We start from the raw sequence: 57671 nt of genomic DNA, 5'->3' as shown, positions 1-57671 counted from the left end.
AGCGTTGCGGCACCGGCCTCTGCCATGATCTCGTCGACGGCCTGGCGCATATATTCGGTTTGTTCCTCGGGCGCGCCCGCATCGGCGCGTTCCAAAGACTGACGCACGGTTTCGGAATCGAAACCAAGGTAGTACTCGGGATTCCCGAACAACGTGGGGATATCGCGGGCCTCCACGTGCATGATCACGGACATGTCGTAGTCATGGGCGCGGTGCACCTTGGACAACCACACGGCGGGGAATTCGGTGGATTCGATCACAACGTCGAGCCCTACATCGCGGAGCTGCGAGACGACGATCTCGGAAACATTGGTGGCGTAGGGCAGCGACGGCACCGAAAGCACGATGCGGGTGCCTTCCGCACCGGCTTCGCGGATCAGTTCGCGCGCCTTGTCCGGGTCGAAGGGGTAGCGCTTGGATTCTTCGTACCACGGGTCGGTCGGGGGGACGGGCGCGCCGCCGGTGTCAATGCCTTTGCCGGCCCACGCGGTGTCGATAACCGCCTGCCGGTCGATGGCGTAGAGCACGGCCTGGCGCACGCGGATGTCGTTAAAGGGGGCGCGGCGATTGTTCATGCTCAGCAGCACCTCGCCGTTGGTGGTGCCTTCGTCGATACGGTATTCGGTCAGAGTTTGGAGGAGTTCGGGGGATTGCATGGAGTAAACAACGTCAACGTCGCCAGAGCGCAACGCATTGGTAGCGCCCACGGCGTCGCTAAAGTACCGAATGGCGGCCGCATCGTTGTTCGGTTTGGTGCCCCAATAATCCGGGCGTGCGTCGAAGGACAGCGATTGCCCGACCGCCCAATGCGCAACGGTGTAGGGGCCCGTGCCAATCGGGTTTGTGGCGAGCTCGGCTACGCCATCCGGGGACATCATTGCTCCCACAAAGGTACCCATGGACCACAGCCAGCGATTGCTCGGACGTTCGAGCGTGACTTCGAGCGTGTGTGAATCCAGCACCTTGGTTTCGGACACGAGGTCCATTTGCTTCTTGAGGCCGTTCGTCCATTCATCCGAACGGACACGGTCGATGGAGAATTTCGCGGTTTCGGCGTCGAATGGAGACCCGTTGGAGAAGGTTACCCCGCGCTGCAATTTGAACGTATATGTGCGGCGATCCGGGGAAATATCCCAACTGGTGGCCAGGAGTGGTTCTACCTCACCTTCATCATTAATCTTTACGAGTCCTTCGTACACATTTCCCATGAGTGCTTGCGGGATCGCAGCGCCTGAAGTCTTGGTGAAATCCAAGGAAGCAGGAGCGGCTGATACCGCAATCACAACTGTGTTTTCATCGGCGATTCGACCTACGCGGGTTGCCGTTTGGCCTGCGCTGCAGGCACTCAGTGTGGTCGCAACCGTGGCGGCGGCGAGCACTGACAACGTCGCGTTAGGGCCCTGAAATTTACCCATGTGTTGAAAGGGTAGTCGGTAGCTCCCTGAAATCAGAGTTTTTCCCCACCATGCGGGGGTAACTATCATACACGATGTCTCGATCAAGTAGCAGATCGCGAACCATTTGGGGGCAATCGGTGGGGTGAAATACGAGTGCAACCAAGGAGGAATGTAAGGAAAGCGTAAAATAACGCGCACAATGAGTACTCTTCGCGTCCGCACAAGTTATGCCACCATTGCTCGTTCCCGGGCAATGGCGATCTTTGTGGTGTTCGTCCTGTGTATGAGCCCGCTGACCATTGGTTTTCTGGGCGCTCGCGCCTCCGTGGCAAACGATACATTGCGGTTGTTATATGCGATTTCGGCGGTGCTGCCCGCGTTGGGGATCATGGTGGCGGCCGGCAGTTTATTGGTGGTGGTGTGGCGCCGACGTAAGGTGATCTTAGAGCTCGGCTCAGAGGTATATATAGTGCGCACAGGTGTTCGTCTGAAGGTTTCGGACCTGCGCCGTATTCAAACTTGGACGCGCGATCGCGGCACGGCGGGGGTGCACACGTATCTCGCGCTGATACCCGAACATATCGACGTCCAGATGGGCGCCCGCCCCACGAACGAAACCGGTTCCGGCGCTCCCCGCGAGCTCGATGCGTATGTGGCGGAATTCCCCAGCGGCACGAACCCAAACGTGTTCGAAGTGGTGGAATTAATCAAAACGGAAAACCCGCAGGTGGCGGTGGAAAAGCTGGGGAACATGAGGGGTTAACCCGGCTTGCGTCTTGTTGGCGCGGAGATTGGGGCTGAACCTTTACATCGTTAGTGCGTGGCGGCGGCGTCCGCGCGGGCTTGCGCTTCTTCTTGGCGTTCCCCGCCGACGGGGACCGCGCGCGGCGGGATGATTGCGGAATCCACGCCGATGCCCAGCGCGATGACGGCTGCGGTGGGCAGCACCCACCCAAGGTCCTGCGCATGCATGGGCGACCAATTGATCAAGGGTTCGATAACGCTGCTGCCTAGGCCGAGCGCGTTGAGGCTCATCAGCCCTGCCCACAATACGGACACCGTAAGGCCGAAACGGAAGGTGTAGTGCAGTTTTTTGCGGAACAGCGGCTCGATCAGCGTAAGGAATACCAATGTGATCGCGGCCGGGTACAGGAAGCCGATGATCGGCCCGGCGATGCTGAGCACGGCTTTCAAACCATTGATGGACAGCGCAAACGAGATCAGGGTAAACAATATTGCCCAGTTGCGGTAGCTCAGCCGTGGCACAATCCGATGGAAGAACTCACTCGTTGCGCCGATCAGCCCGGCGGCGGTGGTCAGGCAAGCAAGGAGGACAATAAGCCCGAACACCACTAAGCCGGGGGTGCCCATGGTGAGTTGCGCGGCGTCGGTAAGCAGCGCCGCACCGTCCGAATACCCGCGCGGATTGGGGATCACATGTCCGATGTAGCCGAGGCCTAGGTAGATCACCATGAGCAGGGCGCCGGCGCCGATCGCCGCATAGGACACCCCGCGTACCAGCGTCGGGCCGTTGGGCACGCCCTTGTGTCGCAACGAGGACACCACCACGATTCCGAACGCCAGTGCGGCCAGCGAGTCCATGGTGAAGTAGCCCTGGATCAGGCCGGCGGTCAGCGGATGTTCCGCGTATTCCGCGGAGGCGGACATGTCCTCGCCGCGCAGCTTGAGTACTGAAAGCGCCACCAGCGCCGCGAGCAAGATAAGCAATGCGGGCGTCAGGTATTTGCCGAGCTTGTCCACAAGATTGGAAGGATCGAACGCCAATGCGAGGGAGATTCCGAAGAAAATCGCGGAAAATACCGCCGCGGCGAGCGTGGAGTCGTACCCAGTAATGGGGGTGATGGCGGTGGAGAAACTCACAACGGCGGTGCGGGGCAATGCGTAGAACGCGCCGATGGCGAGGTAGACCAAGACGGGGAACGCAACGCCGAACCATACTCCGCCGCGTCGTGCGAGATCGATAATGTCGTTGCCGGTGATTGCGACGGCGATTACGGAAATGACCGGTAGCGCCACGCCCGTGAGCAGGAAGCCGATGATTGCCCAGCTAAAACCTGGTCCGGCGTGCGCCCCGAGGATCGGCGGGAAGATCAGATTGCCCGCGCCGAAAAACATGGAAAACAACATTAAAGTTGCCACAGTGACGGCTGAGGTGATTGAGGTTTTGGCCGCTGCGGATGTTTTGGCCATGTGCGAGGTCCACCTTTCACAACGAGTATGCAACTGGCCCATCGTAGCAGGTGAGCATAACTTTTCTGATACCGGTAGGGTTTTGGGTATGAAGGTATACATCGGTTATGGTTCATTCCCTCAAGTGGCAGCCGCGTTGCAGGCCGAGGGTGCGCAGATCGTTTCCTCATTGGAGGAGGCGGACATTTTCGTGTTCACGCAGATCCCCCGCCGCCCGTTCCCGGAATTGCCAGACAATATTCAATGGGTGCAGCTGCCCAACGCCGGAATTAATGACCTTGTTCGAGCGGGCATCGTCACCTCCGACCGCCGCTGGTCGAACGCTTCTGCGGTATATGGCCGGCAGGTTGCGGAGTCGGCGATGGCACTGTTGTTGGCGTTGCGTCACGCCATCCCGGCCATGGTCCGCGCCGATTCGTGGCCTAAGGATTTGAGTATCGACGCCGTGACCACCCAGCTCACCGGCACCCGCACCGCCATCGTGGGCATGGGCGGCATTGGGCGCGCGTTGGCGGAAATGCTCCCCACCTTCGATTCCGAGGTGGTTCCATTGGGGCGCGAGGATCGGCTCATTGATGTCGCGGGCGAGGTCGACCAGGTGGTTCTCGCCTGCCCGCTCACCCCGGAAACCGAACGTATGGTGGATGCGCAGGTGCTCGCGGCGATGAAGCCTACGGCGCTGCTAATCAATGTTGCGCGCGGTGAAGTGGTGGATACGGATGCGCTGGTAGCGGCCCTAGACGCCGGCGAGATCGCGGGCGCTGGCCTCGACGTGACTGCGCCCGAACCGCTGCCGGATGGGCATCCGCTGTGGGGTCGAAACAATGTTGTGATTACCCCGCATACCGCGAACACCATGCACACCATGGACGGATTGCTGGCGCCGGTGGTTGTGGAAAACTATCGGCGCTTTATCGCGGGCGAACGCATGCTCACTGAGGTCGACCCCGGGCGCGGCTACTAAATACAAACCTGCGTTCGGTTAAACCGCCGTGGACAGGCGGTTCAACGCCTCTGTGAGCGTGTCCGGGGTGCAGGCGAAATTCAGACGGGCGTGCCCCGCCCCGCCGGGGCCGAAGGTGAGGCCCTCGTTGAGGACCACCTTGCACCGCTGTAAAATCTGCGCCGCCGGGCGGTCTGCCAGCGCGGTATCGCGGAAGTCCAGCCACATCAGGAAGGTGGCGTCCGGAATGGTGGTGGTCAATCCGGGAATCAGCGCGGGCAATTCCGCCGCCAACGTGTCCCGATTGCTGCGCAGCACCTGCAGCTGCTCGTCGAGGAATGCGGTGTCGGCGCGGTAGCACGCCTCCGCCGCCACGAGCCCGATGGTGGATACGCCTTCTCGCCAAAGTGGGTGAATGCGTTCCCAAGCGGCGGCATCCGCAGCGTTGGAAAACACCATTTGCGCGCACTTGAGGCCAGCGATATTCCAGGCTTTCGACGTCGCGGTCACCGTCACCGTCACGGCTGCGGCGGTATCGGACACAGATGCGACTGGGATATTGCGCCGCGCGAAAACCAGGGGGGCGTGGATCTCGTCGGCAATAATGCGGGCGTCGTACCGGGCAACCAGTTCCGCTAATTCGACCAAGAATTCACGTTCGAATGCAAAGCCGAGGGGGTTGTACGGGCTGACCAGGACTATGCTGCCCGCGCCGCGCCGCAGGCAATCCTCCACGGCGTCGAGGTCGATGCCGCCATAGGCATCGATAATCATGGTTTCCCTATCCATCACCCGGGAGAATTCCAAAAATGGCATGTACGAGGGAGTGGGCAGGATAATCGGCGCGCCGGGTCTGGTGAGGTGTTCGATGGCCAGCCACACGCCGCGAACCACATCCGGCACCGCGAACACATGTTCCGGTTTTGGGCCCCAACCGTAGTGTGATGTAGAGAATTTCGATAATGCTTCGCCCAAGCCCGTGGTGGCGGGTGGGTAGCCGAAGGCCTCGCGGTCCACGGCGTCGAGAAGCGCCTGCTTTACTTCGGGGCAGGTACCGAAATCGCTTTCGGCAACCCACATGGGTAATGCGTCGGCGGGGTAGCGGGTCCATTTGAGGGTGTTACGGGCACGGAGTTCATTGAGATCGGGAAAGCGCATGCCTTTCACTTTAACGGTGCAATTCAAAGGCCTTGAGCTTTTCCGCGTCCGTTAGCGCCAGGAGCTGCGCATATATTCCTCCTGTAGTGGCAAGGTGTTGCGGGGAGCCGATTTCATCGACGGCCCCCTCGCGCAGGGTGACGATGGTGTCCACGCCCGCGATCGTCGAAAGGCGGTGTGCAATGATAAGCGTTGTGCGGTCGGCCATGAGTTCGTCTAGGCCCTGTTGCACCGCCCGTTCGCTCTTGGTGTCCAACGCGGAGGTGGCCTCGTCCAACACCAGCACGGGGGCGTCCTTGAGCAGGGCCCGCGCCACCGCCACCCGCTGCTTTTGCCCGCCGGAAAGCCGCAGGCCACGCTCGCCAACCACCGTATCGTAACCATCTTCGAATCCGACGATAAATTCGTGTGCGTTTGCGCGCTTCGCGGCGGCAATGATTTCCGCTTCGGTGGCGTGCGGTTTCCCGTAGGCGATGTTTTCCCGGATGGTCCCGGAAAACAGGCTCGCCTCCTGGAACACCACGCCAACCGAGGCCCGCAATTGGGCGGCGGACAGGGTGGACACATCGTGCCCGCACACCTTGAGCGTGCCCGACGACGGTGGGTATAGCCCGAGGATGAGATTGATCAGCGTCGACTTCCCGCCGCCGGATTCGCCCACAAGTGCGATGCGTTGGCCGCGCTGGGCGGAAAAGGAAACCTGATGGATCACCTCTTTGTCGTCCGGGTAGCCGAAGGATACATTTTGTAGTTCCAACACAGGTTCGCACGGGGCGAGGGGTTCGATCGGCGCCGGCGTCAGCTCCGGAACGCCCGATGCTTTTGTGGCGGCAAGCAGCTGCGGATTCGCCGTTGGTTCCGGTGTGAGGCCCATCACTTCGAAATAATCTTTGGATCCGGCGATGGCGCGTTGGGCGGTGTCGACGAGGTAGCTCATCATAAACACCGGCTGGCGCGCCATGGTGACGAGCTGAATCAGCATGACCATATCGCCGATGGAAAACTGCCCGGAAAGCGTGCGCGTAAACAGCATGGCGTAGATGCCAAAAAACAGGGCATTCATGGCCACGCCGCGGAGCACATCCATGCTATGCCAGCGCCGCGATTGCTTATGGGTGAGCGCAATCGTGTTTCCGTAGCGCCGCGAAAAAGCCCCGAGTTCCAGCAATTCCGTAACAAAGGATTTCACCGTTTTGGTTTGTCCGACCACTTCCGCAAATCGACCATCCGCGATATCGATTTCTTTGTTTTTCTCGGCTTCGATCCGTTGCCAACGCGCGCTGGGGGCGGTGGTCAGCCACATATAAAGCGGGAATACGATGGTGAGCAGCACGGCGATCGGCCAGTAATACCACGCCGTAATGCCCAGCACCGCGGCCACGGTAAGCAGCATGGGAAAGAAGTTGTTTGTGAACGCCTGTATGCATTGCGTAATGGACGTAATGGAACGGTCCAGGCGCGCGACGATGGTCCCCGTTACCTGGTTGTCAAAGTACTGTTGCGGCAGGCTAAGCAGCTTTGCAAAGTACCTTGTGGAGAGTATTTGCTGCAGCCGTGCGGCTAACACATCGCCGATATAACCGCCCACATTAAACACGAGCGTATGTGCGATTTCGGCGAGGAGGAGCGCGGCGGCAAGCCACAGGATTACGGTGAGTGCATCTGCGCGCGCGTCACCGGTGCCGCTTATTGACGCCACGATGGTGTCCGTGGCCGTGCGAATGATAAACGGGGTTACCAACGCGAGCGCCGCCGTGGTGAGTGAAGTAAAAATGACCCCGATATAGAGGGGCCACAATGCGCTTGCGTCGCGCAAAATTTTGGCTAGGGATCGCACGGAAAATTTCTACCTTTGAACACTTGTATGTGTGCACTAAAAACTCGTGATAGCCACGAGATAAGTTGTGCGTATTAGAATATTCGAATGATGGCGTTGGCCCCAGGAAGGGAGACGTGCACATGGGCAGCATAGATGCACGCAAAACTTGGCTTTGTAGTGCGGCTTTGGTGGTTGTCTCCGGGGCATTGGTTACAGGTTGCAGCGTGTTAGATCTCAGCGAGACTCCGTTGCAGCCGGACCCCACCGTTTCCGCAAGCCAGGTGGCTAAACCCACCTTTAGCGCCACGGCGGTGGATCCAGTGATTGTGGAAGACCTTTACGGCAGCCATCACGACCCCGGTCTCAATGTGGACTGGACCTTGGTGGGCGCGACGATGGCGCCGTACGGTGGCGTGCAGGTCACGCTGTATATCAAGAATCTCAATGAGGTTCCGCTCCCTCCGGACGCTGTAAGCACCGCGAAACTGACGTTCCAAGACTATGCGGGCAATACCATCGAGGCCGAACCGATGAACAAGGATTCCTCCGGCGTGGAGGTCGGCCTTGACCTGCCGCTTGGCGCGGGTGCCAAAACTACCATTGTCTATGCTTTCAACACCAATTTGGGGAACTTGTATTCCGCCGAGTTGCAAACCGGCAATGTGGTGTTTAAGGGCAGCCTCTTCGGTTAGCTAACCCCGGATTGGGGAGTTGCCGGAGGTAGTTGGAACCGGGCAACGCCTTTGACCCGTCTAACCAGCAAGTGGGTTGGTTGAAGGCGGGTTTTTCGCGCGCACCAGCCTGCGAAACTACCCGGTATTTGCCTGCAAAGAGGTGGCACTGCGATGACTCTCGATTTTTCCCCGGCTTCAGCCCTGGGTTTGGCCAATCAAATCCGAATAATCGAAGACCTTGTTAAGGGGACGCTGCAGCACGCCCTGAACAGTGAGATCGGGGCCTCCTATTCCCAGGTGCCCGGCTTGGACCAATTGGGGCATTCCCATGCCCAGGTTTTAGCGGGCGGTGCTGGGTCGGCCGCCGATGTGCTGGGCTGCTATAAGCAGCACGTGGGCTGGCTGTCCGCGGCGCTTTCCGCCTCGATCGATGCCCTGACGCAACAGGAAAGCTGCAACGCTCGCGCAATGGACATCGCCGATGAGGGAGGTTCCATTGCCACGGAAACGATAGCGTTTCCACCGCGCCCAGCGTTGAGTTTTCAGCCGTTCTCATTCGCCGTTCCGGCGGTGGGCTCGGCGGCCAGCCTCGCTCAATTGGCCGCCGCCTTTGCCGGGACGGATTTCGGGGCGATTCAGCGGGCGAGTCAGGCGTGGCACACCATGTCTGGGGAAATCGCCGATGCGGTGACCCGGCTCGCCGGGATTGCGGACGAACTCATGACCTTAAACAGCGGGGAGGTTTTTCAAAAGGCTGCGGAGATTATCGGCACCGTGGTGCAGGCCGGGCGGGATTTCTCGAGCAACGCTGCGACCATGGCGGCGACGCTGAATCAGGTGGATGCGGTGGCTTCGTGGGGCGCGGCTCAGGTGGCTGGTGCGCAGGCGAGTTGCCAGGCGATCCAAGATCCAGCGCTGCGGAAAGCTGCCGAACAAGAGTTCTTAACTTCGTTTATGGGTGCCGAGTTTCCCGCCGCGCTCGAGGCTGGCGTGCCACCAATTGCAGGGCTGATGGATAGCGCCCAAACCACTGCGGCCAATTGGCACAGCGCCATGGATTCCGCAGCCGGTGGCGGTGGGGGTGGTGGCGCGGGAGGCGGGGCGTCGGCAATCGACGTTGGTTTTCGCAATGTTGCGGGCTCCGGGGCGCCGGTAAATATCCAGGATGTGCTGCGGATTGGTAGCGCTGGGCCGCCGCTGTCGGCGGGCGGGCAACCCGTGACCATCGGATCCACGCTGGGGGTGATCGGGCAGGTGGTGGATGGGATTCATAAGCTCATCGGCGGCGTGGGCACGCAACAAGCAGGCATGGGGGCGGATGTCTTGGCGCCTGCGGCCCCGAATATGTCGCCATTGCCGTCGCTGCCCAGCGGTTATACACCCGGCGCACATTCCGCAACCCCATTCGAATCGATGGCGGCCGTTCCGGTGACTGGGCAGCAGGCCTCGGGGAAGTCCGCAAGCACCGGTGTGGCTGCACCCGCGCCCTACGGGAAGCATGCCGCACCGAGCGCGCCCGTGACTGGGACGACAACCCCGAGCGGTGGTGCTAGCCCGCCGCTGCCGATGTCGGGCGCCATGGGTGCCCCGTTTATGGGCGCATGGAACAAACGTGCGCAAGGTGCGCCGATCGGGATGTCGGGGAATCCGCCAAATAGCGGCGGCGGCGCCGGTGGGGGAGGCCTACCCGGATTCGGCGGTGGCTCCGGGATGCCGGTTGCGGGATCCGCGAACGCCCCGCAGCAGACGGGTGCTAAAGGGGTGCGCGGTGGTTTTATGGGCGGTATGCCCATGGCGGGGGCGGGTCAGCACGGCCAACCCCAGCAGCGTAAAGCTCGTGGCAAGAGCAGTAGTTTCGAGCGTGATAAAAACATCAACGATCTGATCGGCGAACTCAAGCCCGTGCTGGACGGCCCGATCGGGGCGTGGGTGCGGGAGCCGCGCTAGGCGGGGCCGGTGGAGGTGTCGCCAGTGATGCGTTTGATCACGTTTTCGGCACTGATCAGACACATCGGCACCCCCACGCCCGGTACGGTGGTGGCGCCCGCATAGTACAAGCCGGCGACCTTGCGGGAGGCGTTGCTGCCGCGCAGGAACGCGGATTGCCGCAGTGTATGCGCCGGCCCGATCGCATTGCCCCGCCAGGCGTTAAAACGATTGGCGTAGTCGGCGGGGCCGATGCTGCTGCAGCTGATCACCCGGCTCGCAAGGTCGGGGATTCCGGCGCGTTCGGCGATCATCGCGATGGCATCATCGACGATTCCGGTGATGCGCTGAGCAGCAATACCGTCGGCGGCGTAGAGCGAACCGTGCCCCAGTTCGGGATCGGCAGCAGCCGGAATAAGCACGAATAGGTTTTCGCATCCCTCGGGGGCGACGCTCGGGTCGGTGGCGGAGGTTTTGCTCACGTAGATGGAACGCGACACCCCACCCTGGTGGAAAATCTCGTGGAAATCGGAATCCCAATCCTCCGAAAGGAACAGCTGGTGGTGCAGCAGCTCCGGTAATTCGCCCTCCACCCCGAGGAGCGCGACTACGACGCTGATGCCTGGGTCCCGGCGCTTCCAGGTGCTCGGGCCGTAGCTGCGGAAACCGGGGGCGAGCAGCGCGTTTTCCGTGTGGTACAGGTCCGCGCAAGACACCACAGTATCCGCGTGGAGGGTTTCCACGACCCCGTCTGCGCGGCGAATGCGCACGCCTCGCACCGCGTGCCGCCGTCCTGTGGCGAACCCGGGATCGCACAGGATTTCCTCCGCGGTGCAGCCGGTGCGTAGTTCGGCTCCCGCCTGTTGCGCTAGGCGGATGAGCGTATCAATCACCGCATGAAACCCGCCCTGCGGGTAGTACACACCTTCGGTCAGGTCGGTGTGGCTCAGCAGGTGATACATGGCAGGTGTGCGCGCCGGATCGGAAGACAAAAACACCGCAGGATATTGCAGAATCTGGCGCAGCACGGGATGCGTGAACCGCCGCTCCACCCAATCCTTCAAACTCGTGGTGAGCAGGCGTGTGAGCAGCCCAACGCGGCGCAGCAGCTGGAGCCGAAGATACGGATGCACCGCCGCAAAGGTGGTGTACAGGAATTGGTCTATCGCCGTGCGGTAGGTAAGCTCCGCAACCTGCAGGTAGTCGGTGAGTTTAGCGCCCGCGCCGGGCTCCAAAGATTCGAATAGTTCGGCGGCCGCGCCGGTAGTCACGTCCACCGGAGCGTGGTTCTCTGGGAAGATTCGATACGCGGGATCGAGCCGCACCAAGTCCAGCTCGGCGGCGGTGCTGGTGCCCAGTTGCTCGAAGAAGTGGTCGAAAGCCTCCGGCATAAGGTACCAGCTGGGGCCCGTGTCCCAGGTGAACCCATGGGCTCGGTGGTTCCCCGCCCGGCCCCCGAGTTCATTGGTTTGTTCGATGAGCGTAACGGCGTGGCCGCGGTGCGCGAGGAGGGCGGCGGTAGCGAGCCCGGCAACGCCGCCACCAATGACGATGCTGCGGGGCGTGGGCGTATTCATAAGTCGAGGTCCTTTCACCGAGCGGGGCGCAGGCGCGGCGCGTGTGCGATCGCGCGGGCGGTGAGCGTTGCTTTTACCGTACCCGGCACCCGTACCCTCGTGTTGGCAACAACACGTGCGGGGGCCGCTTCCAGACGCCGCGTGAGCTCATCAAACACGTAATATGCGGTGAGCACCCCCGTGCGTGCACACATTGGCAGCAATGGGATTGCCCGCCACGCAGTGGCAAGATCCGCACGAATCTCGGCGATAATGGCGGCCTTGGCGGCATCATCAAAGGGGCCGTCGCCGGTGAGGTAGTTGCGCCCCAACCGCTCTCGGTCAGCGGTGAGGTCTCGGAGGAAATTTATGTTCTGAAACGCCGCCCCTAACGCCCGCGCCCCGCGTTCCGCCACCGGCCGATCATTGTTTGCGATCGGGTGTTCGGAAGTAAAGATTGCTAGGCAGAGTAGGCCGATGACCTCGGCGGAGCCGTACACATAGGATGCCCGGGACTCGGGGGTGTGGGTGGACTCGTCAAGATCGCGCTCCATGGCGTCGAAAAAGTCTTCGAGCTGTTGCTTGGATAGCTGGCAGCGGGCGACGGTCTGTGCGAATGCGTGAATAATTGGATTGCTGGAAAACCCAAGCTCGCAACCCCGAAACACCGCGCTGCGGAACTCCGCCAATTCGCGCGCAATCTCCGGCGCGGGCAATCCGGCGGCCGCGCCATCGACGATTTCGTCGGCCACCCGCACCACCGCATAAAGATTTCGAATATCTGCACGAATTTGTGGGGAAAGCAGGCGCGTGGCCAGGGAAAAGCTGGTGGAGTAATGCGCCATCACCCCGGCGGCCGCGCGCCGGGACATTTGCGTAAAAAGGGCTGGTGGTGAGTGCTTTTTAGACAAGGGTGCTCTCCCGAATCGCCGCACCAACCGCGGCCAATACCGCCCGCGCCGGTTGTGAAAGCTGCGTTTCCCGGGTCAATGCAGCGGCGGTATCCAAATGCTGTTGCGCCTGTTCGGTGGATTGTTCGACCGCCCCGCACGCGCGCAAGAGTGCTTGTGCCTCCCGCCAATCTTCCTCATTGATTGCCTGTTCGATCTTCGACCAGGTTGGCGTAGCCCGCGCGGTGGCAATCAGCGGCGTGGCGCGGTGATGGATCAGATCCCCGGCGGGATCTTTGCCGGTGCGATCCGGGGTTCCAAACACGGATTGCAGGTCATCGGCCAGTTGGTAGGCGGAACCCAAGTGTCGGCCGATGCGTACCAGTTGCGGGATTCGTTCGGGGTGCTCCCCGAGCAGCGCCCCGCACGCCAACGGCGCTTCGAACGAGTAGGCGGAGGTTTTAAGCCGCGAAGCCAGGTGGATAAGCGCGTCCGTGGGTTCCACCTGCGGCAGTGAATGGTGGATATCCATAAACTCACCCACCATGGAATCCGCCGTGGCCTGCGTAAACAGGTTCAATACCTGCAGGGTGATCTCGGCCGGTGCCCCGCAATTGGCCACGATCCGAGTCGCCTTATTCAATGCGGCGGTGCCGGCAAGGATGGCCACGGACTCGCCGTAGTGCGCGTCTCCGGAGTGATCGCGGGCCATGGCGTGGATGGTGGGTTCGCCGCGCCGGGTTTCGTCGGCATCGATCACGTCATCGAGAATCAGAAACGAGGCATGCAGCAAATCGAACGCGGCGGCGACGGCGGTATCGGCGGGCGCGGGCGGGGCGTCGATAAGCCTGTCGGCGCCGACGTGGACGAGTGTGGCGCGCAGATGCTTGCCGCCCATCGCAATCCGCATGCTGTGTTCGTATGCTTGTGCGGCGTCTCGGTTGTATTCGGCGACGCGCGCGACCATGCGTAGCAGCGTGTCCCGCAGGAACGCCGTGGACGCAGCAGTTCGAGCGATAAACGGGGCGGGAAGCTCGGGCATGATATGTATTGTCTCATGATCGCGGCGAACACCAACGCCGCACCCCAGTAGAGTGGAGGGTATGACCGACACCACAGAGCTCGTCGTCCTTTGCGACATTCACGGCACCCCCACCGGCACCGCCCCCAAAGCCACTGTGCATACCGCAGAAACACCGCTTCACCTGGCGTTTTCCTGTTATGTTCTGGATTTGGAAGGTCGCCTCCTGCTTACCCGTCGCGCCCTCGGCAAAGCCACATGGCCGGGCATTTGGACGAATAGTTTCTGCGGTCACCCCGGCCCCGGCGAAGCCACCGACGCTGCCTTGATGCGCCGCGCCAGCCAAGAACTCGGCCTACCCAACGGCGCGCTTTTCGACGTCCAGCCCGCGCTCCCCGATTATTCCTACCGCGCCGTCGACGCCAGTAGGGTTGTGGAGTGGGAAATCTGTCCGGTGTTCGTGGCCCGGTTGCGCGATCCGGCCTTGCTGAATCCGCGCCCAGAAGAAGTCGAGGAATTCGAATGGGTGCCCGTATCTGAGGCGGTGGAGCGGGCGCGGACCCGGCCCGAAGCGCTGAGCCCGTGGATGGTGGAACAACTCACCGATCCGCGCCTACTAGAACTCTTGAGCTAGCGCGCGCAGGCCGTTGATGGGGATGTGCGCCCAATCGGGTCGGTTATTTAGCTCGTACGCTACCTCGTAAAGCAACTTGTCTATCAAATATGCGTTCAAGAGCGCCGTGGTGGCGGCGGTGGGGGTGAACTCATAGCCCGCGAGCAGGGCGTCGCGCGCCTCCGTGGCCCACGATGCCGGGGTGCCGGTGGCGGTATGCGCGGCGTAATCGAACGAACGGATCATGCCCGCAAGGTCCCGCAGCGGGCAATCCGGTTGCCGACGTTCAGCGAGCGGCCGGGCGGGTTCGCCTTCGAAATCGATAAGCAGGTAGCGGTCCGCCGCGCGCAATACTTGGCCGAGGTGGTAATCGCCGTGCACCCGTTGGGTGGTTGCCGTGTGCTCCGCGAGCGAATCGTAGGCATGGGCGGCCTGCGGCGCGTACTCGGCAAGCTGCGGAATCTCGGCGACCAGCGATTTCAGCCGTGTGTGCAGCTTTGCCGCAATCTGGTTACCGGGCACTTGTTCGGTGCCAAAGTGGGCCGCTAGGCTGCGGTGCACGGCGCCGGTCGCGGTACCTAAAAGCCGCGCCTCGTCTGCGAAGGAACGTCCCGCATTGGCGAAACTCAGGGCGGTGTCCCAGCCGGATTGCGCTCCGGCCGCGAAGTCTTGGATCAGGGCGGTAACGTATTCTTGCCCCGCGATGTGCTGCGTCACCCAACCGCGCAGCTCGGGGACGAAATAGCACTGGTTTTCGGCGAGTGCGTCGAGCAATTCCACATCGGGATTGATGCCGGGCTGCAGCTTGCGAAACACCTTAACTAGAACTTCTGTTCCAAACACCAGCGAGGTATTGGATTGTTCCGCGCCGAGGCTGCGGCCCGGCAAACCTGGGGCGAAAACGGGGGAGCGGCGGGCGTGCAGCGTCCCGGGTATCGACGCCGCGGTGAGGCTCACGCCGTAGTCCGTTGCGGTTTCCGGGTCGGTCAAAATATCGGCCCCGGTGGCATCGATGACCAGCTGATAGAGGTCGCTGCCATCGGCGCGGTGCGCGCGGACAATGCAATGCGTGGCGTTGGCAAGCGGCGTTTGCTGCACGATCTCCACCCGGGTAATCGGTTGTGTTTTCGATCCGTAGAAGCGGCTTTGGTGGAGCGTCTCCGCGAGTTGTTCAAGCATGGAAAGGTGTCCTAAGAAATGCGGAATTCGTAGGGGGCCAGGGTGGTTGGCTGGTCGGCGACGAGGCAGGTTACCTCTTGGTCCGAAAGGTTAAAGTAGCAGCTTGTGGCGATGTTTCCGTGGGTGCGCAAGAACGAAAGGACGGCGGGATCATCCGCAGGCAAGAGCGTGAATTCGCCGTCCGAAAGCGTTGCGTGGGTGCGGCGAAGGGCGATCATATCGCGCGTGAAATTCAGCAAGGAGTCCGGATCTTGTCGCTGCGCAGCCACGTTTACATTCGAATATCCGTACGTCGCGTCGGAAATAATCGGCAGGTACGTTTCGGTGGCGGTGCTGAAACCGGCGCCAGGTTCCGCAGACCATTGCATGGGGGTGCGTACCCCATCGCGGTCCGGCAGCTCGATGATATCGCCCATGCCGATCTCGTCGCCGTAATAGAGCACTGGGGTTCCCGGCAGCGTCAGGAGCAGCGCGGTGAGCAGCTTCAACCGCCGAGGATCGTTATCAACCAGGGGTGCGAGGCGGCGTCGAATACCCACGTTCGCCTTCATGCGCGGGTGCGGAGCGTAGTGCTCGTACATGAACGCACGTTCCTTATCGGTGACCATTTCGAGGGTCAACTCATCGTGGTTACGCAGGAAAATGCCCCACTGTGCGCCGTTATCCGGAAGCTGCGGCGTGGACGCAATAATATTGCGGATCGGCCGAGAATCGCCCTGCGCCAAACCCATAAAAATGCGTGGCATCAGGGGGAAATGGAAGGCCATATGGCATTCCGGAGCTTCTTCGGTGCCAAAGTATTCCACGACGTCGCGCGGCCACTGGTTGGCTTCGGCAAGCAGTACCTTGTCGCTGTATTCGAGGTCGATCACCGCGCGGCAGCGTTGCAAGAACTCGTGCGTCAGCGGCAGATTCTCGCAGTTCGTGCCTTCCTGTTCGAATAGATAGGGGACGGCGTCGAGGCGGAAGCCATCCAGGCCGAGGTCTAGCCAGAATCGAAAGGTATCCAGCATGGCCTCTTGAACCTTGGGGTTTTCGTAGTTGAGGTCCGGCTGGTGGTGGAAAAAGCGGTGCCAGAAATACTGGCCGCGGACTTCATCGAATGTCCAGTTGGATGTCTCGGTATCCACGAAAATAATGCGGGCGCCATCGTACTTGGTTGGGGTGTCCGACCAGACGTAAAAATCACCGAACGGACCTTCGGGGTCGGTGCGGGAAGCCTCAAACCATGGGTGCTCATTGGAGGTGTGGTTGACCACAAAATCCGCGATAACACGAATGCCTCGGGCGTGCGCCTGCTTGATCAATTCCTGGAGTTCCGCCACCGTGCCGAATTCCGGCAATACGCGGTGAAAATTTCGGATATCGTAGCCGCCGTCGCGCAATGGTGAGTCAAAAAACGGTGGCAGCCAGAGGCAATCGACGCCGAGCCACTCTAGGTAATCTAGGCGATCCGTCAGGCCGCGCAGATCACCACCCCCAGTGCCATCGGAATCTTGAAAGGCGCGCACTAACACTTCGTACATCACAGCTTGGCGGTACCAAAAGGGATTGGGCGACATACATCTAGAGTAGCGGCTTCTAATGCTCTGCTGAAAACGGTGTGTGACGTGCAGAAACTTCGCTGACACCGGAATTCAGCTTTGGCTACCAATGTTGCTGCGAACGTGGCAATACGCACGGATTACGCAGCCGCCGCGACCGTTGAACAGACGCGCCTCTACGCGGCAGTGTGATGATGATTACGTTGGTGGAATTGTTGGAAAGGTCTCCCGCACGAGCGCTAGCGGATCTTTGCTTAAACCCAATTCGCCGTTCAAACACACTTGGTAACACGTGCGCGTAGCTGCCGTATATTGCTCCCAGGGTGGCCGAGCGCCGCGCGCGATCGATACCACCAGGTTATGCACGTGATCCGCGAGTTCCGCTTTCTCCGCAACGGCGTTCGGTCCTAATAGTTCGGTGACGCGTTCCTCGTTCACGGTCAGATTATGGAACATCAGTGGCAAATCCACGCAGTGATTCGCGGGCAATTCGGCCGTGCCGGTGAACTCCAACATCCACACCGGTCCGCGCGCATGTTCGGCCGTTGCGGAAACCCACCGCCGAATCGTGGAATCGCCCAGCAGCCGACCGAACATGCGCCGGGGATCCTGGTCGCTCAGCGCCGCGATATAGCGTTCGGTATCCGTGCACCCAAGGCGGCGGCCGTGTGATCGAATGGCCACTTTGCCCAGGCCGCTGCGATCGAGAAGGCTGCCCGTCGGTTCCAGGTACATTTCCTCCCGCGTGCTGCTCACTATGATCGGCACTTCGGCCAATTCGGAGGGGTCGAAGGGGAACGGGCCCACCGCCATATCGTCTAGATAAAGTGTGCGAAAACGTTGGTAGGTGCGGGCCCGCTGTGCGGCCGAGAGCCGAGGCAGCGCCGTTGCGGGGTGTCGCCGAGCCGCAGCCATGCGCAAGCCCAGCATGCGTTGCGCTAAACCTTGGCGTGGAAAACCGGGGGAGAGCGCGATGACGCGGCGAAATGCGCCGCGGTAGTGGTCGCGCCGGGCAAGCCACAACGCGATGGCAGCCCCTGCCGATTGCCCGATCAGCGTGACGTTCGTGGGGTCGCCGCCGAAGCTTTCAATGTTTCGCTGGATCCATTCCAATCCGATCAAACAATCGGATACCCCGCGATATTGGCCGGGCAGCTGATCGCCTATATGCGCGAAACCCTCGAAGCGCAGCCGGTAACCCAGCGAAACGTACACGCATCCGCTTTGTGCGAAGCTATCGCCACGGTGACCCGGCGAATCGTGATGCCCGGATTCGTAGCGCCCGCCGTGGATAAACACCACCACTGGGGCGTCTTCACCAGCGGCAATGCCCGCAGGTCGAGTGATTGTCAGCGCCACATCGCGCGCCTCGGGCTCGAGCGCGGCGATATCGCCGGCGTCATTCAATACCTGAGGGTCGGCAAAATCGCTGGTCAAGCTGCTATAGGGAACGGAATAGAAGGTGTGAAAATCCCCGTAATCGCGCCCAGTCACCTGCCCGCCAGGGTATTGGACGGTTACGGTTTGCGGCGAAGTGGAAGGCACCATACTTCCCGAATCTAGCAGTGGGTACGATGGTTCACTATGCCGAAACTCGCTGACAATCCCTTGCTGACCACCTCGAACTTGCCCTACCAACTCCCGCCATTCGCAGATATTAACGAATCCCACTTTCGTCCCGCGTTCGAATTCGCCATGGCCGAGCACGCGGCAGAGATCGCGGCGATTGTCGATTCCAGCGAGCCCCCGACATGGGAGAACACCGTTGAGGCATTGGAGCGCGCGGGTCGCACGTTGTCGCGCGTGTCTTCGGTTTTCTTTAATCTTGATGGCACCGACTCCTCGGATGAGCTGAACGATATCGCCGCTGAGATCACCCCAAAGCTTTCCGCCCACACTGACGCGATCTACCAAAACGCCCCGCTTTACCAGCGAATTCGGCAGGTCAGCGCGCCGGAGGGCGATGCGGAGGGCCAGCGCCTGCACGAGTATTTATTGCGCGCTTTTCGACGTCGCGGCGCCGACCTTTCCGCCTCCGACAAGGCCGAACTCAGCTCCCTCAACGAACGTTTGTCCGTCTTAGCTGAGCAATTCGGGCGGAACCTGCTCGCTTCCACCAAGGAGCTCGCGGTGGGATTCGAAGAGGCCGAACTCGAGGGGTTTAGCCCAGCGCGAGTGGAGTCTGCGGCAGCCGACGCCCGCGCATTGGGTCGAACAGGTTTTGTTATTCCCCTCGAATTGCCCACGGTGCAGGCGGCCCAAACCGATCTGGTCAGCGCGCAAGCCCGCGCCAAGCTTTACGCGGCGTCGCAACGTCGCGGCGTCGGCACGAACGATGAGGTTTTGCTGGAAATGGTGCGGCTTCGGGCGCGGCGTGCGCAGCTGCTCGGGTACCGCACGCATGCCGATTATGTGATCGAAGAGGAGACCGCCGGAACTGCCGAAGCCGCCCGCAAACTGTTGTTTGATTTGGCGCCGGCAGCTGCGGTCAACGCTGCCGGTGAATACAAACTGATATCCGATATCGCCGACGGTCCGGTTACCGGTGCCGACTGGCCGTATTGGGAATCCCAGCTGCGCGCCCGCGACTACGCCCTCGATGAGGAAACCTTGCGCCAGTACTTTCCCTTAAATCAGGTGCTACGCGATGGTGTGTTCTACGCTGCGAATCGTTTGTATGGCATCACGGTGATCCCGCGGGAGGATCTCCAGGCCTATGGCCCAGACATTGATGTGTGGGAGGTGCTCGACGCGAACGGCGAGGGCATCGGCCTGTTTATCACCGACTATTATGGCCGCCCGTCCAAACGTGGTGGCGCATGGATGTCCAGCTTTGTGGAGCAATCGCACCTGCTGGGCACGAAGCCCGTGATTATCAATGTGATGGGCGTGACCAAGCCCGCCGACGGTAGTCAAGCGTTGCTGACTCTGGACGAGGTGACCACACTGTTCCACGAGTTCGGGCACGCCCTGCACGGCCTGCTTTCCGATGTCCGCTACCCAACGTTTGCTGGTACAAGTGTTCCCCGCGACTATGTGGAGTTCCCGTCTCAAATCAATGAGAACTGGGCTCTTGATGCCGCTGTAGTTCGCAACTATGCGCGACACGTTGAGACGGGAGAAGTGATCCCCGATCAACTCCTCGCCGCCATCGAAGCCGCAAAGCTGTTTGGGCAGGGCTTTGGCACCTCCGAATACCTGGCCGCCGCCATTATCGATCTCGCATGGCATTCGCTCACCCCCGAACAGGCCGACGCGATCACCAGTATCGCCGATTTCGAACAATCCGCATTGCAGGAGGCTGGCCTCGTGGTGGATCATTTGAAGCCTCGCTACCAATCCACGTATTTCAACCACGTGTTCGGAGGCGGTTACGCCGCGGGCTACTACTCGTATTTATGGGCGGAAGCCCTCGACGCCGATGGCTTCGGTTGGTTTACCGAACAGGGTGCCACCGGACCTGGCGCGAGTGTCGACGCCGCGCGTGCCGCAGGCCAGCGGTTCCGCGACCTTATCCTCTCCCGCGGCGCCTCCCGCGATTACAATCAAGCGTTCGAAGAATTGCGGGGTCGTGCCAAAGACGTTACCCCGCTGTTGAAACGCCGCGGATTGGACGGGGTAGCAAGCTAGCCGAGGCGGCGCTACCCGCCGCTCCTAGCGGGATCCGCTTTATGTAGGTTGCGCTACACTTAAGCCCACGATGAACATTTCCCAACCTGTGGTTGATGCGTTGGATTGGATTGGCCACGAGCTCACTGGTATTCCGTTGTGGATTCAGGCACCTGTGGTGCTGGCGACGGTGGTGTTGTTGTGCGCGTTGTCCGCATTTGTGTTACTTCGCGCGATCGATATGCTTGGTGCTCGGATGTATCCGTTGTTTCATAGTGGTCAGACGCTTCCGCATCCGACGGTTGCCTTAGGGAAAGACGATTAACTGCTGCGATGTCTTCAGATGGAAAGAACAGCAATAAGTACCCGAAATCGCGTGTCAAGCTTGCGCTTGCCGCGTTATTGTTGCTGGTTACCATTTCGTGGCTGGTGAGCCTGCTGTAGGCAGCCAACCCAAGCGCGCGCCCCACCGAACATCAATGGTGGGGCACGGTATGTGGCGTGTTTAGCGCCTGCCTGCTTCGGCGATCTTGCGGAACGCGGGGTGCGTGGCAAAGTCCTCGATAAGCAGCGGTTGGCCCTTGCTGTCGCATAGGGGAACGCACCAATTGGGGTACTGGTCGCGGCAGGTACCCGGCTGGTTTTGGGCGCGTACATCGCCAACCAGGTCCACCAGCGATAAACAAGCGAGGGCGGAGGGTGTGCCGGCGATAAAGCGGTGCATGCCGGCGATGAGGTCCAGGGCGTCGCCACGCTCGGTGCGGTTGGAGTCGTAGAAGTGTTTGTTTTCCAGCGGCCCGTTTTGGAAGCTGCCGGTATCGGCGATGCGTTGCAGAATCTCGTTTTGCCAGCGCAGGTCGTCGGCGTCTTCGTCGGCAACGTCGCGGGTAAACAGGCCGAGGCGGTGGCGCAATGCGATGTGTTCGCCATACAGCATGCCCGCGGTGGGCGGCAGGTCGTGCGTGGTCACCGAGGTCAATGCGAGCGGGCGGTATTCCCCCTGGTGGCGCGGCCCGCCGCTCGGGGAACCCTCGAACCACAGCACGGAGGTTCCCATGATGCCGCGGGCCCCGAGCACGTCCTGTACCCACGCCTCAAAGGTGCCTAGGTCTTCGCCGATCACCACGGCACCGGCGCGTTCGGCCTCCAGCACCAGGATGCCTACGAGCGCGTTGTAGTCGTAGTACACGTAGGTGCCGGTCGTGGGGCTTTGCATGCGGGGGATCCACCACAGGCGGAACAGCCCCAGGATGTGATCCACACGGATGCCGCCCGAATGCCGCAGCACGGTGCGCAGCATGTCCCGCCAGGGGGCGTAGCCGGCTTCCGCCAATTTGACCGGGTGCCACGGCGGCTGCGACCAGTCCTGCCCGAATTGGTTATACCCGTCTGGGGGTGCGCCGACGGACGCGGCGGGGGCGAGGTAGGGGGCGAGGGTCGCGGCGTCGGCACCCCCGGGGTGAACGCCCACGGCGAGGTCGGCCATGATGCCTATGCGCATGCCTGCCGCTTTCGCCCGTGCCTGCGCGGCGCCGAGCTGCTGATCGCAAATCCACTGCAACCAGCGGTAGAAGTCGGTCGCCTCGGCCATATCGGCGCTGTGGCTATTGTGTGCCATGGCCCCGGCTGCGATTGTTTTTTCGGCACACCAGGTGGCAAAGGCTTCCAGCCCGGCGCCTTCGGTTTCGCAGTATTCGCGGAACGCTTGTTCGCGCTCGGGGGAGCGGCTCACGTGGAACAGTTTGTGCAGGATTTCCAGCTTCGCCTGGAAAATCGGATTGCGTTCGATAATGTCCGGCGTGTCGTTGAGCGCGCGGAATTGCTTGGCGTAGCTTTCCAGCGTTGCGCGGTCCTGCGGCGCTAGTCCGGCGACCTCGTCGATGTCTTCGACGTGGATATACAGGGGGTTGATAAAGCGCCGCGAGGTGGGCAGGTACGGGGAGTCCTCGATGGGTGCGAAGGGTTCCCCGGCGTGCAGCGGGTTAATCAGCAGGAATTGCGCGCCCGCGGTGGTTGCGGTTGCTTCCGCGATGGCACCGAGGTCGCGGAAGTCGCCCATGCCCCAGGAATCCCGGCTGCGTACCGAATATAGTTGCGCCATCACCCCTGTGACGGGGGAGGTGACGAGGGAGTCCGCGGTAGACAACCTGGCGGGGGTGACCACCAACTGGCAGGAGGCGGTGAGCCCTTCCGTCACTAGGTGCAGGGTGTGCCAGCCGAGCGGCAGGTTCTTCGGCGTGGCAAAGCTGGCCTCGCCCCATTGGATGCCGTTGATTTCGCGTGACGGGGACCAGTTTTCCACCTGGTGCGCGGGCACCACTTCGCCGGTTTCTAATGCGATGCTGACCTTGGCTTCCGCCCCGTCATGCACGTGAACTGGGAAAACGTGTTCGTCTCCTTGCACGGCGACTACGCAGGGCGGCAGGCTGCGGGTGAATTTTGCGTCTTCGAATTCGTTGATGGCGGCGCGGAGGGCTTCCTCCGTGGGGGCGTTTTCGCCGAAGCCGACGTTGACGCCGAGCGCATTGAGCGTCTTCAGGAGTGTGTCCTCGCTCACTTCTATATGCTCCCCTGTGGAGGAGTAGTAAGAAGTGGCCACGCTGTGAGCGGCCGCTAGGGTTTTGAGTTCTTCTATATAAGTCACAAACAATTATCTTGCCACTTTATTGGTTTGTTCTAGGCATCGTAAAGCGCAAACGCGTACTTTGATATCAGGACACTGACATTTTTTAGCGTGAAGGAGCTTCATTACCGTGCAGGAATACACCACCCCAGCGGCCTACGAAATCGGGCCAAATGAAACGGTCTTGACGGCGCTGATGGCAACGGCGAAGGCCCGCCCGTACGGGGTGCTATTTACGCGGCCCCGGAGTTTTGAGTGGGTAAATGTCACCGCAAAGGAATTCATTGAGGAGGTCTTTGAGGTGGCAAAAGGGTTTATTGCAAATGGGGTGCAGCAGGGCGATCGGGTGGCGTTGCTCAGCGAAACTCGCTACGAATGGTCGCTGTTGGATTTTGCTATTTGGGCGGCGGGCGCGGTGAGTGTTCCAATTTACAGTTCCTCGTCGTTGAGCCAAGTGCAGTGGATTATCGAGGATTCGGGCGCGGTGTTCGCCGTCACTGAAACGGTTGAGCATACCGACCTGATGAAGCACCTCGAGCTGGACGCGGACGGCAACCCGCGCCTCAAGGGTTCCTCTTCGCAGCTGCGCCGCGTGTTGGAGATTAACGCCTCCGCCGTGCAAACGCTGAAATTTGAGGGCCGCGGCATTTCCGATGACGCCGTCCAAGAGCGTATCGACGCCACGCGCGCGGCCGACCTTGCATCCTTGGTGTATACCTCGGGCACAACGGGCCGTCCGAAGGGGTGCCGGTCCACCCACCATAACTGGCTGGCGGAGGTGCGCGCTTTGCTTACCCACCCGATCGGGCACATCGCCGTGCCGGGCACCCGTGTGCTTACCTTTTTGCCGTTGGCCCACGTGTTTGCCCGCGCGGTGTCGTTGGCGGTGGCGGTCGGCGGCGCCACGCAATCGCATTGGTCTGATTTTTCCACGTTGACGGTGGAGTTCCAGCGGGCCCGACCGAACCTGATTTTGGGTGTGCCACGGGTGTTTGAAAAGGTGCGCAATGGCGCCGAGGCAAACGCGTTTGATAATGGCCAAGTAAAGGGCACCATGTTCCGCGCCGCGGAGAACGTGGCGATCGAATACTCCCGCGCCTTGGATACTCTCGACGGCCCGTCCCGCGTGCTGTCCCTGAAGCACAAGGCCTTTGACCGTTTGGTGTATTCGAAGATCCGGGCGGCTATGGGATCGTCTGTGCGTTATTGCATCTCTGGGGGCTCCGCCATGAGCCACGATTTATTGCATTTCTTCCGCGGCATGGGCGTGACCGTGTACGAGGGTTATGGCCTTACGGAGACCGTCGCGGCCGCCTCGGTGAATTTCGACGACAATATCATTGGCACCGTCGGACGCCCCGTCGGCGGGGTGTCGGCGCGCACGAATCCGGACGGCGAAATCCTCCTGAAGGGTGAAATCGTGTTCGATGGTTATTGGAAAAACGAGGACGCCACCCGGGAAGCCATGACCGAGGATGGTTGGTTTAATACTGGCGATCTTGGGGAAATCCTTGAATCTGGTCACATCATAATCACAGGCCGCAAAAAGGATCTTATTGTCACCGCTGGCGGCAAGAACGTTTCCCCGGGCCCGATGGAGGACCGCCTGCGCAATCATCCGCTGATCAGCCAGGCGCTGGTCGTGGGCGATGGCAAGCCCTTTGTTGGCGCTCTGATCACCCTCGATGAGGAGGCCGTCAAACGGTGGAAGCTCAATCACAATTTCGCGGAGTCCACCACCATCAAGGATTTGGCCAGCGAGCCGATGCTGCGGGCCGAAATTCAGGACGCCATCAACGACACCAATGCGCAGGTTTCCGCGGCTGAGGCCATTAAGAAATTCTATATTTTGGACCGTGACCTGCTAGAAGCGGAGAACGAGCTCACGCCCACATTGAAGATCAAGCGGAACGTCGTGGTGCAGCGATACTCCGATGCGATTGATCAATTATATAAGCGATAGGCTGTCGTCTGAATCAGCGGGGCGCGAGCTTTTCAGGTAGTGCGGGGGTAGTTTTCTACCCTCGCCGTTACGTTCGCCTGGCAAGCGTAAAACGGTGCGCTACCTGGGGGTTGTGGGGGCGGGGCGTCGATAAGCAGTGCGAGGGAAGCGCTACCTTGAAAGCACCCCCGCTGCCCTGTGCGGGAAGCTTTCTGGTGTGTCTCGCGGCGAGGCTTCCCCAACCACTCTAAGAAGTGCCTTAGGGTCATATTCGATAACGGCCGCTGAAGCAAACCGCGGCGGCCGTACCCGTTCGAGTACCTTAAGGAGCAGCCGTGCAGGTGACCGATGCGAAGCTGCGCCACCGCGAGCTGACGCAAGAGGTGTACGACATTGGCGATGAAGTGGCCACGTACATCGATAATCTTGTGGAGGCGCTCACGGACTGGGACACGGAGTTGGTCGCAGATTGTCGCCTCGAATTCGAGGAGATTGTGGTTGAGGCCCGCGATGATTCCCGCCGTGTAGTTGCCGAGCTCGCCGGTGTGCGCCAGGCCTTGGTGTCCGGGCTGCGTTCCGGATCCATGAGCACCGCCCGCACCACGCGGGAGGCGATGGTGGAGCGCCCCAGCCGTCTGCGCGCGGTGGACCTGATGCGCGAATACCCGCTTTCTGGAAGCCCAGTGGCGGTCCGGCAGCTTGCCGACGCATTGAACGCGCGTTCGTCCGCAGTAGTGGAGCACCTCGGCGAGATTACCGAATGGGTGATCGACCAAACCGCCGTCGCCGCCGATGACCTCGATTCGCTTAGCCTGCCGCAGCTGTTTTCCCGCACCCGCGACCTAGTGGCGTGCGCAGTGGAGGCGTGGTTTATTGCGGTTGCGGAGGCACACCCCGCCTATACTCGCACTATGCGTGGACATAACCCTCCCCAATTCCTCATGGAACGCGCGCGTATCGACGCCGTGGTAGCCCGCGTTGCACGTCGCCGCGCCGAAACAGCGCACGACAAGGGCTTCGCTTCATGACGCGGCCCTTCGGGGTGTATATCCACGTTCCATTCTGCGCCTCCCGGTGCGGGTACTGCGATTTCAATACCTACACCCCGGGCGAGCTCGGTAGTGCGAGTTCCCCGGAGGAATACCTGGTGGCGTTGCGCCGCGAATTGGAATTAGCCGCCGCCACGGGGAACACCCGGCCTGCCGAAAGCGTGTTTATCGGCGGCGGTACCCCTTCCATGCTGGGCCTGGAATTGGCGCGGGTGCTGGACTTTCTCCGCGAAACCATTGGTATAGCTGCCGGGGCGGAAGTGACCACCGAATCCAATCCGGAATCCACCTCGCCGGAATTTTTCGCCGCCTTGCGGGAGGCCGGGTTCACGCGCATTTCCTTAGGCATGCAATCCGCCGCCCCGCACGTGCTACGCGTATTGGAGCGCCGCCACACGCCGGGGCGCGCGATCGCGGCCGCTCGGGAGGCCACCGCCGCCGGGTTTGCGCACGTAAACCTGGATATGATCTACGGCACCCCCGGCGAATCGGATGATGATGTACGCGCCACCTTGGACGCGATCCTGTCCACGGAGGTGGACCACGTTTCCGCCTATTCGCTGATCGTGGAGGATGGCACCGCCATGGCGCGGAAGGTGCGGCGCGGGGAAATCCCCACGCCCGACGAGGATGTATTAGCACACCGGTACGGGTTGATCGATCGGGCGTTGCGGGACTCCGGGTTCGACTGGTACGAGGTGTCCAACTGGGCGCGGGCCGGTGGAGAATGCCGCCACAACCTGGGGTATTGGCGCGGCGGCGAATGGTGGGGCGCTGGCCCGGGGGCGCATTCGCATCTCGGGGATAGCCGGTTTTTCAATGTGAAACACCCGGCCCGGTATGCGAAACTGTGCGCGGAAGGGCGGTTGCCGGTGCAGGAGGCGGAGACCTTGAGCGAACACGATCGGCACGTGGAGGACGTGATGCTGGGGCTGCGCCTGAAAGAAGGCATCGCGGCCGAATTGCTGGGGGCCGGCGGGGTGGCCGTTGCGGAACGCTATTGTGAGCAGGGGTTATTGCGGCGAGTTGGGTCACGCATCGCCTTGACCGACGCCGGTCGCTTGCTCGCCGATGGGATTGTCACGGATATCCTGCTGGGCGAAGAGTAGCTTATTAGCGACGCGGCTTTGCCGCTCAAGTGCACGTGGCATACGATGCCGCGTAGGCCGCCCGCGTTCGTATTGCCCGCCCCGCGGAATCTGCCTGCGGTGTTTGCCGTGTCAGATCTGCCTGGTTTTCCTGCCGTGTCAGATCTGCCTGGTTTTCCTGCCGTGTCAGATCTGCCTAAGGCAAATGTCGCACGTGCGCGTTTCCCCAGGAAAACTCGGCCCAAAAATCAGGCAGATCCGGCGGAGCAAGGCAGATGTGACGTGGTCGAAGAGCTGCCAGGCAGATTGTGCGTGGCTGTGGAGTGCGGGCTTTGGTGGTTGGTGATCGATGTCGTTTCAACGTGTTCAAGGCGGCCGTAACGTATCGCGCGTAACAGTGCGTTGCCTTCAGTGGCCTTTTATTGGGGTGGTGGTGTGGAGGATCTGCCTGGTTTTCTGCCGTTGCAGATGTGCCTGAGGCAGATGTAACACGGCGGTTTCGCGTTCCTGCGGAAACACCATCGTGCGACGACCGGCATGTCGAATCTGCCTGACCGAGGCTTGTGGGCCGATTCCGGCCTCCACCTCGCCACATCACCTGGTGTGGTGGTGAGGATCTGCCTGTCTTTCCACCCGCGACAGATCTGCCTGAGGCAGATTCGTCGCGGCCGCATTTCCCCAGGAAAACTCGGCCCAAAAACCAGGCAGATCCCGCGCAGCCAGGCAAATGTGACGAGGCAGGACAGCAGCCAGGCAGATTGTACGTGGCCGGGGAAAAGGGGGCGCTTCAGCTGCGGGGTGTGGCGGGCAGACGGAAGTGGCGCGGCTGGCGCGGCGTGAGAATGGGCCGGGGTGTGCCGGGTTTCGGACTCACCGAAAAGTATTGAGCTTCACCGTGCCGGTTACAGGGGTGTGGTGGGCGCGCAGCAACAAAGGCAGGTCGGCAAACAAAGCCGAGGTAGTTGAGGTGCAGCGAACGATCGCCGTGAGAAATCTGCCGTTCGGATTCGGCCGTGAGGATTCAGCCGTGAGGATTCGGCAGTTAAGGGGCGGCGTCAGGATTTGGTGTTTGGTTTCGGCCTTTATGTTTTGGGTGGTTGTGTGGTGTTGGTTTCGGCGCGGTGGATGGCGCGGCGCAGGGTGGTGATCAGTTCGCGGGGTTTTTGCAGCAGCCCGTGGGTGATACGTAGTGGTTCCCAGCCGAGTTCGCGTAGCCGGATCAACACTTTGGCATCGTAGTCACGTTGGCTGCGTTGAAGGTGGTGGGCACCGTCGTAGAACAAACCAACGCGGATATCGGGCCAGCCGGAATCAAGCACGGTGAGCAGGGGTGTGCCATCGTCTGCCAGCGCACCGGAGTTATAGATCGGGATTTGCACCTCCAGGTGTTGGCGCAGCTGCTCGGCAATCAGGCGTAGTACGGTTTCCGGGGGCGACTGGGCACCGGTGCGGGACAGGTTCAGCAGTTTTTTCAGCTGGCGGGCGCTGAAAATATTCCGCGCGATGTCACGCACCAGCTGAAAGTTCAATGTGGTGCATGCGCGCAGCGCGTCAATCAACTGGATGGCGCGGACTTCCCAGTTGGCAAGGTTGGGTACTTGGTAGACCCACCAGGAGTGGCGGTCGCGCTGCAGATCAATCAGGCAATCCACCAGGGCGTATTCGGGGGCGACGACCTGCATGCCGGGTAGTTCCTGATCCGGTGTCCATACCCTGGTGCCTGGCCGCAGTCTGCGGCGGGTGGCGTCGAACACGCTGTGGCTGCGTTGGAAATTACTGGCCACATGCACGGTGATGTGGGCGTCATCCACCCAGTACTTCAAACCGGCATACGCTGCGGCGGCCCAGCCGCCGATAATGACATTCGGGGTTTGGGTGAAATGCGCCCGTGCCCGCAGCATGATCGGGGCGGCAAACCCGAGGCGCTGCGGGTGATACCGCGAACCCCACTCCACCTCCCGACTCGCACGACAATACCCACGCGGCATCGCAAGCCGGCGAGTGATGTTGATGAAAGAGGTGTCAAGCAGTTTGGTGCGACGCTGAAACAAACCCATAGCACCAGGCATAACCCCAAAACAGCACAAACCCTAGGGTTTTCCCGCACACACCCCAGCAACCTGTGGATAACTTGAAACTATCCACAGGCACACAGGGTTTCAGCGGCAACAAGGTGGCGCGCGGGGGCGCGAAGGGGTATAATGCCGATCGCCGCTGCGGGGGAAACAACATGATTGCCAGCAGGTGGATTACTTGAGTGGTTGCTACAAGGTCGTGCTCTGGTGGCTAGGATTTTCCAGCGCTTCAAATGTGCGACGCGTTGCTAGTGCACCAATCGCGTTCGCCCAGCGACGGGCGGAAAAGCGCCGTGCTCCCGCGCTCAGGCAGATTCGACATGCCGGCCATCGAGCGGTTGCGTTTCCGCAGGACGCCGATCCTGCCCTGTCAGATGTGCCTGAGGCAGATCTAACAGGGCCAATGGTTCGGGAAAGTTCGAACCTTTATGTACGGGAGGGAATGCAGGCCACGTCCGTCGATAGGTTGCGCATAGCCCATCGATCTGCGCGAAAAGCCACCCGCAGTATGTCTATTCCTCGGCTTCGACGGCCGCGCCGGAAGCCTCGCCAGTGTTGTGGCCTTCGGGGGTTCCGGCGAAATCGATCGTGACCTGGTACATGCCTCGGATAAGTTTGAACATGGCAAAACCGAAGCGGTATCCGCGAGCCAGTTGGAGGCGTTGCTGCGGGGTCAGGTAGTTGCTGAAGTCGAACTCAACCTCAACATTGCTGATCTTGTCGCTCCAGGTGCGCGGCGTGTAGGGGTCTTTGAGTCGGAACGGCATTTTGCAGGGGGTGCCCGTCCTTGCGATGGCTTTTTCGCTGGCGGTCATGACTATCGGGGATTCGCTTTCGTAGCAGAGCCGACCGCCGGGGAATCGTTCGGCCATGGCCTGGACGGCGGCTCGCACGTCGTCCACTTCGATGTAGTAGAACACGCCGGGTGCCATGGCGATGATGCCTTTGCTGGCGTCGACGTGGTTCATCCACTCATGGTCGGTAAACGAGTAAGGCAGGTCGATTTCGTTTTCCCCGTTGGGGATCCACCGGTGGCGTAGTTCGATGACGTCCGGGAAGTCGAGGTTATAGATGGTGCACGCCTCGCCGGCTAGGTCTTGGGTGAGGCTATCCAATCCGCAGCCGATATTTACTACGGCTGCGCCGGGGTGGGTTTCCAGGTAGCGTTTGGCGTTGGTGACGGTCATGAGGTGGCGCAGTCCGTACACCAAGGCGGGAAAGCCGCCGAGGGCTTGGGCGGCGGTTCCTTCCGCACGCGCTATTTCTTCTGCTTGGCGCGCCCAGGGGTCGGGGAAGAGCTCAGGCCAGTTGTGGGAGGCGGTGGCGCGGCCGAATAGTGGGTAGAAGAGGGTGTGGGAGACTGTGTCCATGTGCATTAGATTAGGCTGGCTTGGGTTGTTCGGCTAGTGCGGTTTGGGTTCGAGGTTGCGTCGGGAACCTGCGTAGACTGTTGCGAAAAGGTTGGAGCGTTGTGCGAAAGGAGCGTTGGCGTGTCTAGTGCTACTGAGCAGCGGCGCCATAAGGTGCTGTGCGCCATTGTGGCCGATTACATTTCTTCCCAGGAGCCGGTGGGTTCGAAGGCGCTGGTGGATCGCCACAATCTGGGGGTGAGTTCGGCGACGATCCGCAACGATATGGCGGTGCTGGAGTCGGAGGGCTATATCGTGCAACAGCACGCCAGTTCGGGCCGCATTCCGACGGAAAAGGGCTATCAGGCCTTTGTGGATTCCATCCATGATGTGAAGCCGTTGTCCAAGGCGGAGCGCCGCGCGATCCTTGCGTTCCTCGACCAGGGCGTGGACCTTGAGGATGTGCTGCGCCGCAGCGTGCAATTGTTGAGTCAATTGACGCGCCAGGCGGCGGTGGTGCAGCTTCCCACGTTGAAGGTGTCGCGGGTGCGCCATTGCGAGGTGGTGGAGTTAACGCCCACGCGGCTGTTGTTGGTGCTGATCACGGACACCGGCCGGGTGGATCAGCGCAATGTGGAGTTGGGTGAGCAGCTCGCCCCGGAGAAGGTGGCGCGCCTCAAGGACAATTTGAACAGGCGTTTGTCTGGCAAGACGTTGGCGGAGGCGAGCGTGGCGATGGCGGACATGGCTGTCGACGCCCCGCCAGACCTGCGCAACGCCTCCATCCGCTGTGCGACGGTGCTGGTGGAAACTTTGGTGGAGGCGCCCAGCGAGCGGCTGATCCTTTCGGGTGCTTCGCACCTGTTCCCGTCTGGTTTGCCCAGCGTGGTTGAGGCCTTGGAGGAGCAGGTGGTGGTGTTGAAGCTGCTGTCCAGTGCCCAGAATGTGGGCCAGGTCCAGGTGAGCATTGGGGATGAGGAGCTGCGCGGCGCCGCGGTGGTGGCTGCGGGTTATGGGGCCACGGGTGCTACCTTGGGTGGCATGGGCGTGGTGGGCCCGAACTATATGGATTATTCGGGAACAATGTCGAAGGTTTCGGCTGTTGCACAGTATGTAGGGCGGGTACTTGCTGGCCAGTAGGCTACAATGCCTTGACGTTCATTGAGTAGTTCATAAGGGAGTTAGAAGTAGACCGTGGCTCGTGACTATTACGGCATCCTCGGAGTTGACAGGTCGGCGACGGAAACCGATATTCGGAAGGCTTACCGGCGCCTTGCCCGTAAGTATCATCCGGATGTGAATGGGACCGAAGAGGCGGCGGAGAAGTTCCGCGAGGTTTCATTGGCATATGAGGTGCTCACGAATCCGGAGAAGCGCCGCGTTGTGGATATGGGCGGCGACCCGATGGAGCCATCCGCTGGCGCCGCCGCCGGTGGTTTCAGCCCGTTCGAGGATCTTTTTGGGGCATTCTTTGGCGGCGGCCGCTCGCAGGGCCCGCGTTCCCGGGTGCAGCCGGGCGATGATGCTTTGCTGCGCACCAGCATTACGCTCGAAGAGGCGTTTGCCGGTGTGAAAAAGAATATTACGGTGGACACCGCGGTGTTGTGCGACCATTGCGAAGGCACCGGCTCGGAATCGAAAGCCCGTGCGCATACCTGTACGAATTGTAGGGGCACGGGTGAGGTGCATGAGGTGCAGCGTTCCTTCCTAGGCAATGTGATGACCTCCCGGCCGTGCCCCGCGTGCCAGGGTTATGGCGAGATCATTGATGATCCCTGCACGAAGTGCCATGGCGACGGCCGCGTGAAGGCCCGGCGTGACTTGGTGGTAAACGTCCCTGCCGGCATTAGCGATGGAATGCGCATTCGCATGGCCGGCCAGGGCGAGGTGGGCCATGGCGGCGGCCCCGCGGGCGATTTATATGTGGAGGTGATGACCCAACCGCATGCTGTGTTTACGCGTGAGGGCGATGACCTGCACCTGACCGTGCGCCTGCCGATGGTGGACGCCGCCTTGGGCACCGAGTTTGAGGTCACCGGTTTGGACGGCCAGCCGCTGCGTTTCCAGGTGGCCCCCGGCACCCAACCGGCCGATCGCATTAACCTGTCGGGCGCGGGCATGCCGCACCTGCGGGCGGAGGGCTCCGGCGATATGGTCGCACATATGGACGTAATCATTCCGCGGGATTTGGATTCCCAATCGAAGGAGCACCTGCGGAAGTTGCGCGCGCATCGTAAGGACCAGGTGCGCGTCCAGGACGCTCAGCAGGAAGAGGAAAGTTTGTTCACCCGTTTGCGTAATCGGTTCCGCCGCTGATGTCGCTGCCCGTTTTCCTGTGGTCTTGCGGTGAGCTGCCCGCGCGCGGCACCGAGGTGGAATTCACGGGCCCAGAGGCGCGCCACGCGGTCACCGTGAAGCGCCTGGCCATCGGCGAACAATTTTTGCTTATCGACGGTCGCGGCACCGGCGTGATTGCCACCGTCACCGCCGTGGACGCTAAGGATAAGCTGCGGGTTTCGGTAGGGGAGGGCGTCGATAAGCGGGCGCGGAAGCCGCGGGTCACGGTGGTGCAGGCCATCCCAAAATCGGAGCGTGCGGAGCTGGCCGTGGACTTGGCAACGCAGGGCGGCGCGGATCGGATTGTGCCGTGGCAGGCCGAGCGGTGCATCGCTAAATGGGGCGGCAAGGCGGAAAAAGCGGTGGCAAAGTGGCGCAATCAGGCGCTGGCGGCGGCCAAGCAATCGCGCAGGTTTTCGGTACCCGAGGTGACCGAATTGGCTACCAGCGCCGAGGTGGCGGAGCTAATTCGGGGCGGCGACGGTGTGGCGGTGCTGCTGCACGAGGAAGCCTCCGTGCCATTCGCAAGCCTGAACTATCGTGCGGCCGCAGAGGTGGTGCTGGTGATCGGCCCGGAAGGCGGCCTGAGCCCGGATGAGGTGGCCCGTTTTACCGAAGCCGGTGCGCAAGCCGTGCGGTTGGGCCCGGAAGTATTGCGTACGGCGAGTGCGGCGCTGGTGGCGTTGTCGGCGCTGGGTGTGCTGACGGACCGCTGGTAAAGTTCGGCACTGAGAAAGGAACACGTTGCCAATTTACGAACAGCCCACCCAAATTTTGACCAAGCCGTACGAATTGGACGAAGAACACGCCCAAACGGTGTTGGGAACTACGGACGAAAACCTCCGCACCCTGGAAAATCAGCTGGCCTGCGATGTCTTTGTGCGCGGCACAAACGTAACCTTAACGGGGCCGGATCACGAGGTCGCGCGGGCCAAACGCGTGCTCGATGAGCTGCAGGCCATCGCCCGCCGCGGGCACGTGATCAGCCCGTCCACGGTGAAAAACGCCGTGAACATTGTGACCGTGGAATCCCCGCAATCGGTGCGGCAGGTGCTGGCTGCGGACATCGTGACGCGCCGCGGGAAGGCCGTGCGCCCGAAAACGCTGGGGCAAAAGGAATACGTTGACGCCATCGATAACCACACAATTGTGTTCGGTTTGGGGCCCGCCGGAACCGGCAAAACCTACCTTGCCATGGCCAAGGCCGTGCAGGCGCTCAACAATAAGCACATCAACCGCATTATCCTCACGCGGCCGGCCGTGGAGGCGGGGGAGAAGCTGGGCTTTTTGCCCGGCACGCTCACCGATAAAATCGACCCCTACCTGCGCCCGCTGCACGATGCGCTGCGGGACATGGTGGAGCCGGAGATTATCCCGAAGCTGATGGAAGCCGGGATCGTGGAGGTAGCGCCGCTCGCATATATGCGCGGACGCACGCTCAACGATGCGTTTATCATTTTGGACGAGGCGCAAAACACCACGCCGGCGCAGATGAAAATGTTTTTGACAAGGCTGGGGTTCGGTTCGAAAATGGTGGTCACCGGGGATATCACCCAGGTGGATCTGCCGGGCGGGCAGAAATCCGGGCTGGGCTTGGCGCGGCATATTTTGCGCGGCGTGGAGGGCATCCACTTTAGCGAGCTGACCTCGGCGGACGTGGTGCGGCACAACCTGGTGGCGGCTATCGTTGATGCTTACGAAAGCTACGAAAAGGACGGGCGATGAGCATCGAAGTGTTCAATGAATCCGGCATTGAGGGGATCAATGAAGAGGCATTGATGGACGTGGCCAGCTTCGCCCTGGCCGCCATGGACGTGCACCGCGACGCGGAGGCGGCGATCCATATCGTGGACCTTGATACCATCGCCGATTTGCATGTTCGATGGCTGGACCTGGAGGGGCCCACGGACGTGATGAGCTTCCCCATGGATGAGCTCACCCCGGGTGGCGGGCGTCCCGACGCCGTGCACCCTGGCCCCGCCATGCTCGGCGATATTGTGCTGTGCCCCGAGTTCGCGGCCGGGCAGGCGGAGCGCGCCGGGCATTCCCTCGGGCACGAGCTTGCACTGCTGGTGGTGCACGGGTGCCTGCACCTGCTGGGTTATGATCACGTCGAGCCCGCCGAGGAACAGGAAATGTTCGCGCTCCAGAACGAGCTGCTGGCGGCTTGGTACGACGCGGGCGGGGCGTACGAGCCGAAGCCGACCGGGCCGAAAGCCTTTCCGAATAGCGGAGGGGAAGCTGACTGATGGAGGTCTGGCTGGGTTTCGGTGCCGTGGCCACCATCCTGCTCGCGGGGGCGCTCGGCACGGTGGAATCCGCCGTCACCTCGATTTCCCGCACCCGGGTGGAGGAACTTCACCGCGACGAACAACCCGGCGCCGCCACGATGTTGCGGGTGCTGGATCGGCGCGCCGAACACATCAACCTGCTGGTGTTGCTGCGCACCCTGCTGGAATCCGTGGGCGCGGTGTTGACCACCGCATTGGCCTACCACCTGTTCGCTAGAGAATCCATGGCCCTGCTGGTGGCCACGGTGGTGCTTACGGTGGTGACCTTCGTGGTGGTGGGCGTGTATTCGCGCACCATCGGGCGGCAGAATCCGTACACGGTGTCGCTGCGTTCCGCCATGATCCTTTCCGTACTGGCGTTTGTATTGGGGCCGGTGGCGCGGGTGCTGATCTGGGTGGGCAATGTGCTGGCCCCCGGCAAGGGTTTCCGCGACGGCCCGTTTGCAAACGAGCACGAGCTGCGGGAAATGGTGGATATCGCGCAGGAGCATGGGATCGTGGAGCGGGAGGAACGCCGCATGATCCAATCTGTGTTCGATCTCGCCTCCACCACCGCCCGCTCGGTGATGGTGCCGCGCCCGGAGATGGTCTGGATCGAACAGGAAAAAACCGCCGGCAACGCCACCGCGCTGTGCGTGCGCTCCGGGCATTCCCGCATCCCGGTGATCGGCGAAAACGTGGACGATATCGTGGGCGTGGTGTACCTCAAGGATTTGGTGCAGCGCACCTACCACGCCACCGATGGCGGGCAGAGCGTGCGCGTAGCCGATGTGATGCGCGCGGCCACCTTTGTGCCGGATTCCAAACCCTTGGACGAATTGCTGCACGAGATGCAGGTGCATCGCAACCATATCGCCATGCTGGTGGATGAGTACGGCGGCATCGCGGGGTTGATTTCCATCGAGGATATTCTGGAGGAGATCGTCGGGGAGATCGCAGACGAGTACGACGCCGCGGAAATCGCGCCAATCGAACGGCTCGGCGAAAACACCTTCCGCGTGGTGTCACGCCTATCGCTCGAAGAGTTGGTGGAACTCGTCGAAGAAAGCTGCGGCATTGAACTCTTCTTCGATGAGGATGTGACGGAGGAGGTGGATACCGTCGGCGGCTTGCTCGCCCTCGAGCTCGGTCGCGTGCCGCTTCCCGGATCCAAGGTGGAGACCCATGGGATGACATTGGTAGCCGCAGGTAAGCGGGATCGCCGTGGCCGCATGCGAATGACTACAGTAACAGTGGAAGTACACCCCACCCCCGAAGATTAAGGACGAAAACATGTTCAATGCACCCGAGGGCTTCCGAAGTGGCTTCGTCAGCTTCGTGGGCCGACCCAATACCGGCAAATCCACCCTTACCAATGCGCTGGTGGGGGAGAAGATCGCCATCACCGCCGACCAGCCGGAAACCACTCGCCACCCCATTCGAGGGATCGTGCATCGTGAGGACGCGCAGATCATCCTTGTGGATACGCCCGGCCTGCACCGCCCGCGCACCCTGCTTGGCGAACGTTTGAACGAGATGGTCAAGGACACCTACGCCGACGTGGATTTGATCGCCCTTACCATTCCGGCGAACGAAAAGATCGGGCCCGGGGACCGTTGGATCCTGGAGGCGGTGCGCGCCGCCGCGCCGAAAACCAAGCTCATGGGCGTGGTCACCAAGGTGGACACCGTTTCTAGGGATGCCGTTGCGGAGCAGCTGGTGGCCCTGCATGAACTCCTCGGCGGCGAGTGCGAGGTGGTACCAGTATCCGCGGTCAAGGGCGAACAAACGGACGTATTGATCGATGTGATGGTGTCCCTGCTTCCGGAGGGCCCGAAGTTCTACCCGGACGATCACGTGACCGACGACGATGCGAACACACGTATGGCCGAGCTGATCCGCGAGGCGGCGTTGAGCGGCCTGAAGGACGAGCTGCCGCACTCCGTCGCGGTGGAGATCGATGAGGTCTTGCCCAGCCAGGACCGCGAAGGGGTGCTCGATGTCCACGCCGTGATTTATGTCGAACGCGCTGGCCAAAAGCGGATCATTATGGGCAAGGATAACCGCCGCATGGGCCGCATTATTCACAACGCCCGCAAAGAGATAATCAAACTCCTGGGCCAGAACGTGTACCTGGATTTGCGCATCAAGGTGCTCAAGAACTGGCAGTCGGATCCGAAAGCGCTGGGCCGGTTAGGGTTCTAAGTGCGCCGCGCCAGCTTCCGCGATCGCGCCTTGGTGGTGCGTAGTTACGATTTCGGGGAGGCGGATCGCGTGATCGTGCTGCTCACCCGCCATCACGGGCTGGTGCGCGGCGTGGCCAAAGGGGTGCGCCGAGCCAAAAGTAGGTTCGGTTCGCGCCTGCAGCCATTCGTGGAGCTCAATGTGCAGCTGTATCCGGGGCGTTCCCTGTACACGATCACGGGCGCGGACACGCTGACCTTTTACGGCCGGGTTATCGGCGAATACGAACGCTATACCGCCGCCTGCGCCGCCCTCGAAGCGGCCGAACGTATGTGCTTTTCCGATGTCGAGGACCCGTGGCTTTTCGACGCCGCGCTCACCACCCTCGAGCGCTGCTGCGGCGCCGACGACCCCACCCTCGTCCTCGATGCCTTCCTGCTCCAGGCGATGGAGCATTCCGGCTGGGCCCCAAGCCTGTTCGATTGCGCCCAGTGCCAAAGGCCGGGCCCGCACCATGCGTTTCACCCCGGCGCCGGCGGGGCGGTGTGCGTGGCGTGCCGACCCCCGGGTTCGATAGAAGTTCCGGAATCAAGCTTGCGCCTGATGTGGTGGCTCGCGCACGATCACTGGGACGCGGTGCGCGGGGCGTCGATAAGCGCACAGGTGGCGGGCGACGCGCATCGGCTTACCCGCACACATCTCCACTGGCACCTCGAACGTGTGATTGCCTCGCTTGATGTCCACGATCAGGGGGCGGTGTCGTAGCACGGTAATATAGGCACGGTGAACTCCATTCCGCCGCAGATTCCCGCTGAATTCCTCCCCCGGCATATCGCCCTCGTAATGGATGGAAATGGCAGGTGGGCGCAGGAACGCGGGCTGAAACGCACGGAAGGACACCGTCGCGGTGAGGCCGTCCTGCTTGATGTTGTAGACGCCTGCCTAGCCTTAGGCATTCCTTACCTGTCCGCGTATGCGTTCTCTACGGAAAACTGGCGGCGCAGTGCCGACGAAGTGCGCTTCCTCATGGGCTTTAACCGCGACGTATTGCGGCGTCAGCGCGACGGGCTCCATGAAAAAGGTGTGCGAGTGCGCTGGGTGGGGCGCAGGCCCCGATTGTGGCGCGCCGTGATCCGCGAGCTGGAGGCGGCCGAGGAGCTCACCAAAGACAACACCCGAATGACGCTGGCCATGTGCGTAAACTATGGCGGCCGCGCGGAGATTATCGACGCCGCGCGGGAGATCGCTCGGCAGGCCGCTGCGGGCACCCTGCGCCCCGACGACATCACCGAGCAGAGCTTCGCACAATTTCTCGATGAACCCGACATGCCGGATGTGGATCTATTCCTGCGACCCTCCGGCGAAAAACGCACCTCTAACTTCCTCGTATGGCAGTCCGTATACGCAGAAATGGTGTACCAAGACAAACTGTTTCCCGACTTCACGGCCGCGGACCTCTACGCGGCGGTGGAAGAATATGCGCGCCGAGATCGCCGCTTCGGAGGAGTGAAATGACCGAACCCACGAGGAAGCAAATCCGCCGGTGGCAACGCTACCTGGCGAACGAACGAGCGGAAGCCGCGGTGTACCGCGAGCTGGCCATGAGCAAGGAAGGCACCGAGCGGGACATCCTGCTGGCCATCGCCGACGCCGAGTCCCGCCACGAGGAACACTGGCGGCGGCTTTTGGGCAATCATGTGGGCATGCCGCAGCGGCCCGACCTGTCCACCCTGTGCATGGGCTTTATGGCCAAACGATTCGGCAGTGTGTTCACCTTGGCGCTGATGCAATCGGCGGAGACGCGGACGCCGTACGCCAAGGACGAAGACGCCACCGCACAAATGATCGCAGACGAGCGGATTCACGCCGAAATCGTGCGCGGTTTGGCCGCTCGCGGCAGGGAAGAAATGTCCGGCAATTTCCGCGCGGCCGTGTTCGGCGCGAACGACGGCCTGGTGAGCAACCTCGCGCTGGTGCTCGGTGTGATGGCCGCCGGGGTGGATAACCGGTTGATCCTGCTCACGGGCATCTCCGGTTTGCTCTCCGGCGCGCTATCCATGGGCGCGGGGGAGTATGTGTCCGTGTGTTCGCAAAAGGAGCTGTTGGACGCTTCGACGCCGGATCCGGAAACCTCCTCCGAGGTGCCGCGCTTGGACGTGGACGCCAACGAGCTGGCCTTGGTGTACCGGGCGCGCGGCATGTCCGAAGAGGACGCCGAGGTCAAGGCGCGCCGGGTGTTTGCGGAGCTTAAGGCCACCGGCATGACCACCGAATCCGTGATCACCGAGGACGAGCCCGCGACCAGCGAGGATGCGGACGTAGTGGGCAGCGGCTGGTCGGCGGCGGTGTCGAGCTTTATGTTCTTTGGCACGGGCGCATTGGTGCCGGTGATCCCGTTCTTCTTTGGCCTGGATCAATTGGTTGCTGGTGTGCTGGCTTGCGTGCTCGTGGGCATCGCACTGATGTTCACTGGAGGCATCGTGGGTGTGCTGTCGGGGGCGTCTCCGTGGCGGCGTGGCCTGCGCCAGTTGGCCATTGGTTTGGGCGCGGCGGCGGTCACCTACGCATTAGGTAGGGCGTTCGGTGTAGCCGTCGGTTGACAGACAGCTTGGTCTATATTCTAATGTGAGGTGCGCGCTGTTGTATGCCCCCGCGTACTTCAAGGGAATCTGGTGCGAATCCAGGACTGTCCCGCAGCGGTATGTGAGAAATCCGAACGCCACCCCGAATACGGAGCCAGCACTGTCGATCGCGATGGGAAGCTGTGGCAATTAGGTACTAGCTTTTCGCTCACGAGTCCGAATACCTGCAGCGCGCCGCGATTGCGGTACTTCTGCCGCAACGCGTTCACCCCACTACGCTGACGAGGATCAGACAACGTGACTACCTACAATTTCCGCGCGACCGTTGCGTCGCCACCCCGCATCGGACCCAATCGCGAGCTCAAACATGCGTTGGAATCGCACTGGGCCGGGAACACTTCGGGCCCCACGCCGTGGGCCGTCGCCCGCGAACTCAACGCCGCCTACGCCGAACAATTGCGCGCCGCGGGCTTGGACAGCGTTCCGTGGCTGGGCATCAGCCTGTACGATCAAATGCTCGATATGACCGCCGCCTTGGGGGTATTGCCGGCGCGCTTCACCACACCCGACACCTACGCCTCCGTCGAGCAGCTGCTTGCGGCGTGCTTTGCGACGGCGCGTGGCACGGCCGAGCACCCGGCTGCGGCGATGACCAAGTGGTTTGACACCAACTACCACTACATCGTCCCCGAACTGGAGTCCGAGGTGAGCTTTAGCGCCCACCCCGAACTCTTGCTCGATGGCATCGCGGGCCCCGAGTTTCGCCCGGTATTGATCGGCCCTTACACCTTCCTGCGCCTCGCGCGCCGAGTGGCGGAGGGCCAGGCGCCGCGCCCGCTCACGCCTGCCGAGCTCAGCGACTTGCTGCCTTCGCTGACCCAGGCGTATGTCGAACTTATCGGCGCATTGGCCGCGACTGGGGTGCGCTGGATCCAGCTTGATGAGCCCGCCCTTATGCTCGATGTTCCCATCGAACATAATGACGCAATTATCGCAGCCTACGAGACGTTGGCCGGGGCCACGGAGGTCCGGCTGCTGGTAGCCACGTATTTCGGCGATGGCAATAGCGCCGTGGAATTATTGCAACGCACCCCGGTCGCTGGGATAGCCGTAGACCTTGTGACCTCCGCCGCCGATCCCGTGCCCGCATGGGATGGCACCAAGCTGCTGGTCGCAGGTGTGATCGATGGGCGCAACGTCTGGCGCACTGACCTGCGGCGCGCCAAGGAACAATTGGAGGCGCTCCAGCAACGCGGCCCGATCGCCGTGAGCACGAGCTGCTCGTTGCTCCATGTTCCTTATTCCTTGGAGCCGGAAACCGCGCTGGACGCCGAGCTTCGTCGCTGGTTGGCGTTCGGGGCGTCGAAAATCGACGAGGTGGGCACGCTGGCGCGGCTCCTCGGGGGCACGGCGCGGCCGGAAGATCAGGCGTTGGTGGAGCTTTCCGCGCGGGTGTGGGAGGAACGCCGCACCTCGCCGCGCATCCACAACGAACAGGTGCGCGATCGTGTGCGTGGGGTAACGGAGGCTGATCGGCGCCGCACCCCGTTCGATCAGCGGCCGCGCCCCGAGCTACCCGTGCTGCCGACGACCACGATCGGTTCGTTCCCGCAGACCAAGGAAATCCGCAGCGCCCGCGCTCGGCTGCGCCAAGGGGTGATTTCGGCGGCCGAATACGATTCCCAAATGGTCGCGGAAGTTCGCGCAGTTATTCGAGCGCAGGAAGAGCTCGGTTTGGATGTATTGGTGCACGGCGAGCCCGAGCGCAACGACATGGTCCAATACTTCTCCGAACAGCTGGACGGATACGCGGCCACCGATTATGGGTGGGTGCAATCCTATGGTTCGCGCTGCGTACGGCCGCCGATTCTGTACGGTGATGTTTCCCGCCCTGCCCCGATGACCGTACGTTGGTTCGAGGTCGCGCAACGGGCTACCGAGAAACCCGTCAAGGGCATGCTCACCGGCCCGGTAACCATGCTTGCCTGGTCGTTTGTGCGCGATGACCAGCCGCTTTCGGAAACCGCCGATCAGGTGGCGTTGGCGCTGCGGGACGAGGTGGCCGATCTAGAGGCTGCCGGTGCGCGATTCATACAGGTGGACGAACCCGCGATCCGGGAGCTGCTGCCCCTGCGGGTGGCGGATCAGCCCGCCTACTTGGCGTGGGCGACCGGCGCCTTCCGGTTGGCAACTTCGGGCGTGGCGGATAGCACGCAGATCCACACACATATGTGCTATTCGCAGTTTGCGGAGCTGATCGATACCATTCTCGATCTTGACGCGGATGTGACCAGCATCGAGTCCTCGCGGGCCGGCATGGGGGTGCTGCAGGCGCTGGCCCAGCACAACTTCCACCTGGGGATTGGCCCTGGGATTTGGGATATTCACTCGCCGCGGGTGCCATCCGAAGCGGAGATCGAACATTTGCTCACACAGGCGGTGCGTCATGTGGATCCGGCCCTGCTGTGGGTGAACCCGGATTGCGGGCTCAAGACACGCGGCTGGGCGGAAACCACGGCCAGCTTGCAGAATCTGGTTGCGGCCGCGCATGAGGTGCGGGCCACCATCACTGCCTAGATGGGGGAATGCTGGCACTGGGCGCACAAACCGAAAACTTCGGCGGTGTGCCCGGTGAGCTGAAAGTCGTTCTCGTCCGCCACGCTGTGCGCCCACCGCTCTACGGGGCCGCCGTCGATTTCCACGGTGGTCCCGCAGCCGGTGCACACAAGGTGATGGTGGTGTTCGTCGGAGGTGCATTGCCGGTAGAGGGATTCCCCGCTGGCCATGTGGAGCACGTCGACGGCATCAATATCCGCAAGCGATTGCAGCGTGCGGTAGACGGTGGTGAGACCGACCTTGTGTTTGCGTTCTGTGAGGGCTTGGTGGATTTCTTTCGCGGACGCAAAGTTGTCGAGTTCGCGGAGGACATTGACAACAGCAGCGCGTTGGCGAGTGCTGCGTACGCCGAGCTTCGGCATAATTGATTCATTGTGTACAGCCATGATGTCCAGGCTCCTTCCAGATGTCCACATGGCGGTGGCTTCAAGGACCGTAGTTTCATGAGACGTGTGTGGGATTCTTGCCACAATGCTACCCCATTAAGCGGCATCATAATGAAAAAGCGCTGTTCAAGCGATTGCCGTGTAGGCCATTCAGTGGGCAAACTTCGCAGGTTAATAGGCGTTTTCTATGGCGTGACTTCGGGGAAAACTGGTAACACCTAGGGAAGATAACAGTGTGAAGAAAGTTTTGTAACAGCACGTGTACAGCCTGACTCAACCCCCAGATGGCTGGTAATTTGCGTGACGCGCTAAGGTTATGTGTGACCTTAGCCGTCATCGAATGCCCGTCAGCCAGGCGGGCATAAGGATTATTGGAGGCTTTGTGCTGCGCGAATCGCGCGGGCGAAGGCTTTGACTCGATTGAGGAGTTGTGAGAGTTCAGTGGCGAATGAATCCGTCATCGATACCGTGGTGAATCTTTGTAAGCGCCGCGGATTGGTCTACCCCTGTGGCGAAATCTACGGCGGCACTCGCTCAGCTTGGGATTATGGTCCCTTGGGCATGGAGCTGAAGGAGAACATCAAGAAGCAGTGGTGGCGGACGTTCGTCCAGGCCCGCGCCGACGTGGTGGGAATCGATTCCTCTATTATCCTGCCCCGCCAGGTCTGGGTCGCCTCCGGCCACGTGGAAACCTTTACCGACCCGCTGGTGGAATCCCTGTACACGCACAAGCGTTACCGCGTGGATCACCTGTTGGAGGCCTACGAGGCCAAACACGGCCACCCGCCGGCGAACGGATTGGCGGATGTCAACGATCCCGAGACCGGCCAGCCGGGCAAGTGGACCGAGCCCCAACTATTTTCCGGGCTGATGAAGACCTTCCTCGGCCCCGTGGACAACGAGCAGGGCCTGCACTACCTGCGCCCCGAAACCGCGCAAGGCATCTTTATCAACTTCAAAAACGTGATGACCACCGCGCGTATGAAACCACCGTTCGGTATCGCGCAGGTGGGCAAGTCCTTCCGCAACGAGATCACGCCCGGTAACTTTATCTTCCGCACCCGCGAATTCGAGCAGATGGAGATCGAATACTTCGTCGCCCCCGAAGATGCGGACGAAAAGTTCCAGGAATGGGTGGACGCCTGCCAAGACTGGTTCATCGACCTTGGCATCAAGGAAGAGAATCTCCGCCAATTCGATGTTCCGGAAGAGGAGCGCGCTCACTACTCCAAGGGCACCATCGACTTCGAATACCGATTTGGTTTCCCCGGCGGCGAGTGGGGCGAGCTCATGGGTGTGGCAAACCGCACCGACTACGACCTCGGCTGCCACATCGAACACTCCGGCGAAGACCTTAGCTACTTCGACCAAACCACCGGCAGCCGCTTCGTTCCCTGGGTGATCGAACCTTCCTTCGGACTTACCCGCGCCCTGATGGCGTTCTTGTGCGACGCCTACCATGAGGACGAAGCGCCGAATGCCAAGGGCGGCGTGGATAAGCGCGTGGTGCTCAAGCTGGACCGCCGCCTTGCCCCGATCAAGGTTGCGGTGCTGCCGCTGAGCAAGAAGGACACGCTCACCCCGGTGGCGGAAAAGGTTGCCTCTGACCTGCGTAAACTATGGAATATCGAGTACGATACTTCCGGTGCGATCGGCCGCCGTTACCGCCGCCAGGATGAGATCGGGACGCCATTCTGCGTCACCGTCGATTTTGACACGCTCGAAGATAACGCCGTTACGGTGCGCGAACGCGATACCATGCAGCAGGAGCGCGTCAAATTGGACGAGCTCGAGGCGTACCTCGGGCAGCGGCTCGCGGGTTGCTAGCATGAACAATCTTCATTGGGGTGCGCGCGATAAGTCCGGCGCGCAGGTAACCATTCCATTGCTGCAGGGCGACGAGGTGCTGGCCACGTTTGTCACCGACCACAAGGCCGAAACCACTACCGCACAGGTTGGCGATAGGACCTGGACCTTTGAGGCGGGACGCAAAGGCGACGCCGTCGCACGCGTTGGCGATTCCATTGAGTACCGGGCCGTGCCAAGCAAGGGTCGCTTTGACCGCTCTGATAATGTCACCGTCACCGTGGGCAAACGTACGTTCAAGCTGACCCGGGAGGCGAAATCGGACTGGATCGTCGAGGTCGAACCCCACAACGATAAAGTTGCGCAATTTACGGGTGCGCAACACGGGGTCCGTCACGTAGAACTGGAAGTGGAGGAGGGCGCCGAGCTCAGCCAAGACGAGGCAGTATTCCTCGCCTGGGTGGCGCGCATCGTGCTCGAGGCTCGCCTGGTGGGATTCACGTGGATCCTCACCGTGTGCCTGCTGGCGCTCACCCCCTTTATCGTCTGGGTTTTCCTGTTGTAAGAGGGAGCGCGCGCAATGTCACAGCAACCAACGTGGGTGTGGGAGGATAATGTCCTGCGCGACCACGAGGGTACCGTTGTCGCACAAGTGCGCGCAGACGTCATTTTTATCGGCGAGCATCGTTTGCTGGTGGAATCCACGTCCGGCCCGTGTTCGTTCCGCTTGCGTTTCACGGCGGAAAACGGCGAGATGATCACGATGCGCAACGTCGGTTTCACCGTAAGCTCCCTGGCCGCGGTGTGCGCCGATCGCAGGTACACGCTTGATCGTGTTTCGCCGTTGCGTAAAGAACGCACCATTCGCCGCGATGGTCGTGTGGTCGCGCGCGTGGCCGCCCACCGCACTTCGCTCACTGTGTCCGGAATGCACGAGTTTCCGCTTCTCGACGCCGTGGCCCTCACCTGGGGCTGCGTATTAGTCGACGCCCCAGGGCGCAACGTTCGGATCTCCTAGCTGGCAGCGCGGGAACTCGCGGCGCCGGCTAGTAAAACTCGTCGCGGAACGCGGGGAAGCGGTGGTTGCGCCAAATGTCCACCAGCCCATGCAATGACTGGTGGACATCAAACTCCCGCAACGCCTGAATATACGTGTGATGCAGCGGCGAGTCCGCGTCGATAGAAATTTCGATCGGCGGGAAGTCGATCCGCCGCATGACCTCGTACACCAAGGCGCGGATGGCGCGGCCGTTAAAGTCCACAAACGGGTGGATGTGCAAGCCTTTGGCCTCAACATAGGAAAGCAATTCCAGGGTGTTTTGCAGATCGCCCTGAACGTAGAGCATGCGGGCGTTGATATCGTCGAAGTATTCCCACAATTTCTGGGAGACGTAAATGTGTTCGGGCGGGTAGTGGTGGCCGATGCGCACCGCGCAATGTCTAAGCTTCCCGGCGATGTGCGGCGTGAGGTCCACGCAGATGCGACGGTGGAACTCCTGCAATAGGTGCGGGTTGAGCTCGAAATCGAGAAAAGCCCCTTCGTTTATTTCATTGATGAGTAATCGAAGGGGCTCTGCAACTCTGTCATTGACCTCTGAGTAAGCTAGCTCACCGTGGACGGTATCGAATGTACGTGTGCCATTAGAATCGGGTGTCATTGAACCTTAACTGGAGCAAGTTGGGATTGGCATTCCTGGGCTTGACTAAACCACTCGTCACTGACGTACTCGCGTTCCATAGCCATGGACATGGCCACTCGCTCCACAGTAACGGAGCGGCGACTTTCGGCCTTTACAGCTTCCGGCAAGGCATACCACTCAGAGAGCAGGGAAGATATCTCATGCAGATTCATTTGTTCCTCCATTCCTCCCTCTGTGTAGTACGGGATCAATTGAAGCTGTGCGTTTCGTGTGAATTATTCTACCTGAATTATAGAAGATTTACTAATTTGTGCAAGACCGATACGGAAACGTTATCAAACCGGCAGGTCAGCGCGCCGCGCAGCGTGTCGGGTACGTGTGCGCGCTACACAAACGGGGACGTCGATAAGCGTCATGCGTTTCAGGTACGTCTGTTCTAACGTTCAGCTTATCGACGCCGCGTTTAGAAGCTGCCGCTGCTCGAGCTGATGCCGCCACCGCCTCCGCCAACGGAGAATCCGCCGGAAAACCCGCCGCTACTACCACCGCTCAAGATGCTGCCAGCGATCAAACCGGTGGTGAAACCGGAATTATGGCTCTGCCGCGACTGGTGCTCGGACACGTCGTTGCGCGCCGCCCGCAGCGCCCGTTTCGCAAGGTCAAGCGAATGCTGCGCCTGCTCGATCGCGGCGCGGGTGTCGGAAGTGCGATTGCTTAAGGCCAGCGCGTGTTGGCGATGCCCCTCCGCGAGCTGGGAGCGGGCCGCGGAACCGACGATCCGCCCGCGGGTGCCAATGTAATCATCGGCGGAACGCAGCGCGGCATCGGCCGAACGCAGCGTGTTATCCAGGATGTGCAGCGCGCGGGCCTGCTGGGCGGTGCTTTCGCGGACGGTGTCCAAGAGCAGGTCCAGTTCGGCATCATATTCGACAAGCGTGCTATAGGTGGTCAGGGGGTCCGCCTCGGCCTTCTTGCGGGCGTCGGCGATGATCCCCGGGGCCCGGCTTAGTGTTTCGGTGACGCTATCCCAATTGGCGCGGGCGCCGTGGGCCTGGCCCTGCTCCTTGAGCTGCTTGGCCTCCGCGACCTCGCCTTCGATCTCCGCGATCACGACCTCGATTCCGGCCTGCGCCTGGGCGATATCGGTGGCGGCATTTTCGATGCTGGATAGCGCCTTATCTGCATGGCTGATCGCATTCTCCGCAGTGCGGATAGCGTCCACCACGCCGCCCTGCGAGCCCGGTGGAAGGGAAAGCTGCTCGCGCGCCGAATCGATAGCCGTTTCGGCCTGCGCCGTCAGCTCGGCGGCAAGGTCCACGTTTTCGTCGATGCTATCGATCACCGAAGGCTCGTAGGTGCGCTGCAATTCCTCCAAGGTCACCGCTGCCTGGGGCAGGCGGGTGCGCAGATCCACCAGCTGCTGGGTGATCTCCTCCACCTTGGAAGGCGCATTGACCAGCAGGTTTCGCAGGTCCGCAAACTTTGCCGCCACGGCGTCCAAGGCGTCATCCGCCAGCCCGCAGCTGGACACGATCTCCACCAGCATGGCGCGGCGCTGATTTACGGACGCCACCGACTTCGAATCTATTTGCTGCTGCAATTGGAACGCCCGCTGCAGGGTCGAGGTGGAAGTATTCATCGCACTGGTAAACGGACGCACCCGCTCCGCGCCGAATTCCGAGATCGCCAGATCCAGCTCCGCGCGCGCCCGCCGGATGGATTCATCCGTGGACACCAGTTCCTCTTGCGCGAGCTGGGTAAGCACGGCGTCGCTAAGCTTGGTCAGCTCCTCCACATTGCCGGGCGGGATCTGCCGCGCCGCCTCAATACTCTTCGCCCTGCGGCGGCGATTGGCGTACCACAAGCCGCCACCAATGGCCGCGATGCCGCCCGCCCCGGTGCCCAATAATGTGTAGCCGGTGCGCGTGCGTTGCCGCTGCTCCTCCGCAGTCAAAGGCCGTGCGCCACCGCCCGCCTCCACCGCAGCATAAGCCGCCCCCGCGAAATCCGAATCCACGAGTTTCTGGTAGGCGGCCTCCTCGACCTTTTTCGCAGTCGACGCCGGCCACCGCGCACTATTCCTCTCGTACGCGACGGCATACTTGCGCGCTTCCGTTGCAATGGCCAGCACCAGCACATTGTCCGCGCGGTTGAGTTTGAACGTGTCTTCGGCGAATTGGTTGGCGTCGAGCGAGCCGAACGTAGGTTGCAACACCACGTACATATCGCGCTGCTCTTCCCGGCGCATCGTGGTGATCATCTCTTCCAGCTCAGCCGCTTCCGCGTCGCTCAGCACCCCCGAATGGTCGACCACATGCTGGGTCTGCTGGCTCGGCGGCGGCGAGTCCGTGGCGGCCGTTGCCGGGCTGGTAACCGCCGGGGCTTGCGCCAGCGCAACGGCCCCTGGGGCGATGGCAAGCGCCGCCAAACCGGTGACGCACAGAGCTGCGAACGTTGCGGGAATGACGTGGATTTGATGACGCTGCGAAGTCATATAACAACAATAGCTTTGCAGGTGGCACACTGGTGTCAAAGTTACCGGAATATTATGCGGAAAGGGGCTGTGTGGTGGGGTACCACTATACCGAGGCGGACCGCCAGCGGCGGCTCGATGAACCAGCCAAACGGAGCCATTTCCCCGGCACGGATGTGGAGCATCGCAGCGTCTTCGCCCGCGACCGCGCCCGCGTGCTGCACTCGGCGGCGCTGCGCAGGCTGGCAGATAAAACCCAGGTGGTTGGACCCCACGACGGGGACACGCCGCGCACCCGGTTGACGCATTCGCTGGAAGTGGCCCAGATCGCGCGTGGCCTCGGCGCCGGCATCGGGGTGGATCCGGAGCTGGCCGAGCTGGCGGGGCTGTGCCACGATATCGGACACCCGCCGTATGGGCACAACGGGGAGGTGGCGCTCAACGAGTTGGCCGATCTGTGCGGCGGCTTCGAGGGCAACGCCCAAACGCTGCGCATATTGACCCGGCTGGAACCGAAAGTGCTTTCGCCCGACGGGGAGAGTTACGGGCTCAACCTTAGCCGGGCGTCTCTCGACGCCGCGTGCAAGTACCCGTGGGCCCGGGCCGACGCCCCGAACAATAAATACGGTGCCTATGACGAAGACGCCGCCGTGCTCGAATGGGTGCGCCAGGGCCACCGGGATCACCGGCCGCCGTTGGAGGGCCAGATCATGGATTGGTCCGATGACGTGGCCTATTCCGTGCATGACGTGGAGGACGGCATCCTGTCTAACCGAATAGATTTGCGGGTGCTGTGGGACTTGGTGGAGCTGGCGGCGCTGGCGGAGAAAGGCGCCCGGGCGTTCGGCGGGGATCCGAACGAATTATTGGAGGCGGCGGCGCGGCTGCGGCACCTAGAGGTGGTCAATGCCGCCACGGATTACGATGGCAGCCTGCGGAAAACCGTGGCGCTCAAGGGCTTAACCTCCGAATTGGTGGGACGGTTCGTCGCCGCCACCATCGCTGCGACCAAAGAGGCGAATCCGGACCGGTACGGGGAATTGGTGATCCGCCCGGACGCGCTGGCGGAGGTGACCCTGCTCAAGACCATCGCCGTGCTGTACGTGATGGAGGACCCCGGCCACCTGCGCCGCCAGGACCGGCAGCGAGAAAAGATTCGATTGGTGTACGAGTACCTGCTGATGGGCGCGCCGGGCACGCTCGATCCGATGTTCCGCGCGTGGTTCGCCGCCGCGGAGAATGATGCCCAGCGCCAGCGGGTGATTATCGATCAGATCGCGTCCATGACGGAGTCCCGCTTGCAGCGCATTCATCGCGAGGCGGTGGTGGTTTCCGGTTTTCTTGCCTGATTCCCTTGCGCACCACGTAGGTTAGGGTTACCATTTGTCAACGTGTGCATACCCGTGCACATATCGACAGACTTGTGAGGCCCCATGCTTGCTCCATTGCGCCACCCCACCTACCGCAAACTATTCCTCGCCCAAGTCGTTGCCCTCGTGGGAACGGGTTTGCTAACAGTCGCACTGAGTTTGCAGGCGTACGACTTCGCCGGAAGCCACGCCGGCACCGTCCTTGGCACCGCACTCACCATCAAAATCCTGATGTACGTGTTCGCCGCGCCCATCATGAGCGCCGTGGTGCAACGACTGCCCGTGGTCGCCGTCCTCGTGGGTGCCGACGCCCTCCGCATCGCCGTCGCACTCCTCCTGCCATGGGTGGACAACACGGCGTCCCTTTACGCCGCGATCGCGATCCTGCAACTCGCCTCCGCCACCTTCACGCCCACCTTCCAGGCCCTGATCCCGCGCATTATCACCGCCGAAGACGACTACACCGCCGCGCTCTCCCTATCCCGCCTCGCGTACGATCTCGAGGCCGTCGCCAGCCCGGTTTTCGCAGCTGGCGCCCTATTGATCATGAGCTATCACGGCCTGTTTATCGGCACCGCCGGCGGCTTCCTCGGCTCCCTCGTCCTTGTGCTCCTAGCCGCCCCCGGTTTCCCCGCCAGCCACGCTGACGAAAAGCAGGAATCCCTCCCCAAGCGCAGCCTGCGCGGCGTGCGATACATGGGCCGCATTCCCGAATTGCGCAGCGTCCTCTTCCTCAACCTGGCCATTGCCGCCCCGATGGCGATGGTGCTGGTCAATACCGTAGTGATCCTCCGCGACATGTTTTCGCGTGACGACGCCGCGGTGGCCTGGCTGCTTGCAGCCTTCGGCGTCGGCTCCATGGCGCTGGCATTCTCATTGCCTCGTCTACGCGAACGTTTCAGCGACTTTTCGCTCATGTGGTCGGGAGCCGCGGCGTCGATAAGCGGCATGGTGCTGCTGTACCTCGTACTTATCAGCGGGTGGGAATGGGCGCTGTGGGCGATCTGGCCGCTACTCGGGGCGTCGCTATCCATCATGCAAACGCCCATCAGCCAAGTGCTGCGCACGCACACGCCGGAAGCCGACCTCACCTACGTATTCGCCGCCCAATTCTCGCTGAGCCACGCGTGCTACCTCGTCGCATACCCGCTCGCAGGCTGGGCGGGGGCAGGAATGGGGCTGCCATGGGTTACGCTGGTGTTGATAATAGTTGGGGTGTTTGGCACCATGCTGAGCATTCACACGAGCCTAGACGCTCGTCAGTTTGAACACACGGAACCAGTGCAAACGCACAACTAGCGCGACTAGGTGGAAGATGAACGCACAACAAACAATCGTAGAACCCTCATTCGTCCACGACCTAAAGCCGGACGAAGCCCTTTTCACCTCCGCCTCAAACACCCTCAAACTCCTCGCCGAACCGACCCGGCTCCACCTGCTTTGGCTCCTTGTGGAGAACGAACACAATGTCGCTGAGCTCGTCGACTCCGTTGGGGTCAGCCGCACCGTAGTCAGCCAACACCTAGCCAAATTACGGCTCGGCGGGCTTGTGGAATCCCGGCGGGAAGGGCGCAACATCATCTACCGGGTGGTCGACGGGCACCTCAGCCGACTCGTGCTGGAAACGCTCAACCACGCCGACCATATGCTTACCGGGGAACCCTTGCACGAATAGTCGGGGGTTTGGGGGAGGGGGTTGGTTGGGGGCGTGTGTGGGTTGAAGCGGTAGGTCAGGGCGGGTTCTTGTGGAGCGCTATTGCTCCGCGTCTGGGATTTCGCAAAAACTTTCGTAGTGGTCATCCGTGTAATACCAGGTGTCCGGGTCTTGCTTCGTGCCGCCGCCGACCACAATTCGGCGCTCGCCCCGATGGCGAACGCCTGGCGTATCCACCGTGTACTCCCGATAGAAATTACTGTTCTGCCTGGGCAAGATCCGCTCGTAATTGCCGAAGTGCGTGCCGTCGTACTCAGGGTGCTCGAAGGGGCCGCCGGCGAGAATATCGTCGATAACCTCATGTGCCTGGTCAGGTAGGGTGGCGGTGGGGCATGACGGGAGACGCGTGGGGCTGGTGGGGCTAGTGGGGCTGCTGGTGTTTGGCTTGGTGGGTGTTTTCGGGTCGGTCGAGGTATTCGTTTGGGCCGTCGGCGAGCTTTGCACGCCTTTGGCCTGCGATGATTCACTACTTTCCCCGCCTTGGGAAAGATCGCCTTGGGAAAGATCAATGCCCAACCATGCGGCAGCAACAAGTAGCGCGACCGCGCCCAAACCCTTCAACACACGATTCATGCCCAATATCATTTCATGATCTGCCGCGTTGAGCCGCGAGGGGTGCGGTGGGATGTGGTGGATTACCGGTTTTAATGGCGCAGGGCGGCCGTCATGCGGCGCGCGCGGATAGGTTGTGTGCTGCGCATGAAGTTTTTTACACCAGCGCCGCGTCTGGTGTAATTTTCATCATCTGGGGCCGCCTGAGCGGCCTAGCGCGATATTTTTTACACAGATTTCGGGATTTTGATGTAAAAAATATCGGTAGACACCGTTCAACTACGGCTGGGCCAATAGGTTGCTAGCAACTTAGTGTATCAGAATGGCGAACGAAACGTGATTCGTCCATAGTTCACCTTGGGTAGTAGATTTCAGGGGCTCAAACTGGCCGCTGTGGCGATTTCTGAAAAGAGTTTGGCTGCAAAATCGTTTGGGTACAATTGATTTGGTTGAGGGCTGGTGTGTGGCAAAGCGGCGGCGGGCAAATGGCACTCGCGCAACTGATCGGATCGGGGGCGGGCACCGTAGTTGCGGCGCTCTAGGCTGGAGGGTTCGTTGCCTGGGCTGGGGATTCGACGGATATGGGCTCGGGTGGCAGAAAACTAGCCCTCGAAGGCCCGGTGGGGATAGGTTGTGTGCTGTGCATGAAGTTTTTTACACCAGAATCGCGGATTCGGTGTAATTTTCATCATCTGGGGCCGCCCAGGGCCGCCGCCGCGATATTTTTTACACAGATTTCGGGATTTTGATGTAAAAAATATCGGTAGACACCGTTCAACTCCGCACGTGCCAATAGGTTGCCAACAGCTTACCATATCAAAATGGCGGCCATTAACGTTTTTGGTAAGGGTAATGGATGGTCGGGCCTTTTGGAGCCCGCAGCGAGGCCGCTAGGCCTGCCCCGAAAATGCCTACAAAAACCGGAGCGCCGGACCGGAACATCCACGACGCGAATTCGGAGGCAAACCTGACAATAGAACCTATCCCGAAGGCGTGAACCACCCACCACCCGCACGCCAAAAGCTGGCGCGGTTGTCGATTTGGCATCGGCGCTAATGTATAGGGCATGGCCAAAGGAAGAATCCCGGATTCGGATATTGCGGCGATCCGCGAGCGCACCCCCATCGAGGAGATCGTGGGGGAGTATGTGCAGCTCAAGCCCGCTGGCGCGGATTCGTTGAAGGGGCTTTCGCCGTTTAAGGATGAGAAGACGCCGTCGTTCCATGTGCGGCCGAACCGCGGGTACTTTCACTGTTTTTCCTCCGGCGAGGGCGGGGATGTGTTCAGCTTCCTGATGAAGATGGAGCATGTGAGCTTCCCGGAAGCGGTGGAGATTTGCGCGGAGAAGATTGGCTATCAGATTCGATACGAAGGTGGGGGTCCGGGCCGCAGGGAGGAGCCGGGTACTCGGCAGCGGCTGGTGGCGGCCAATAAGGCGGCGCATGAGTTCTATGTAGCCCAGCTGGAGACCCAAGAGGCGGAGACCGCCCGCAGGTTCCTTACCCAGCGCGGGTTCTCCGCCGCAGACGCACATAAGTTCGGTTGCGGGTATGCGCCGGGGGGTTGGGATACGCTCACTAAGCACCTCCTGCGCAAGGGGTTTAGCCACCAGGAGCTGGAGGCGGCGGGCCTGTGCGCCATGGGGCGGCGCGGCCCGATTGATAGGTTTCACCGCCGCCTGCTGTGGCCGATCCGCAATCTCGCCGGCGACGTGATTGGCTTCGGCGCCCGCAAGCTCTTCGAGGACGATAACCTGGGCAAGTACATGAATACGCCCGAGACCATGCTGTATAAGAAGTCGAAGGTGTTGTTCGGCCTCGATCAGGCGAAGAAGGATATCGCCGCCGGGCATCGCGCGGTGGTTGTGGAGGGCTATACCGATGTGATGGCTATGCATGTCGCCGGGGTGACCACTGCGGTGGCGGCCTGCGGCACGGCCTTTGGGGATGAGCACCTGCAGCTGCTGCGCAGGTTGATGTTGGACGATACCTACTTTCGCGGCGAATTGATATATACGTTCGACGGCGACGAGGCCGGGCAAAAGGCCGCCATGCGCGCCTTCGAGGGGGATCAGCAATTCACCGGTCAGTCCTATGTTTCGGTAGCGCCGGACGGCATGGACCCGTGTGATTTGCGGCTGGCCCAGGGCGATGCGGCGCTCCGGGAGCTCGTCGCCAAGCGCGTACCTATGTTCGAATTCGTGGTTCGCGCGATGCTTCAGGATTATTCGCTGGATTCCGTCGATGGCCGCCTTCAGGCGTTGCGCCGCGCGGTGCCGGTAGTGGCCGGGATCCGCGATGAGACGTTGCGCAATGAGTACGCTCGTCAATTGGCGGGTTGGGTCGGCTGGACGGATCCTGGCGAGGTGCTCGCCCAGGTCAGGGAGCAGGCGCGTCACCCTCGGCAGCGCCCGCAAGAGCCGCGTCGCGCGCGGCGGTTCGATGCGGCCGCGGCGCCAGCGACGAGTTCCCCTACCCCCGGTTTTGATCTGCCGAACCCCCGCGAGCCGCGCCTGTGGCCGGAGCGGGAGAGCTTGAAGTTGGCGTTGCAGTATCCGGAGATCGCTGGCGATTATTTTGATGGGATCCCGGTGGACGCGTTCACGCATCCGGCGTACCGCGCGGTGCGGCAGGCCATTGCGAATCAGGGCGGCTGCCGCAGCCGGAATGGGATCGCCGGGGTGGCGGGCGAGATGACGGATTTATTGGGCCGGTCGTTGGTGTCGGAGTTGGCGGTGGAGGAGATTCATTGCCCGTCGGAGGCCCTGCCGCAGTATGCGGATAGCGTGTTGTCGCGCCTGCAGGAGGTGCGGGTGGGCAATCAGATTGCGCAGTTGAAGGCGCGTCTGCAACGGATGCGCCCGGCGGATGATGAGCGCACGTACAATTCGTTGTTTGCAGACCTAATTGCCCTAGAGCAGGCGCGGCGCGACCTGCTGGCCCGTGCTTTTCAGCAGTGACGACGCCGCGACTTACCTAATCCTCGTCCGGCTCCAACACCGTGCTGCCGTCCTCGCGGCGGATTTCCTTGATTTCCTTCATGCGCGGCTGGGGATCCAGTCGATTGGCTATGGCTTTGCGCGTGGCCGTGATGGCGGCTTTCGAGGCGGGGGAGTTCACGGCGAAGTTGTAGCCGCGTTTGATCTGGTCGAATCGTTTACGTCCCGCCTTGGTGCCCAGCACGTAGCCTGCGGCAGCGCCAATGACGAATTGGATCATTATCTTTCCCTTTTGCGATGGTTGCGGATACGCCTACTCTACTAAAGAACCTCGTTCTGCCTCGACGCGGTCCAACACCGCGCTGATGAGTTCTTCGGTTTCATAACCGTAGATATCAATCGTGCCAAGGCGCAATTCTATGTAGGGGTCTTCGCGGTCGAGGTTGTAGCCCGCCAGCGCCGGGACGTCGCATTCCAGCGGGACGATGGACAGTGTCTTCTCCCCGAAATTGAGGGTAAGGGTGGATACCGGCAAGGTGGGCTCCACGTGGACGCCGGCGGGGAAGTTCTGCGCGGACAGTTCCTTAGCGACGTCGAGAAGCGCGGGCAATGCGGTGTCGTCCAGGTAACGCTGCGCTTTCTCGGCGCTCGGCCAGTCGAACGAGCGGGCGAGACGGTGCCGCCAGTCGGGTTTTTGTTCGCCGGGCTCGAGCTCGCGGCGCAGGGACTTCCAGAGGCTGATCATCAGCGGATACATCACCACGGTGAACGGCAAGCCCATGACCACGGTGGCGGCTTGGGTGGTGGCCACGCCGTCGATACGCAGCATCACCAGGGTGAGCACGCCGATGACCACGGACCACACAATGCGCGACCAGCGGGGGCCATCGCGGTGCGCGTCGTCGATGCGGGAGGTGAAATTGGACATCACCAGGGCGCCGGAATCCGCGGAGGTGATATAGAGCAGCAGGCCGATCAGGGTGGTCAGGCCGACGAGCAGCATGCCGCCCGGGTAATCGAGCATCAGATCGAAAAACCCGCGTTGCGGGGCTTCCATGGCCATGCGTCCGAAGGCGTCGTCGCCGCCGCGCACCTTGTCTAGCGCCGCGTTGCCGAAGAAGCTCATCCACATCAGGATAAACAGGAACGGGATGGTCAGGGTGCCCAGCACAAACTCGCGTAGCGTCCGGCCGCGGGAAATGCGCGCCAGGAACAAACCTACGAACGGCGCCCAGGCGACCCACCAGGCCCAGAAGAAGAGCGTCCAGCTGGCCAGCCAGGCGCGGGTCTGTTCCGGCGTCTCGGAATAGGCGTAGGTGTCTAGCGACCAATCCACGAAATGGTAGGCGTAGTCGCCGATATTCATCACCATTGCGTCGAGCAGAAATGCCGTTTTACCTGTGATAACAACATAGGTCATCAGCACGATGGCCATCAGCACATTGATTTCGGAAAGGCGCTTAATGCCGCGGTCCACGCCGGATACTGCGGACAGCGCCGCGATGGCCACGCTAAACACCACCAGCGCGGTTTGCACCTGCTCGCCTTCCTCCCAACCGAACAACAGTGTGAGTCCGTAGTTGAGCTGTACCACGCCGATGCTTAGCGACGCCGCGATACCGAACACCGTGCCCAGCGTCGCCGCCACGTCTACCGAATGCCCCAATGTGCCTTGGACCCGCTTGCCCAAGAGCGGGTAGAGCGCGCTGCGCAGGGTGAGCGGCATGCCCCACCGGAAGGCGAAGAAACCGAACGCCATTCCGAGAAGCGAATACATGGCCCAGCCGGAAATCCCGTAGTGGAAGAGGGCGAAAACCACGGCTTCCTCCGCCGCCTGACGGGTCTCGCCGGGGCCTTGCGGCGGCATGTAATACTGCGTTACCGGTTCCGCCACGGAGAAGAACATAAGGTCGACGCCGATCCCGGCGGCGAAAAGCATTGCAGACCAAGAAAACAGGCTGAATTGGGGGCGGGAATCGTCGGGGCCGAGCCGGAGGGTTCCCAATTTTGATATCGCAACTACTATTACGAAAATAACTGCGACGGTGGCGGTAAGGACATAAAACCAACCTAGTTTTTGCGCAATCCAACCGGTGACGGCGGTGAGCGCCATCTCCGCAGAATCGTGGCCAAAGAA

At 61.5% G+C, this 57671-nt stretch carries 48 protein-coding genes and 1 riboswitch (2 of these 49 cut by a window edge); of the genes, 28 read left to right on the top strand and 20 right to left on the bottom strand.

The genetic code is table 11. The features are described from left to right. Nucleotides 1–1415, bottom strand: the 5' portion of a protein-coding gene (locus tag CCANI_RS10200) for an ABC transporter substrate-binding protein (RefSeq protein WP_146323591.1). 109 nt of this gene lie to the left of the window's left edge; only the first 1415 of its 1524 coding nucleotides appear in the window; its start codon is at nt 1413–1415; its stop codon lies off the left edge, out of view. A 181-nt stretch (nt 1416–1596) separates the two neighbouring features. Here CCANI_RS10200 and CCANI_RS10195 point away from each other — a divergent pair, with 181 nt between their 5' ends. Continuing rightward, nucleotides 1597–2160: a hypothetical protein gene (locus tag CCANI_RS10195; protein ID WP_146323592.1), complete on the top strand. Its 564-nt coding sequence runs from the start codon at nt 1597–1599 to the stop codon at nt 2158–2160. Nucleotides 2161–2210: 50 nt separating this feature from the next. On the opposite strand, the gene brnQ is transcribed toward CCANI_RS10195, so the two are convergent. Next, complete coding sequence (gene brnQ, locus CCANI_RS10190; RefSeq protein WP_146323593.1) at nt 2211–3608, bottom strand: branched-chain amino acid transport system II carrier protein; 1398 nt, start codon at nt 3606–3608, stop codon at nt 2211–2213. An 88-nt stretch (nt 3609–3696) separates the two neighbouring features. Between brnQ and CCANI_RS10185 the strand changes: the two genes are divergently transcribed. Further along, complete coding sequence (locus CCANI_RS10185) at nt 3697–4572, top strand: D-isomer specific 2-hydroxyacid dehydrogenase family protein (protein ID WP_146323594.1); 876 nt, start codon at nt 3697–3699, stop codon at nt 4570–4572. 18 nt (nt 4573–4590) lie between these two features. Here the strand turns inward: CCANI_RS10185 and CCANI_RS10180 are convergent, their stop codons facing one another. Both CCANI_RS10180 and CCANI_RS10175 read right to left on the bottom strand, forming a co-directional pair. Next, complete coding sequence (locus tag CCANI_RS10180; RefSeq protein WP_146323595.1) at nt 4591–5709, bottom strand: MalY/PatB family protein; 1119 nt, start codon at nt 5707–5709, stop codon at nt 4591–4593. Between the two features lie 10 nt (nt 5710–5719). After that, nucleotides 5720–7546 (bottom strand): ABC transporter ATP-binding protein, encoded by a 1827-nt coding sequence (locus CCANI_RS10175; RefSeq protein WP_146323596.1) that lies wholly within the window; start codon nt 7544–7546, stop codon nt 5720–5722. A gap of 122 nt (nt 7547–7668) precedes the next feature. On the opposite strand from CCANI_RS10175, the gene CCANI_RS10170 reads away from it, so the two are divergent. Continuing rightward, nucleotides 7669–8220, top strand: coding sequence for a hypothetical protein (locus tag CCANI_RS10170; RefSeq protein ID WP_146323597.1), 552 nt, complete (start codon nt 7669–7671; stop codon nt 8218–8220). 153 nt (nt 8221–8373) lie between these two features. Further along, nucleotides 8374–10149, top strand: coding sequence for a hypothetical protein (locus CCANI_RS10165; RefSeq protein ID WP_146323598.1), 1776 nt, complete (start codon nt 8374–8376; stop codon nt 10147–10149). Here CCANI_RS10165 and crtI read toward each other — a convergent pair. From crtI to CCANI_RS10150, 3 genes are read right to left on the bottom strand one after another with little or no spacing between them, the layout of a single operon-like run. Further along, a complete protein-coding gene (gene crtI, locus CCANI_RS10160) occupies nt 10146–11705 on the bottom strand; it encodes a phytoene desaturase family protein (RefSeq protein WP_146323599.1) in 1560 nt (519 codons plus the stop codon). The two genes, CCANI_RS10165 and crtI, sit on opposite strands and share 4 nt — an antisense overlap. Nucleotides 11706–11719: 14 nt before the next feature. Then, on the bottom strand, nt 11720–12595 hold the full coding sequence (locus tag CCANI_RS10155) for a phytoene/squalene synthase family protein (protein ID WP_246118163.1): 876 nt from the start codon (nt 12593–12595) through the stop codon (nt 11720–11722). Continuing rightward, a complete protein-coding gene (locus tag CCANI_RS10150; RefSeq protein WP_186750099.1) occupies nt 12588–13616 on the bottom strand; it encodes a polyprenyl synthetase family protein in 1029 nt (342 codons plus the stop codon). The genes CCANI_RS10155 and CCANI_RS10150 overlap by 8 nt, the downstream gene beginning before the upstream one ends. A 61-nt stretch (nt 13617–13677) precedes the next feature. On the opposite strand from CCANI_RS10150, the gene idi reads away from it, so the two are divergent. After that, nucleotides 13678–14229 (top strand): isopentenyl-diphosphate Delta-isomerase, encoded by a 552-nt coding sequence (gene idi / locus CCANI_RS10145; RefSeq protein ID WP_146323602.1) that lies wholly within the window; start codon nt 13678–13680, stop codon nt 14227–14229. Here idi and CCANI_RS10140 read toward each other — a convergent pair. The 3 genes from CCANI_RS10140 to CCANI_RS10130 all read right to left on the bottom strand — a co-directional run bounded on the left by CCANI_RS10140 (nt 14212) and on the right by CCANI_RS10130 (nt 18479). Continuing rightward, nucleotides 14212–15387, bottom strand: coding sequence for a phosphotransferase (locus CCANI_RS10140; RefSeq protein ID WP_146323603.1), 1176 nt, complete (start codon nt 15385–15387; stop codon nt 14212–14214). The genes idi and CCANI_RS10140 overlap by 18 nt on opposite strands. A gap of 11 nt (nt 15388–15398) precedes the next feature. Next, nucleotides 15399–16949, bottom strand: a complete 1551-nt coding sequence (treS, locus tag CCANI_RS10135; RefSeq protein WP_146323604.1) for a maltose alpha-D-glucosyltransferase — start codon at nt 16947–16949, stop codon at nt 15399–15401. A gap of 180 nt (nt 16950–17129) precedes the next feature. After that, the gene (locus CCANI_RS10130; RefSeq protein WP_146323605.1) at nt 17130–18479 is read right to left on the bottom strand and encodes a carboxylesterase family protein; all 1350 of its coding nucleotides are present in this window, start codon (nt 18477–18479) and stop codon (nt 17130–17132) included. A 36-nt stretch (nt 18480–18515) separates the two neighbouring features. On the opposite strand from CCANI_RS10130, the gene CCANI_RS10125 reads away from it, so the two are divergent. Further along, nucleotides 18516–20561 (top strand): M3 family metallopeptidase, encoded by a 2046-nt coding sequence (locus tag CCANI_RS10125; protein WP_146323606.1) that lies wholly within the window; start codon nt 18516–18518, stop codon nt 20559–20561. 70 nt (nt 20562–20631) lie between these two features. Beyond that, nucleotides 20632–20865 (top strand): hypothetical protein, encoded by a 234-nt coding sequence (locus CCANI_RS10120; protein ID WP_146323607.1) that lies wholly within the window; start codon nt 20632–20634, stop codon nt 20863–20865. A gap of 180 nt (nt 20866–21045) precedes the next feature. On the opposite strand, the gene malQ is transcribed toward CCANI_RS10120, so the two are convergent. Further along, the gene (malQ, locus tag CCANI_RS10115) at nt 21046–23184 is read right to left on the bottom strand and encodes a 4-alpha-glucanotransferase (RefSeq protein WP_146323608.1); all 2139 of its coding nucleotides are present in this window, start codon (nt 23182–23184) and stop codon (nt 21046–21048) included. 109 nt (nt 23185–23293) lie between these two features. On the opposite strand from malQ, the gene CCANI_RS10110 reads away from it, so the two are divergent. The 3 genes from CCANI_RS10110 to hemW all read left to right on the top strand — a co-directional run bounded on the left by CCANI_RS10110 (nt 23294) and on the right by hemW (nt 27263). Further along, nucleotides 23294–25126: an AMP-dependent synthetase/ligase gene (locus tag CCANI_RS10110; RefSeq protein ID WP_146323609.1), complete on the top strand. Its 1833-nt coding sequence runs from the start codon at nt 23294–23296 to the stop codon at nt 25124–25126. Nucleotides 25127–25440: 314 nt separating this feature from the next. Beyond that, nucleotides 25441–26133 carry a hypothetical protein gene (locus tag CCANI_RS10105; RefSeq protein ID WP_146323610.1) on the top strand — a complete coding sequence of 231 codons (693 nt, stop codon included), beginning with the start codon at nt 25441–25443 and terminating at the stop codon, nt 26131–26133. Then, nucleotides 26130–27263, top strand: a complete 1134-nt coding sequence (hemW, locus tag CCANI_RS10100; protein ID WP_146323611.1) for a radical SAM family heme chaperone HemW — start codon at nt 26130–26132, stop codon at nt 27261–27263. Before CCANI_RS10105 ends, hemW begins: the two co-directional genes overlap by 4 nt. A 1061-nt stretch (nt 27264–28324) precedes the next feature. On the opposite strand, the gene CCANI_RS10095 is transcribed toward hemW, so the two are convergent. Both CCANI_RS10095 and CCANI_RS10090 read right to left on the bottom strand, forming a co-directional pair. Further along, entirely contained in the window at nt 28325–29299 is a 975-nt protein-coding gene (locus tag CCANI_RS10095; protein ID WP_146323612.1) for a putative endonuclease domain-containing protein, read from the bottom strand. Nucleotides 29300–29829: 530 nt separating this feature from the next. Beyond that, nucleotides 29830–30687, bottom strand: a complete 858-nt coding sequence (locus CCANI_RS10090; protein ID WP_146323613.1) for a class I SAM-dependent methyltransferase — start codon at nt 30685–30687, stop codon at nt 29830–29832. Between the two features lie 120 nt (nt 30688–30807). Between CCANI_RS10090 and hrcA the strand changes: the two genes are divergently transcribed. The 11 genes from hrcA (at nt 30808) to metE (ending at nt 42616) form a co-directional block, all read left to right on the top strand. Continuing rightward, a complete protein-coding gene (gene hrcA, locus CCANI_RS10085; RefSeq protein ID WP_146323614.1) occupies nt 30808–31806 on the top strand; it encodes a heat-inducible transcriptional repressor HrcA in 999 nt (332 codons plus the stop codon). 54 nt (nt 31807–31860) lie between these two features. Beyond that, entirely contained in the window at nt 31861–32982 is a 1122-nt protein-coding gene (gene dnaJ, locus CCANI_RS10080; protein WP_146323615.1) for a molecular chaperone DnaJ, read from the top strand. Continuing rightward, a complete protein-coding gene (locus CCANI_RS10075; RefSeq protein ID WP_146323616.1) occupies nt 32982–33722 on the top strand; it encodes a 16S rRNA (uracil(1498)-N(3))-methyltransferase in 741 nt (246 codons plus the stop codon). The genes dnaJ and CCANI_RS10075 overlap by 1 nt, the downstream gene beginning before the upstream one ends. Nucleotides 33723–33753: 31 nt before the next feature. Continuing rightward, a complete protein-coding gene (locus tag CCANI_RS10070) occupies nt 33754–34728 on the top strand; it encodes a PhoH family protein (protein WP_425457313.1) in 975 nt (324 codons plus the stop codon). Further along, nucleotides 34725–35252 carry an rRNA maturation RNase YbeY gene (gene ybeY, locus CCANI_RS10065; protein ID WP_146323618.1) on the top strand — a complete coding sequence of 176 codons (528 nt, stop codon included), beginning with the start codon at nt 34725–34727 and terminating at the stop codon, nt 35250–35252. The genes CCANI_RS10070 and ybeY overlap by 4 nt, the downstream gene beginning before the upstream one ends. Continuing rightward, the gene (locus tag CCANI_RS10060; RefSeq protein ID WP_146323619.1) at nt 35252–36556 is read left to right on the top strand and encodes a hemolysin family protein; all 1305 of its coding nucleotides are present in this window, start codon (nt 35252–35254) and stop codon (nt 36554–36556) included. Before ybeY ends, CCANI_RS10060 begins: the two co-directional genes overlap by 1 nt. Before the next feature lie 10 nt (nt 36557–36566). Continuing rightward, nucleotides 36567–37478 (top strand): GTPase Era, encoded by a 912-nt coding sequence (gene era / locus CCANI_RS10055; RefSeq protein WP_146323620.1) that lies wholly within the window; start codon nt 36567–36569, stop codon nt 37476–37478. After that, a complete protein-coding gene (gene recO / locus CCANI_RS10050) occupies nt 37479–38222 on the top strand; it encodes a DNA repair protein RecO (RefSeq protein WP_146323621.1) in 744 nt (247 codons plus the stop codon). Between the two features lie 78 nt (nt 38223–38300). Beyond that, nucleotides 38301–38972, top strand: a complete 672-nt coding sequence (locus CCANI_RS10045) for an isoprenyl transferase (RefSeq protein WP_246118169.1) — start codon at nt 38301–38303, stop codon at nt 38970–38972. Beyond that, a complete protein-coding gene (locus CCANI_RS10040; protein WP_146323623.1) occupies nt 38969–40057 on the top strand; it encodes a VIT1/CCC1 transporter family protein in 1089 nt (362 codons plus the stop codon). Before CCANI_RS10045 ends, CCANI_RS10040 begins: the two co-directional genes overlap by 4 nt. Nucleotides 40058–40077: 20 nt before the next feature. Then, nucleotides 40078–40285, top strand: a riboswitch (cobalamin riboswitch). Nucleotides 40286–40336: 51 nt separating this feature from the next. Continuing rightward, on the top strand, nt 40337–42616 hold the full coding sequence (gene metE / locus CCANI_RS10035; protein ID WP_146323624.1) for a 5-methyltetrahydropteroyltriglutamate--homocysteine S-methyltransferase: 2280 nt from the start codon (nt 40337–40339) through the stop codon (nt 42614–42616). Here the strand turns inward: metE and CCANI_RS10030 are convergent. After that, entirely contained in the window at nt 42613–43041 is a 429-nt protein-coding gene (locus CCANI_RS10030; protein WP_146323625.1) for a Fur family transcriptional regulator, read from the bottom strand. The genes metE and CCANI_RS10030 overlap by 4 nt on opposite strands. 441 nt (nt 43042–43482) lie before the next feature. Between CCANI_RS10030 and CCANI_RS10025 the strand changes: the two genes are divergently transcribed. From CCANI_RS10025 to CCANI_RS10015, 3 genes are read left to right on the top strand one after another with little or no spacing between them, the layout of a single operon-like run. Then, nucleotides 43483–44868, top strand: coding sequence for a glycine--tRNA ligase (locus tag CCANI_RS10025; RefSeq protein ID WP_146323626.1), 1386 nt, complete (start codon nt 43483–43485; stop codon nt 44866–44868). Nucleotide 44869: 1 nt separating this feature from the next. Then, nucleotides 44870–45412 (top strand): hypothetical protein, encoded by a 543-nt coding sequence (locus tag CCANI_RS10020; RefSeq protein ID WP_146323627.1) that lies wholly within the window; start codon nt 44870–44872, stop codon nt 45410–45412. A 15-nt stretch (nt 45413–45427) separates the two neighbouring features. After that, nucleotides 45428–45865 (top strand): hypothetical protein, encoded by a 438-nt coding sequence (locus CCANI_RS10015; RefSeq protein WP_146323628.1) that lies wholly within the window; start codon nt 45428–45430, stop codon nt 45863–45865. A 28-nt stretch (nt 45866–45893) separates the two neighbouring features. On the opposite strand, the gene CCANI_RS10010 is transcribed toward CCANI_RS10015, so the two are convergent. The 3 genes from CCANI_RS10010 to CCANI_RS10000 form a co-directional block, all read right to left on the bottom strand. Beyond that, a complete protein-coding gene (locus tag CCANI_RS10010) occupies nt 45894–46505 on the bottom strand; it encodes a Fic family protein (RefSeq protein ID WP_146323629.1) in 612 nt (203 codons plus the stop codon). Continuing rightward, nucleotides 46502–46711, bottom strand: a complete 210-nt coding sequence (locus CCANI_RS10005) for a hypothetical protein (RefSeq protein WP_146323630.1) — start codon at nt 46709–46711, stop codon at nt 46502–46504. The genes CCANI_RS10010 and CCANI_RS10005 overlap by 4 nt, the downstream gene beginning before the upstream one ends. A gap of 239 nt (nt 46712–46950) precedes the next feature. Next, nucleotides 46951–48981 carry a TPM domain-containing protein gene (locus tag CCANI_RS10000; RefSeq protein ID WP_146323631.1) on the bottom strand — a complete coding sequence of 677 codons (2031 nt, stop codon included), beginning with the start codon at nt 48979–48981 and terminating at the stop codon, nt 46951–46953. A gap of 74 nt (nt 48982–49055) precedes the next feature. Between CCANI_RS10000 and CCANI_RS09995 the strand changes: the two genes are divergently transcribed. The 3 genes from CCANI_RS09995 to CCANI_RS09985 all read left to right on the top strand — a co-directional run bounded on the left by CCANI_RS09995 (nt 49056) and on the right by CCANI_RS09985 (nt 52005). After that, complete coding sequence (locus tag CCANI_RS09995) at nt 49056–50309, top strand: deoxyguanosinetriphosphate triphosphohydrolase (RefSeq protein ID WP_146323677.1); 1254 nt, start codon at nt 49056–49058, stop codon at nt 50307–50309. 84 nt (nt 50310–50393) lie between these two features. Further along, nucleotides 50394–51629 carry an MFS transporter gene (locus CCANI_RS09990; protein WP_146323632.1) on the top strand — a complete coding sequence of 412 codons (1236 nt, stop codon included), beginning with the start codon at nt 50394–50396 and terminating at the stop codon, nt 51627–51629. 16 nt (nt 51630–51645) lie between these two features. Next, entirely contained in the window at nt 51646–52005 is a 360-nt protein-coding gene (locus tag CCANI_RS09985; protein WP_146323633.1) for an ArsR/SmtB family transcription factor, read from the top strand. Between the two features lie 78 nt (nt 52006–52083). On the opposite strand, the gene CCANI_RS09980 is transcribed toward CCANI_RS09985, so the two are convergent. Next, nucleotides 52084–52617 (bottom strand): guanyl-specific ribonuclease, encoded by a 534-nt coding sequence (locus CCANI_RS09980; RefSeq protein WP_146323634.1) that lies wholly within the window; start codon nt 52615–52617, stop codon nt 52084–52086. 1045 nt (nt 52618–53662) lie between these two features. Between CCANI_RS09980 and dnaG the strand changes: the two genes are divergently transcribed. After that, on the top strand, nt 53663–55555 hold the full coding sequence (gene dnaG, locus CCANI_RS09975; protein WP_146323635.1) for a DNA primase: 1893 nt from the start codon (nt 53663–53665) through the stop codon (nt 55553–55555). Between the two features lie 16 nt (nt 55556–55571). Here the strand turns inward: dnaG and CCANI_RS09970 are convergent, their stop codons facing one another. Both CCANI_RS09970 and betT read right to left on the bottom strand, forming a co-directional pair. Continuing rightward, nucleotides 55572–55814 carry a hypothetical protein gene (locus tag CCANI_RS09970; RefSeq protein WP_146323636.1) on the bottom strand — a complete coding sequence of 81 codons (243 nt, stop codon included), beginning with the start codon at nt 55812–55814 and terminating at the stop codon, nt 55572–55574. Between the two features lie 33 nt (nt 55815–55847). Beyond that, on the bottom strand, nt 55848–57671 hold the 3' portion of the coding sequence (gene betT / locus CCANI_RS09965) for a choline BCCT transporter BetT (protein ID WP_146323637.1). It continues 129 nt past the right edge of the window; the window shows 1824 of its 1953 coding nt (coding positions 130–1953); its start codon lies beyond the right edge, outside the window — the gene reads right to left on this strand; the stop codon is at nt 55848–55850.

The sequence above is a fragment of the Corynebacterium canis genome (assembly GCF_030408595.1).
GTDB classification, from domain to species: Bacteria; Actinomycetota; Actinomycetes; order Mycobacteriales; family Mycobacteriaceae; genus Corynebacterium; species Corynebacterium canis.
Note: the sequence above shows the minus strand (reverse complement) of the source record. Positions and strands in the feature narration are given on the sequence as shown.

Bases quoted from the DNA above. Each gene is read 5' to 3' on its own strand.
- CCANI_RS09990 (WP_146323632.1), top strand. From the start codon at position 50,394: ATGCTTGCTCCATTGCGCCACCCCACCTACCGCAAACTATTCCTCGCC.
- CCANI_RS10130 (WP_146323605.1), bottom strand. From the start codon at position 18,479: ATGGTGCCTTCCACTTCGCCGCAAACCGTAACCGTCCAATACCCTGGC.
- ybeY (WP_146323618.1), top strand. From the start codon at position 34,725: ATGAGCATCGAAGTGTTCAATGAATCCGGCATTGAGGGGATCAATGAA.
- CCANI_RS10060 (WP_146323619.1), top strand. From the start codon at position 35,252: ATGGAGGTCTGGCTGGGTTTCGGTGCCGTGGCCACCATCCTGCTCGCG.
- CCANI_RS10040 (WP_146323623.1), top strand. From the start codon at position 38,969: ATGACCGAACCCACGAGGAAGCAAATCCGCCGGTGGCAACGCTACCTG.
- CCANI_RS10015 (WP_146323628.1), top strand. From the start codon at position 45,428: ATGTCACAGCAACCAACGTGGGTGTGGGAGGATAATGTCCTGCGCGAC.
- CCANI_RS10090 (WP_146323613.1), bottom strand. From the start codon at position 30,687: ATGGACACAGTCTCCCACACCCTCTTCTACCCACTATTCGGCCGCGCC.
- CCANI_RS09980 (WP_146323634.1), bottom strand. From the start codon at position 52,617: ATGAATCGTGTGTTGAAGGGTTTGGGCGCGGTCGCGCTACTTGTTGCT.
- CCANI_RS10195 (WP_146323592.1), top strand. From the start codon at position 1,597: ATGAGTACTCTTCGCGTCCGCACAAGTTATGCCACCATTGCTCGTTCC.
- hemW (WP_146323611.1), top strand. From the start codon at position 26,130: ATGACGCGGCCCTTCGGGGTGTATATCCACGTTCCATTCTGCGCCTCC.
- CCANI_RS10150 (WP_186750099.1), bottom strand. From the start codon at position 13,616: ATGCCCGAGCTTCCCGCCCCGTTTATCGCTCGAACTGCTGCGTCCACG.
- idi (WP_146323602.1), top strand. From the start codon at position 13,678: ATGACCGACACCACAGAGCTCGTCGTCCTTTGCGACATTCACGGCACC.
- CCANI_RS09970 (WP_146323636.1), bottom strand. From the start codon at position 55,814: ATGATCCAATTCGTCATTGGCGCTGCCGCAGGCTACGTGCTGGGCACC.
- CCANI_RS10005 (WP_146323630.1), bottom strand. From the start codon at position 46,711: ATGGAGGAACAAATGAATCTGCATGAGATATCTTCCCTGCTCTCTGAG.
- CCANI_RS10120 (WP_146323607.1), top strand. From the start codon at position 20,632: ATGAACATTTCCCAACCTGTGGTTGATGCGTTGGATTGGATTGGCCAC.
- treS (WP_146323604.1), bottom strand. From the start codon at position 16,949: ATGTCGCCCAATCCCTTTTGGTACCGCCAAGCTGTGATGTACGAAGTG.
- CCANI_RS10030 (WP_146323625.1), bottom strand. From the start codon at position 43,041: ATGGCTGTACACAATGAATCAATTATGCCGAAGCTCGGCGTACGCAGC.
- CCANI_RS10170 (WP_146323597.1), top strand. From the start codon at position 7,669: ATGGGCAGCATAGATGCACGCAAAACTTGGCTTTGTAGTGCGGCTTTG.
- CCANI_RS10000 (WP_146323631.1), bottom strand. From the start codon at position 48,981: ATGACTTCGCAGCGTCATCAAATCCACGTCATTCCCGCAACGTTCGCA.
- CCANI_RS10185 (WP_146323594.1), top strand. From the start codon at position 3,697: ATGAAGGTATACATCGGTTATGGTTCATTCCCTCAAGTGGCAGCCGCG.
- CCANI_RS10165 (WP_146323598.1), top strand. From the start codon at position 8,374: ATGACTCTCGATTTTTCCCCGGCTTCAGCCCTGGGTTTGGCCAATCAA.
- era (WP_146323620.1), top strand. From the start codon at position 36,567: ATGTTCAATGCACCCGAGGGCTTCCGAAGTGGCTTCGTCAGCTTCGTG.
- CCANI_RS10140 (WP_146323603.1), bottom strand. From the start codon at position 15,387: ATGCTTGAACAACTCGCGGAGACGCTCCACCAAAGCCGCTTCTACGGA.
- dnaG (WP_146323635.1), top strand. From the start codon at position 53,663: ATGGCCAAAGGAAGAATCCCGGATTCGGATATTGCGGCGATCCGCGAG.
- crtI (WP_146323599.1), bottom strand. From the start codon at position 11,705: ATGAATACGCCCACGCCCCGCAGCATCGTCATTGGTGGCGGCGTTGCC.
- CCANI_RS10095 (WP_146323612.1), bottom strand. From the start codon at position 29,299: ATGGGTTTGTTTCAGCGTCGCACCAAACTGCTTGACACCTCTTTCATC.
- CCANI_RS10075 (WP_146323616.1), top strand. From the start codon at position 32,982: ATGTCGCTGCCCGTTTTCCTGTGGTCTTGCGGTGAGCTGCCCGCGCGC.
- CCANI_RS10125 (WP_146323606.1), top strand. From the start codon at position 18,516: ATGCCGAAACTCGCTGACAATCCCTTGCTGACCACCTCGAACTTGCCC.
- CCANI_RS10045 (WP_246118169.1), top strand. From the start codon at position 38,301: ATGGATGGAAATGGCAGGTGGGCGCAGGAACGCGGGCTGAAACGCACG.
- brnQ (WP_146323593.1), bottom strand. From the start codon at position 3,608: ATGGCCAAAACATCCGCAGCGGCCAAAACCTCAATCACCTCAGCCGTC.
- CCANI_RS09985 (WP_146323633.1), top strand. From the start codon at position 51,646: ATGAACGCACAACAAACAATCGTAGAACCCTCATTCGTCCACGACCTA.
- CCANI_RS10180 (WP_146323595.1), bottom strand. From the start codon at position 5,709: ATGCGCTTTCCCGATCTCAATGAACTCCGTGCCCGTAACACCCTCAAA.
- CCANI_RS10010 (WP_146323629.1), bottom strand. From the start codon at position 46,505: ATGACACCCGATTCTAATGGCACACGTACATTCGATACCGTCCACGGT.
- CCANI_RS10020 (WP_146323627.1), top strand. From the start codon at position 44,870: ATGAACAATCTTCATTGGGGTGCGCGCGATAAGTCCGGCGCGCAGGTA.